At 56.0% G+C, this 56,529-nt stretch carries 55 protein-coding genes and 1 tRNA gene (1 of these 56 only partly in view); 23 read left to right on the top strand and 33 right to left on the bottom strand.

Annotated elements, in window-relative coordinates; genetic code table 11:
* The 3 genes in view from ACN0YD_RS00280 to ACN0YD_RS00270 are tightly spaced (at most 1 nt apart) and all read left to right on the top strand, a layout consistent with a single transcriptional unit that may run on beyond the window.
* On the top strand, positions 1–625 hold the 3' portion of the coding sequence (locus ACN0YD_RS00280; RefSeq protein ID WP_417316634.1) for an SCO family protein. The gene continues 26 nt to the left of window position 1, outside the view; only the last 625 of its 651 coding nucleotides appear in the window; its start codon lies beyond the left edge, outside the window; its stop codon occupies positions 623–625.
* A 1-nt stretch (position 626) separates the two neighbouring features.
* Positions 627–1,121 (top strand): YcgN family cysteine cluster protein, encoded by a 495-nt coding sequence (locus ACN0YD_RS00275; protein ID WP_417316633.1) that lies wholly within the window; start codon positions 627–629, stop codon positions 1,119–1,121.
* Positions 1,087–1,803 (top strand): M48 family metallopeptidase, encoded by a 717-nt coding sequence (locus ACN0YD_RS00270; RefSeq protein WP_417316632.1) that lies wholly within the window; start codon positions 1,087–1,089, stop codon positions 1,801–1,803. The genes ACN0YD_RS00275 and ACN0YD_RS00270 overlap by 35 nt, the downstream gene beginning before the upstream one ends.
* On the opposite strand, the gene ACN0YD_RS00265 is transcribed toward ACN0YD_RS00270, so the two are convergent.
* Both ACN0YD_RS00265 and ACN0YD_RS00260 read right to left on the bottom strand, forming a co-directional pair.
* On the bottom strand, positions 1,800–2,267 hold the full coding sequence (locus ACN0YD_RS00265; RefSeq protein ID WP_417316631.1) for a MaoC family dehydratase: 468 nt from the start codon (positions 2,265–2,267) through the stop codon (positions 1,800–1,802). The two genes, ACN0YD_RS00270 and ACN0YD_RS00265, sit on opposite strands and share 4 nt — an antisense overlap.
* Before the next feature lie 128 nt (positions 2,268–2,395).
* Positions 2,396–4,312: a transglycosylase domain-containing protein gene (locus ACN0YD_RS00260; RefSeq protein ID WP_417316630.1), complete on the bottom strand. Its 1,917-nt coding sequence runs from the start codon at positions 4,310–4,312 to the stop codon at positions 2,396–2,398.
* 339 nt (positions 4,313–4,651) lie between these two features.
* Here ACN0YD_RS00260 and ACN0YD_RS00255 point away from each other — a divergent pair, with 339 nt between their 5' ends.
* Positions 4,652–5,272 carry a PAS domain-containing protein gene (locus tag ACN0YD_RS00255; protein WP_417316629.1) on the top strand — a complete coding sequence of 207 codons (621 nt, stop codon included), beginning with the start codon at positions 4,652–4,654 and terminating at the stop codon, positions 5,270–5,272.
* 26 nt (positions 5,273–5,298) lie between these two features.
* On the opposite strand, the gene gyrB is transcribed toward ACN0YD_RS00255, so the two are convergent.
* The 9 genes from gyrB to mutM all read right to left on the bottom strand — a co-directional run bounded on the left by gyrB (position 5,299) and on the right by mutM (position 15,587).
* A complete protein-coding gene (gene gyrB / locus ACN0YD_RS00250; RefSeq protein ID WP_417316628.1) occupies positions 5,299–7,746 on the bottom strand; it encodes a DNA topoisomerase (ATP-hydrolyzing) subunit B in 2,448 nt (815 codons plus the stop codon).
* Between the two features lie 53 nt (positions 7,747–7,799).
* Positions 7,800–8,999: a DNA replication/repair protein RecF gene (recF, locus tag ACN0YD_RS00245; protein ID WP_417316627.1), complete on the bottom strand. Its 1,200-nt coding sequence runs from the start codon at positions 8,997–8,999 to the stop codon at positions 7,800–7,802.
* A gap of 95 nt (positions 9,000–9,094) precedes the next feature.
* Entirely contained in the window at positions 9,095–10,216 is a 1,122-nt protein-coding gene (gene dnaN / locus ACN0YD_RS00240) for a DNA polymerase III subunit beta (RefSeq protein WP_417316626.1), read from the bottom strand.
* A gap of 287 nt (positions 10,217–10,503) precedes the next feature.
* Complete coding sequence (gene dnaA, locus ACN0YD_RS00235) at positions 10,504–11,985, bottom strand: chromosomal replication initiator protein DnaA (RefSeq protein ID WP_417316625.1); 1,482 nt, start codon at positions 11,983–11,985, stop codon at positions 10,504–10,506.
* Between the two features lie 9 nt (positions 11,986–11,994).
* Complete coding sequence (locus ACN0YD_RS00230; protein ID WP_417316624.1) at positions 11,995–12,429, bottom strand: rhodanese-like domain-containing protein; 435 nt, start codon at positions 12,427–12,429, stop codon at positions 11,995–11,997.
* Positions 12,430–12,894: 465 nt separating this feature from the next.
* Positions 12,895–13,161 carry a 30S ribosomal protein S20 gene (rpsT, locus tag ACN0YD_RS00225; RefSeq protein WP_417316623.1) on the bottom strand — a complete coding sequence of 89 codons (267 nt, stop codon included), beginning with the start codon at positions 13,159–13,161 and terminating at the stop codon, positions 12,895–12,897.
* Positions 13,162–13,442: 281 nt separating this feature from the next.
* Positions 13,443–14,219 carry an enoyl-CoA hydratase gene (locus tag ACN0YD_RS00220; RefSeq protein ID WP_417316622.1) on the bottom strand — a complete coding sequence of 259 codons (777 nt, stop codon included), beginning with the start codon at positions 14,217–14,219 and terminating at the stop codon, positions 13,443–13,445.
* 61 nt (positions 14,220–14,280) lie between these two features.
* A complete protein-coding gene (locus ACN0YD_RS00215; RefSeq protein ID WP_417316621.1) occupies positions 14,281–14,697 on the bottom strand; it encodes a hypothetical protein in 417 nt (138 codons plus the stop codon).
* 50 nt (positions 14,698–14,747) lie between these two features.
* The gene (gene mutM, locus ACN0YD_RS00210; RefSeq protein ID WP_417316620.1) at positions 14,748–15,587 is read right to left on the bottom strand and encodes a bifunctional DNA-formamidopyrimidine glycosylase/DNA-(apurinic or apyrimidinic site) lyase; all 840 of its coding nucleotides are present in this window, start codon (positions 15,585–15,587) and stop codon (positions 14,748–14,750) included.
* 76 nt (positions 15,588–15,663) lie between these two features.
* On the opposite strand from mutM, the gene ubiE reads away from it, so the two are divergent.
* The 9 genes from ubiE to ACN0YD_RS00165 all read left to right on the top strand — a co-directional run bounded on the left by ubiE (position 15,664) and on the right by ACN0YD_RS00165 (position 22,817).
* Positions 15,664–16,464 carry a bifunctional demethylmenaquinone methyltransferase/2-methoxy-6-polyprenyl-1,4-benzoquinol methylase UbiE gene (ubiE, locus tag ACN0YD_RS00205; protein ID WP_417316619.1) on the top strand — a complete coding sequence of 267 codons (801 nt, stop codon included), beginning with the start codon at positions 15,664–15,666 and terminating at the stop codon, positions 16,462–16,464.
* A gap of 1 nt (position 16,465) precedes the next feature.
* Positions 16,466–18,007, top strand: a complete 1,542-nt coding sequence (gene ubiB, locus ACN0YD_RS00200) for a 2-polyprenylphenol 6-hydroxylase (protein WP_417316618.1) — start codon at positions 16,466–16,468, stop codon at positions 18,005–18,007.
* Positions 18,008–18,121: 114 nt separating this feature from the next.
* The gene (gene coaBC, locus ACN0YD_RS00195) at positions 18,122–19,366 is read left to right on the top strand and encodes a bifunctional phosphopantothenoylcysteine decarboxylase/phosphopantothenate--cysteine ligase CoaBC (RefSeq protein WP_417316617.1); all 1,245 of its coding nucleotides are present in this window, start codon (positions 18,122–18,124) and stop codon (positions 19,364–19,366) included.
* Positions 19,367–19,822, top strand: a complete 456-nt coding sequence (gene dut / locus ACN0YD_RS00190) for a dUTP diphosphatase (RefSeq protein ID WP_417316616.1) — start codon at positions 19,367–19,369, stop codon at positions 19,820–19,822.
* Between the two features lie 15 nt (positions 19,823–19,837).
* Positions 19,838–20,293, top strand: coding sequence for an RrF2 family transcriptional regulator (locus ACN0YD_RS00185; RefSeq protein WP_417316615.1), 456 nt, complete (start codon positions 19,838–19,840; stop codon positions 20,291–20,293).
* A gap of 48 nt (positions 20,294–20,341) precedes the next feature.
* Complete coding sequence (gene cysK / locus ACN0YD_RS00180; protein WP_417316614.1) at positions 20,342–21,301, top strand: cysteine synthase A; 960 nt, start codon at positions 20,342–20,344, stop codon at positions 21,299–21,301.
* 1 nt (position 21,302) lies between these two features.
* The gene (locus tag ACN0YD_RS00175) at positions 21,303–21,599 is read left to right on the top strand and encodes a hypothetical protein (RefSeq protein WP_417316613.1); all 297 of its coding nucleotides are present in this window, start codon (positions 21,303–21,305) and stop codon (positions 21,597–21,599) included.
* Positions 21,596–22,348 carry a HesA/MoeB/ThiF family protein gene (locus ACN0YD_RS00170; RefSeq protein WP_417316612.1) on the top strand — a complete coding sequence of 251 codons (753 nt, stop codon included), beginning with the start codon at positions 21,596–21,598 and terminating at the stop codon, positions 22,346–22,348. Before ACN0YD_RS00175 ends, ACN0YD_RS00170 begins: the two co-directional genes overlap by 4 nt.
* 22 nt (positions 22,349–22,370) lie before the next feature.
* Positions 22,371–22,817 (top strand): hypothetical protein, encoded by a 447-nt coding sequence (locus tag ACN0YD_RS00165; RefSeq protein WP_417316611.1) that lies wholly within the window; start codon positions 22,371–22,373, stop codon positions 22,815–22,817.
* A 3-nt stretch (positions 22,818–22,820) separates the two neighbouring features.
* Here the strand turns inward: ACN0YD_RS00165 and ACN0YD_RS00160 are convergent, their stop codons facing one another.
* Complete coding sequence (locus tag ACN0YD_RS00160) at positions 22,821–23,807, bottom strand: 2-hydroxyacid dehydrogenase (protein WP_417316610.1); 987 nt, start codon at positions 23,805–23,807, stop codon at positions 22,821–22,823.
* Between the two features lie 200 nt (positions 23,808–24,007).
* On the opposite strand from ACN0YD_RS00160, the gene ACN0YD_RS00155 reads away from it, so the two are divergent.
* A complete protein-coding gene (locus tag ACN0YD_RS00155; RefSeq protein WP_417316609.1) occupies positions 24,008–24,523 on the top strand; it encodes an SH3 domain-containing protein in 516 nt (171 codons plus the stop codon).
* A 5-nt stretch (positions 24,524–24,528) separates the two neighbouring features.
* Here the strand turns inward: ACN0YD_RS00155 and irrA are convergent, their stop codons facing one another.
* From irrA to metK, 12 genes are all read right to left on the bottom strand, one after another.
* A complete protein-coding gene (irrA, locus tag ACN0YD_RS00150) occupies positions 24,529–24,957 on the bottom strand; it encodes an iron response transcriptional regulator IrrA (RefSeq protein ID WP_417316608.1) in 429 nt (142 codons plus the stop codon).
* Between the two features lie 116 nt (positions 24,958–25,073).
* Positions 25,074–26,477, bottom strand: coding sequence for an NAD(P)H-dependent flavin oxidoreductase (locus tag ACN0YD_RS00145; RefSeq protein ID WP_417316607.1), 1,404 nt, complete (start codon positions 26,475–26,477; stop codon positions 25,074–25,076).
* Between the two features lie 127 nt (positions 26,478–26,604).
* A complete protein-coding gene (gene pnp, locus ACN0YD_RS00140; RefSeq protein WP_417316606.1) occupies positions 26,605–28,725 on the bottom strand; it encodes a polyribonucleotide nucleotidyltransferase in 2,121 nt (706 codons plus the stop codon).
* Between the two features lie 106 nt (positions 28,726–28,831).
* Positions 28,832–29,101 (bottom strand): 30S ribosomal protein S15, encoded by a 270-nt coding sequence (gene rpsO, locus ACN0YD_RS00135; RefSeq protein WP_417316605.1) that lies wholly within the window; start codon positions 29,099–29,101, stop codon positions 28,832–28,834.
* Positions 29,102–29,116: 15 nt separating this feature from the next.
* On the bottom strand, positions 29,117–30,010 hold the full coding sequence (gene truB, locus ACN0YD_RS00130; protein ID WP_417316604.1) for a tRNA pseudouridine(55) synthase TruB: 894 nt from the start codon (positions 30,008–30,010) through the stop codon (positions 29,117–29,119).
* Positions 30,010–30,432 (bottom strand): 30S ribosome-binding factor RbfA, encoded by a 423-nt coding sequence (gene rbfA / locus ACN0YD_RS00125; protein WP_417316603.1) that lies wholly within the window; start codon positions 30,430–30,432, stop codon positions 30,010–30,012. Before rbfA ends, truB begins: the two co-directional genes overlap by 1 nt.
* Positions 30,433–30,510: 78 nt before the next feature.
* Positions 30,511–33,060 (bottom strand): translation initiation factor IF-2, encoded by a 2,550-nt coding sequence (infB, locus tag ACN0YD_RS00120; RefSeq protein WP_417316602.1) that lies wholly within the window; start codon positions 33,058–33,060, stop codon positions 30,511–30,513.
* A gap of 16 nt (positions 33,061–33,076) precedes the next feature.
* The gene (locus ACN0YD_RS00115; protein WP_417316601.1) at positions 33,077–33,679 is read right to left on the bottom strand and encodes an RNA-binding protein; all 603 of its coding nucleotides are present in this window, start codon (positions 33,677–33,679) and stop codon (positions 33,077–33,079) included.
* A gap of 24 nt (positions 33,680–33,703) precedes the next feature.
* Positions 33,704–35,278: a transcription termination factor NusA gene (gene nusA / locus ACN0YD_RS00110; RefSeq protein WP_417316600.1), complete on the bottom strand. Its 1,575-nt coding sequence runs from the start codon at positions 35,276–35,278 to the stop codon at positions 33,704–33,706.
* Positions 35,279–35,353: 75 nt separating this feature from the next.
* On the bottom strand, positions 35,354–35,830 hold the full coding sequence (rimP, locus tag ACN0YD_RS00105) for a ribosome maturation factor RimP (RefSeq protein WP_417316599.1): 477 nt from the start codon (positions 35,828–35,830) through the stop codon (positions 35,354–35,356).
* A gap of 240 nt (positions 35,831–36,070) precedes the next feature.
* Complete coding sequence (gene trmB, locus ACN0YD_RS00100) at positions 36,071–36,829, bottom strand: tRNA (guanine(46)-N(7))-methyltransferase TrmB (protein ID WP_417316598.1); 759 nt, start codon at positions 36,827–36,829, stop codon at positions 36,071–36,073.
* A 13-nt stretch (positions 36,830–36,842) separates the two neighbouring features.
* Complete coding sequence (metK, locus tag ACN0YD_RS00095) at positions 36,843–38,009, bottom strand: methionine adenosyltransferase (protein ID WP_417316597.1); 1,167 nt, start codon at positions 38,007–38,009, stop codon at positions 36,843–36,845.
* Positions 38,010–38,203: 194 nt separating this feature from the next.
* Here metK and ACN0YD_RS00090 point away from each other — a divergent pair, with 194 nt between their 5' ends.
* Positions 38,204–39,814, top strand: coding sequence for a methyl-accepting chemotaxis protein (locus ACN0YD_RS00090; protein WP_417316596.1), 1,611 nt, complete (start codon positions 38,204–38,206; stop codon positions 39,812–39,814).
* A 347-nt stretch (positions 39,815–40,161) separates the two neighbouring features.
* Here ACN0YD_RS00090 and ACN0YD_RS00085 read toward each other — a convergent pair whose 3' ends face one another.
* Positions 40,162–40,809: a sugar transferase gene (locus ACN0YD_RS00085; RefSeq protein ID WP_417316595.1), complete on the bottom strand. Its 648-nt coding sequence runs from the start codon at positions 40,807–40,809 to the stop codon at positions 40,162–40,164.
* Positions 40,810–41,124: 315 nt separating this feature from the next.
* Positions 41,125–42,705 carry a lysine--tRNA ligase gene (locus tag ACN0YD_RS00080; RefSeq protein WP_417316594.1) on the bottom strand — a complete coding sequence of 527 codons (1,581 nt, stop codon included), beginning with the start codon at positions 42,703–42,705 and terminating at the stop codon, positions 41,125–41,127.
* 222 nt (positions 42,706–42,927) lie between these two features.
* Here ACN0YD_RS00080 and ACN0YD_RS00075 point away from each other — a divergent pair, with 222 nt between their 5' ends.
* Positions 42,928–45,714: an ATP-dependent DNA helicase gene (locus ACN0YD_RS00075; RefSeq protein WP_417316593.1), complete on the top strand. Its 2,787-nt coding sequence runs from the start codon at positions 42,928–42,930 to the stop codon at positions 45,712–45,714.
* Here ACN0YD_RS00075 and ACN0YD_RS00070 read toward each other — a convergent pair.
* From ACN0YD_RS00070 to tsaD, 5 genes are read right to left on the bottom strand one after another with little or no spacing between them, the layout of a single operon-like run.
* On the bottom strand, positions 45,711–46,340 hold the full coding sequence (locus ACN0YD_RS00070; protein ID WP_417316592.1) for an alpha/beta family hydrolase: 630 nt from the start codon (positions 46,338–46,340) through the stop codon (positions 45,711–45,713). The genes ACN0YD_RS00075 and ACN0YD_RS00070 overlap by 4 nt on opposite strands.
* Before the next feature lie 27 nt (positions 46,341–46,367).
* A complete protein-coding gene (locus ACN0YD_RS00065) occupies positions 46,368–46,748 on the bottom strand; it encodes a Rieske (2Fe-2S) protein (protein ID WP_417316591.1) in 381 nt (126 codons plus the stop codon).
* Between the two features lie 5 nt (positions 46,749–46,753).
* A complete protein-coding gene (locus tag ACN0YD_RS00060) occupies positions 46,754–47,047 on the bottom strand; it encodes a YciI family protein (protein WP_417316590.1) in 294 nt (97 codons plus the stop codon).
* 16 nt (positions 47,048–47,063) lie between these two features.
* Positions 47,064–48,059: an NAD(P)H-dependent glycerol-3-phosphate dehydrogenase gene (locus ACN0YD_RS00055; protein ID WP_417316589.1), complete on the bottom strand. Its 996-nt coding sequence runs from the start codon at positions 48,057–48,059 to the stop codon at positions 47,064–47,066.
* A gap of 33 nt (positions 48,060–48,092) precedes the next feature.
* A complete protein-coding gene (gene tsaD / locus ACN0YD_RS00050) occupies positions 48,093–49,202 on the bottom strand; it encodes a tRNA (adenosine(37)-N6)-threonylcarbamoyltransferase complex transferase subunit TsaD (protein ID WP_417316588.1) in 1,110 nt (369 codons plus the stop codon).
* A gap of 92 nt (positions 49,203–49,294) precedes the next feature.
* On the opposite strand from tsaD, the gene hemC reads away from it, so the two are divergent.
* From hemC to ACN0YD_RS00030, 4 genes are read left to right on the top strand one after another with little or no spacing between them, the layout of a single operon-like run.
* The gene (gene hemC, locus ACN0YD_RS00045) at positions 49,295–50,254 is read left to right on the top strand and encodes a hydroxymethylbilane synthase (RefSeq protein WP_417316587.1); all 960 of its coding nucleotides are present in this window, start codon (positions 49,295–49,297) and stop codon (positions 50,252–50,254) included.
* Positions 50,255–50,259: 5 nt separating this feature from the next.
* Positions 50,260–50,991 (top strand): uroporphyrinogen-III synthase, encoded by a 732-nt coding sequence (locus ACN0YD_RS00040; protein ID WP_417316586.1) that lies wholly within the window; start codon positions 50,260–50,262, stop codon positions 50,989–50,991.
* A complete protein-coding gene (locus ACN0YD_RS00035; RefSeq protein WP_417316585.1) occupies positions 50,988–52,319 on the top strand; it encodes a COG4223 family protein in 1,332 nt (443 codons plus the stop codon). The genes ACN0YD_RS00040 and ACN0YD_RS00035 overlap by 4 nt, the downstream gene beginning before the upstream one ends.
* Positions 52,316–53,587: a heme biosynthesis protein HemY gene (locus tag ACN0YD_RS00030; RefSeq protein WP_417316584.1), complete on the top strand. Its 1,272-nt coding sequence runs from the start codon at positions 52,316–52,318 to the stop codon at positions 53,585–53,587. The genes ACN0YD_RS00035 and ACN0YD_RS00030 overlap by 4 nt, the downstream gene beginning before the upstream one ends.
* Before the next feature lie 2 nt (positions 53,588–53,589).
* On the opposite strand, the gene ACN0YD_RS00025 is transcribed toward ACN0YD_RS00030, so the two are convergent.
* Positions 53,590–54,852, bottom strand: a complete 1,263-nt coding sequence (locus ACN0YD_RS00025; RefSeq protein ID WP_417316583.1) for a hypothetical protein — start codon at positions 54,850–54,852, stop codon at positions 53,590–53,592.
* Between the two features lie 238 nt (positions 54,853–55,090).
* On the opposite strand from ACN0YD_RS00025, the gene ACN0YD_RS00020 reads away from it, so the two are divergent.
* The 3 genes from ACN0YD_RS00020 to ACN0YD_RS00010 all read left to right on the top strand — a co-directional run bounded on the left by ACN0YD_RS00020 (position 55,091) and on the right by ACN0YD_RS00010 (position 56,466).
* Positions 55,091–55,166, top strand: a tRNA-Thr gene (locus ACN0YD_RS00020).
* An 85-nt stretch (positions 55,167–55,251) separates the two neighbouring features.
* On the top strand, positions 55,252–55,542 hold the full coding sequence (locus ACN0YD_RS00015) for a DUF6538 domain-containing protein (protein WP_417316582.1): 291 nt from the start codon (positions 55,252–55,254) through the stop codon (positions 55,540–55,542).
* Between the two features lie 231 nt (positions 55,543–55,773).
* Complete coding sequence (locus ACN0YD_RS00010; protein ID WP_417316581.1) at positions 55,774–56,466, top strand: phage integrase SAM-like domain-containing protein; 693 nt, start codon at positions 55,774–55,776, stop codon at positions 56,464–56,466.
* Here ACN0YD_RS00010 and ACN0YD_RS00005 read toward each other — a convergent pair.
* A partial coding sequence (locus ACN0YD_RS00005) for an IS3 family transposase (RefSeq protein ID WP_417318815.1) occupies positions 56,432–56,529 on the bottom strand: 98 nt, incomplete at its 5' end. The genes ACN0YD_RS00010 and ACN0YD_RS00005 overlap by 35 nt on opposite strands.

Raw genomic sequence — 56,529 nt, 5'->3', positions numbered from 1 at the left:
ATCCGGTAATCGCCTGTTCCAGCCGCTTGCAATATTGGTTGCCATTGCCATTGTGGCCGTTACAGCCGTCTGGCTGATTTCCGTAATGGGGGACCGGAAGGAAGAGGTCGCAACTGCCACGTCCAGCACAAAAGCGTTGATCGGCGGGCCTTTCACCCTTGTGGATCATACGGGAAAGACGATCACGGAAAAGGACTTTGCCGGTTCCTACATGCTGGTCTACTTCGGCTATACTTTCTGCCCTGATGTCTGTCCGACCGAACTTCAGGCCATGTCGACAGCGCTGGACATGATCCCCTCTGAAACTCTGGCCAAAATCAATCCGCTTTTTGTCACGGTAGACCCGGAACGGGATACTGTTGACGTGATGAGACAGTATGTTGCCCTGTTTCACGAAAACCTCACCGGACTAACCGGCAGTGTGGAGCAGATCGATGCCGTGAAAAAGACCTTTCGGGTCTATGCCGAAAAGACAGAAAGTACTGCCGCATCAGATTACCTGGTGGATCATACGTCTATTATTTACCTGATGGACTCCAAAGGTGAATACCTCAGCCACTTCAGCTATGGCACCACGCCGGAAGAAATGGCGGCAAAGCTTGTAAAACTGATCCCGCAGGACTGACATGGCGCACCGCACCTCAAAAGCACCTTTCTGGAAAACCACGTCGCTGGAGCTGATGAGCCAGGAGGAATGGGAAAGCCTGTGTGACGGTTGCGGCATGTGCTGCCTGCATAAACTACAGGATGACGAATCCGAAGAGATTGCCTATACTGATGTCGCCTGCAGGGTACTTGATCTGGAAACCTGTCGCTGCAAGCACTATCCTGTCCGCCAGGTCGTCGTACCGCAATGTATTACACTGACACCGGACATGATACCGGAATTCAAATGGCTGCCAGCAACCTGCGCCTATCGGCTGGTGGCCGAAGGCAAAGACCTTTATCCTTGGCACCCGCTCATTTCAGGTGATCCAGAAAGCGTACATAAAGCCGGTATATCGGTCCGGGGCAGGGTGGTCAGCGAACGGGACGTTCTGGACTATGAAGATCATATTGTCGAGTGGGAGGAACTGAAGGGCAAAAATGAAAGACGGAAAAAAGATTCTTGCTCTCGATGACGGCATTCTGCTGCCGGTCATTTTCAAACCCCATCCTCGCGCTAAACGTCTGAAACTGCGTTATGACGCTGCCAAAGGCGCAGCCATTGTCACCCTGCCGCCAAGAACTTCAAAAAAATCAGGGTTTGAGTTCGCACGGCGCCATACAGACTGGCTGAACCGACAGAAAAACTCTTTCAGTGACCAGAATATACTTTCTCCGGGAAGCTATCTTTCCTTTCTCGGCCATGATCATCTGATTATTCATCAACCGGACGCTTCGGGACGGGTAAGACGCGAAGAAGGACAGGTCATTGTCGGCGGCCCTGCCGGCGGCTTCGACGTGCGTTTGCTCAACTGGCTTAAAAAACAGGCCCGGGAAAGGCTGGAACAGGCCGTCGGCGAAATGGCCGCCCGGTCGGGCGTATCCTGCCGCAAACTGAGGATCGGCGATCCCAAAAGCCGCTGGGGCAGTTGCTCTTCCAGCGGTACCCTGTCTTTTTCATGGCGCCTGATCATGACACCGGAAAATGTCTTCGACTATGTGGTTGCCCATGAGGTGGCGCATCTGAAGGAAATGAATCACAGTCCGGCTTTCTGGCGCGAAGTGGACAAACTGGTCGACCACAGCCAGACATCCCGCCGCTGGCTCCGTCAGCACGGCCCCCATCTGATGGCGCTGCAGGTTTGTTATCGTCCCTAGTCTGCCGGCGCCAGAAGAACAAGCATTTCGGCAAGCATGACCGGGCGTTCCTGCCCGTCACGGTTCATCACCACGGAAAAAGTCGCCAGAATGGTATTGTCCCGGCGATGATCTGTTTCCAGCAGCTTCATGGTTGCCCGGACCCGTGATTCCACAGGCACCGGGGATGTGAATCGCACCTTGTTGAGGCCATAGTTTAGACCGTAGCGAAGGCCTGTAATGCTGATAAGGCTGTCGAAAAGCTGCGGCACCAGGGAAAGGACCAGATAACCGTGGGCGATGGTTTTACCGCCGGGCATTTCCTTTTTGGCCCGCTCCACATCCACATGTATCCACTGAAAGTCGCCCGTTGCCTCGGCAAACCCATTGATACGGTCCTGGGATATCTCCAGCCAGTCGGATGTTCCGATTTCATGACCCAGATAGTTATCTATTTCATTTGCTGATATGGTTAGGGGCGACATTCCATTTGTCCTGTGTTTCTCGAATCTGCTTTTCACGACGTTGCAGCTATCCGGCCCGCAATTCCTCGGGCCGCAAAATCATAACATCCCTGTCTTATGCAACTCTTCCCTTTGTGTGTGTTTTTATTTTATTTCATGTCCGGTTTGGATCGCGGACTCACATTGGGCGTCACCAGAGTAGCATCATTTCTGTCCAGGGACACCCGGAGCATGAAGTTTTTCCAGATCCGCGCCGGCGTCCCGCCGCCGGTAACCCCCTTCATGGCGGAGGCATCATCGTTGCCGACCCATACCCCGTTGACCATGTCCAGACCAGCGCCGATAAACAGGGCATCCTTGTAACTCTGGGTGGTTCCGGTCTTGCCGGCAACCGGGAAATCCATTTGCGCTGCCGAGGCCGTGCCCTCGGAAACCACCTTGGTCAACATCTCCTTCATGGTGGCGGCGACTTCGGGATAAAGAACCTGCTGCGGCGGACCGGGCATATGCCTGTAGAGGATCTGCCCGGCGCTGTTCTGAATTTCCACGATGCCATAGGGCATAACCCTGTAACCGCCGTTAAACACAGCCGAATAGGCGGCCGTCAATTCCAGCAACGATATTTCGGAAGTGCCGAGCGACATGCTCGGCTCTTCCACGATCGGTGTGGTGATGCCCAGACGCCTTGCCATGGCCGCCACCGTGCGCCGATTGGTCTTTTCCGCAAGCTTCACGGCCACCGTATTGATAGATTTGGCAAAGGCTGTCTCCAGGGTGACCTCACCCAGATACTTCCCGGTATAGTTCTGCGGCTCCCAGCCGTCGAGGATCACCGGCGTGTCCCGCATAAGGGTCTCCGGTGTCATCCCTTTCTCCAGCGCTGCCAGATATACAAAGAGCTTGAAAGCGGAACCGGGCTGGCGTCTGGCCTGGCTGGCGCGATTGAACTGACTCAGGGAATAGTCGCGTCCGCCGATCATGGCCCGCACCGCCCCATCCGTATCCATGGAGATCAGGGCGGCCTGGCTGGCATTCCGGGTGACGCCCTCCCGATCCATAATCTGCTGAACCGCACCGGCCGCCTTCATCTGGAGGTCCGGCCGGAGAGTGGTATAGACAATGACCGGTTCAGCAGGCTGCCCGACAAGGCCGGGAAGTTGCTCGAAAATCCAGTCGGTGAAATACCTGATGTCACCGCCGGCGGTCTCGCTCTCGATCTCGACACTGGCTTTTTTCGCCCTGGCTGCTTCCGGGGGCTGGATAAAGGAGGCATCGACCATATTGTCCAGCACTTCTTCGGTCCTTTGATAGGACCGCTGGAGATCCCGGAGGGGAGAATAAATGGCCGGCCCCTTCAGCACACCGGCCAGCATGGCGGCTTCCGTCAGCGACAGGTTGCGCGCATCATGCCCGAAATAGGTCCGTGCCGCCGCATCAACCCCGTAGGCGCCGGAGCCAAAATAAACCCGGTTCACATATATGGTAAGAATTTCTTCTTTGGAGAAATTCATCTCCAGCCAGAAGGAGAGCAAAAGCTCCTGAATCTTGCGCTTGGCTGTCTTGTCCGAAGACAAAAACAAATTCTTGGCCAGCTGCTGGGTCAATGTACTGCCGCCTTCCACCAGGTCCCGGCTGGTGATATTTCGCCATACCGCCCGGGCAAGCCCCCTGACATCCACACCGAAATGATCGAAATAGCGGCGGTCCTCTGTAGCCACCAGGGCCCGAACAAATTCCACCGGAATTTCATTCATCTCCAGCCAGTCGCCATAAACGTTTCCATAGGACGCCAGAATTTCACCGTCCTGGTCCAGGATCATCACAGTGTTTCGACCTGGCGAAGCTATAATGTCCGAGATATCCGGCAGGTCGTGGGCATAATACAGGGTGACCGGAATGAGCAGAATGACCGCCCAGGTGAGAAACACCATCACACCATAAAAAAGTCTCGCCAGCCCTTTGCGCTCGGGTTTTTTGCTCCCGTTCGCCGTGATTTCCGACCGCCGGGATTTCCCGCCCCTTTTTCTGCCTTTACCCTTTTGTTGCTGATTACTCTCGCTGGACATCCGGCCCTATCTACCTGTGTTGTTCTTCTTTTGCCGGCACATTCTATCGGGAATTATGGCTATTTACAGGAATTTCTTTGTATTTCCCCACCATAAAAAACCGGTTTCAGCTGTGTCGAATCACGGTTCACTCTGTTTTTTTCACGTCACAGGCAGCCATCAATTTATTTTGCTGCACTGCATAAGAACATAAGAATATTTCTAAAACGGTCGTTTGATTGAAACAAATGGCCACAAGCCTTTTTTTGTCTTGATTCTGTAATAAAAGCTGCTAGGAAGCCCGAACCTTTAGTGCTGCGTATGGTTAAATTTTATTGAAACAAATCGAGAATTTTATCTATGGTTGTGCATTTCAATCAGCTGGCCCGGGAACTGGCCAATGACAATACCCAGTATCTCGAGGACTATATGGTTCGCCAGGGCTTCGCCAAACCGCACATCCAAAAGGATCCCGCGCCCGGTACCCTGCCTTGCCAGAAAATCCGCTATGCCTACCAGTACTGGACATCCGTCAGGGAAAACCTCGGTGATATTCCTTCAAGAGCCGGCATCAGACCATCCGGTCTCGGTATTGCCCTCGGGAATATCTGCCTTCTTGAACCTCTTGATGACGGACGGGACTACAGGTACCGGCTGTTTGGATCAAACATAGCGCATTTTTCCAAATACGATCTGCAGGGCATGACCATGTCGGAGGCACTCCGGAAGTATCCGAAAAAGAAATCGGGAGATGATGAGTTCCACCTTGCCATATACCAGTGCTGTCAGGTTGAGGCCCGGCCTTACTATGCCGAATATGTCAGCCAGAATGGCAAACCCTGGCTGTGGCGGAGGCTGACGCTGCCGCTGTCCGACGGCCACGGCAATATCGTTATGCTGATGAACTGCCTGTCCCCGGAAGATATTTCCCAGGCTCCTGTGACAGAAGAAAAAAACAACCAGCAGCAATCCATCGCCTGAGAAGGCCGATGCCGGACGTCGGTGGATCAGACGTCCAGATTGGCTACATTCAAAGCATTTTCCTGAATGAATTCGCGGCGTGGTTCCACCACATCGCCCATCAGCTTTGTGAAAATTTCATCGGCTGTATCACCGTGATCCACTTTCACCTGCAGAAGGGTCCGGGCTTCCGGGTCCAGAGTGGTTTCCCACAGCTGATCGGGGTTCATTTCCCCAAGTCCCTTATAGCGCTGGATCGAGAGCCCTTTGCGTCCGTAAGACAGGATCACACCCAGCAGGTCGCTGGGCAGGGAGATATTGTGCCGGTCTTCCTTGCGGGTGATGGTGGAGGGAAGGGCAAAAACATCCCGGCGCGCCCTGGTGACTTCGTCCAGACGACGGGCTTCAACGGACTCGATGAAGGCCCGGTCAATCCGGTAAACATCCTTGATGCCCCGGATTTCATTGGCAAAGACGATGCCGCCTTCTTCCTTGTCAAGACGACCCTGCCAGTTGTCCTCTCCTTCAGAGGCCTTGGCATTCATGCGGTCGACAACCCCGGAAATGGCTTCTTCCGCACTTTTGTCATCGGCCAGAATCTGCGGGTTCAGACCACCTACAATAGCCAGTTCCTCAACCAGTTCCCGGTTGTATTTCTGCGGCACACGGCCAAGTGCCCGGCAGCTTTGGCGTACATTTTCCACCAGATCCGCCAGATCATTGCCGGCAATCTGTTCGCCACTACCCAGAACAAGCGTCATTTCTTCCAGGGACTGGCCGATCAGATATTCCTCCAGCGCCGGATCGTCCTTCAGGTAGACTTCAGACTTGCCGCGACTGACCTTGTAAAGCGGCGGCTGGGCGATATAAAGATAGCCCTTTTCCAGAAGTTCGGGCATCTGCCGATAGAAGAACGTCAACAGCAGGGTCCGGATATGGGCGCCGTCCACATCGGCGTCGGTCATGATAATGATCTTGTGATAGCGCAGCTTCTCGATATTGAAATCTTCCCGGCCAATGCCGGTGCCAAGCGCCGTAATCAGGGTGCCGATCTCGGCAGAGGCCAGCATGCGGTCAAACCTGGCCCGCTCCACATTAAGAATTTTACCTTTCAGCGGCAGAATGGCCTGGTTACCCCGGTGCCGGCCCTGTTTGGCAGAGCCACCGGCTGAATCACCCTCCACCAGAAACAGTTCCGCCTTGGCCGGGTCGCGTTCCTGACAATCGGCCAGCTTGCCGGGCAGGGAGGAAATATCCAGCACTCCTTTGCGCCGGGTCAGTTCACGAGCCTTGCGGGCCGCCTCACGGGCGGCAGCCGCCTCGACAATCTTGCCGATGATATTGCGGGCGTCCGCCGGATGCTCCTCGAACCACTGGCCGAGCTTTTCATTGAGCAGGCTTTCGACCACCGGACGCACCTCGGAAGACACCAGTTTATCCTTGGTTTGTGAGGAAAATTTCGGATCCGGAACTTTCACCGACAAGACACAGGTCAGCCCCTCGCGGGCATCGTCGCCGCTGAGGTTGACCTTTTCCTTCTTGGCAATACCTGTTTCGTTAGCGTAACCATTTATGGTTCGGGTCAGAGCCGCCCGGAAACCGGCCAGATGGGTGCCGCCGTCCCGCTGGGGAATATTGTTGGTGAAACACAACACATTTTCATGATAGCTGTCGTTCCACTGCAGGGCACATTCCAGCGTGATGCCGTCTTTCTCTCCGCCAATGGTGATCGGCAAGTCAATCAGGCCATTTTTGGAGCGGTCCAGATATTTGACAAACTCGGTGATACCGCCTTCATAAAAGAGTTCGATCTCGACCGGGTCAGCATGCCGGTGATCCCGGATCACGACCCGGACACCGCTGTTGAGGAACGCCAGTTCCCGGAAACGATGCTCCAGCCGGCCAAAATCAAATTCGATATTCTTGAAGGTTTCCACAGAAGGCAGGAAGGTCACTTCTGTACCGGTTTGACCCTTTTCCGCATCCCCGGTAATTTCCAGATCGCCAATGGCTTCACCGCGCTCAAAACGCAGGAAATGTTCCTTGCCATTACGCCAGATTTTCAGCTCCAGATAATCGGAAAGGGCGTTAACCACGGATACCCCCACCCCGTGCAGGCCGCCTGACACCTTGTAACTGTTCTGGTCGAACTTGCCGCCGGCGTGCAGCTGGGTCATGATGACCTGGGCGGCAGAAACGCCCTCTTCCTCGTGGATGTCAACGGGAATACCGCGGCCGTTATCACGCACGGAAACAGACCCGTTGGCATTGAGTGTAACAAGGACCTTGTCGCAATATCCCGCCAGGGATTCATCGATGGCGTTATCGGAGACCTCAAACACCATATGATGCAGGCCGGAGCCATCCTCGGTATCGCCGATATACATGCCCGGCCGTTTGCGCACCGCATCCAGGCCTTTCAGAACCTTGATGGATTCAGCGCCATATTCTTCCGCACCCTGGGCTGCATCCCTGAATTCCGTTTCATCCGACATCCAATATTCCCTCATCCATTACACGGAGGCGCGTTTGCCGCTTCCGCTGTTTTCTACTCATCTTTTTCAATCCGGCCCTCGTCCACCCGATATACGACCGCCCGGTCCCCCAGGCTGTCAAACAGGCTGCGATCGGTCCCGGTCATCCAGACCTGGGAACCGATGGACCATAATTCATCAAACAAAGACGCCCGGCGTACCTCATCAAGGTGAGCCGCTACCTCGTCCAGCAACAGGATCGGCGCGGCCCCGAAGTGAAGCGCCGTCAGGCGGGCACTGGCCAGGGTAATACCGATTAACAACGCCTTCTGTTCTCCGGTGGAACAAAGTTCCGCCGGCATATCCTTGTCCACATGCCGTACCAGCAGGTCGGTCCTGTGCGGTCCCGACAGGGTCCGTCCTGCCCGGCTGTCCTGCGCGCGCATCCCGGCCAGGGTTTCGGCATAGCTGTCTTCCATCTCTACCGCCGGCCGGTCCCTGAGGCCGCTTTCCAGTTCGCCGTCCAGGGACAGATGCGCCCGGGGAAAGCTGGAAGTGGTCACCTCGATGGCGCCGGCCAGATGATCCAGAGCCTGCAGCCGCGCTGCGGCAATCGCCACCCCGTGCTCCGCCATGCGCGCTTCCAGGGCCGAAAGCCATGACGCGTCGGCAGACCCCTCGGAAAGCAGGCGGTTGCGATCCCGCATGACCTTTTCAAAGGCATTTACCTCCCGGGTATGTGCGGGATGAAAGCCCGCGACAATCCGGTCCAGAAAACGCCGCCTGCCAGAGGCCGCTTCGAGAAACAACCGGTCCATCTGCGGCGTGAGCCAGATCAGCTGGACAAAATCGCCAAGTACGGCAGGGCTGGACACTGTTTCACCGTCGATGCGCACGATCCGGCGATCCAGCGTCTCTTCTGCGCCACCGGTGAAGGAGGCCGCACTGCTGCGCGGCGCCAGACCGGTACCGATCTCCATCTGGCCATCCGGTGTATCCAGCCTTGAGGCCACAGCCCAGGAGCCACCGGCACCGAGCTTTGTTACCTGGGACAGTTTACACTGCCGCAACCCGCGACCGGGCGCCAGAAAGGAAACCGCTTCCAGAAGATTTGTCTTGCCTGCCCCGTTGGGCCCAATGAACACCGCATTGTGACCGCCGGGCTCGATCACCGCACGCTCGTAAGAGCGGAAATCGGTCAGAAGCAGCCTTTCCACCGCCACCCGGGGGGATCGGATTTCTTCCTGGAGTATCGGAGAGTCCTGCTTCAGCATCTAACTATTTCCGGAATACCCGACGACGAAACCGCAACCGGCAGGCCCGAATCCAGCTCCGTCATCCGGCAATATTTCATCCTTGCCGGGATCGCTCACACCCGCATCGGCATCAGGACGTAAAGCGCTCCTTCATCGGTCATATCCCGCAGAACCGTCGGCGCTGTGGAATCTGCCAGCAGAACCTCTGCCATATCGCCATTGATCTGGCCGAGAATATCCAGCAGATAACGGGAGTTGAAACCGATTTCCATATCTTCGGCGCTATAGCTGCATCCCAGTTCCTCGGTCGCCGTGCCGTGCTCGGGACTGTTGACCGACAGTTGCAGCTTTCCTTCGCTGATGGACAGTTTCACGGAACGGGTCTTGTCCGTGGAAATGGTGGACACCCTGTCCACCGCTTCGGCGAACTGTTTGCCGTCGATCTCCATGACCCGGTCGTTGCCCTCAGGAATCACCCGGGTGTAATCGGGGAAAGTGCCGTCAATCAGCTTGGAGGTCAGAACGATATCGGCAAAGGAGAAACGGATCTTGGTCTCGGACAGAGCCACATCCACATCGCCCTCATATTCGTCAATCAGCTTGCGCAGTTCGCCCACCGCCTTGCGGGGCACGATAATGCCGGGCATGTTCACAGCCCCCTCGGGCTGTTCCATGTCGAAGCGGGCCAGCCGGTGTCCGTCTGTGGCCACGCCGCGCAGGACCTGCGCGCCTTCATCATCGGTTGTGGCATGCACATAAATGCCGTTCAGGTAGTAGCGGGTTTCCTCTGTGGAGACCGCAAAGCGTGTCTTGTCGATCAGTTTTTTCAGGTCAACGCTGGCAAGCCGGAAATTGATCGGCAGGTCGCCTTCGTTCATAACCGGGAAATCTTCCCGCGGCAGGCAGGAAAGCGTGAAGCGTGACCGGCCGGCGCTGATGGACAGCCGCTGGGTATCCACATCGTAATAAAGCTCCACCTGGCTGCCTTCCGGCAACTTGCGGATGATGTCATAGAGCGTATGGGCCGGGGCTGTAATACCGCCCGGCTCGGCTGTTTCCCCCGCCACAGTTTCCGAAATGGCAAGATCAAGGTCGGTGGCGGCAAGATTCAGATGACCCTGCTCCCCCTCCAGCAAGACATTTGACAGGATCGGAATGGTGTTCCGGCGTTCAACGACACTCTGGATATGACCAAGGGATTTAAGTAAGGCACCGCGTTCGATATTCAGCTTCATTTTTTAATCGCGCTTCTCATTATATAGACAAACAAACCATTTAAAGTGTGGCCGGATTACTCCCCTTTGCGATCGAAACCAGGTCTGCTTCCAACGGATTTGACTCCTCGGCAAATTGTGACTTCCGCCCCTGTTTTCCCTGCCACTCTTTTCCTGTCAGAGACTAGCACACAGGCTGCCCCCGTCAAAGGTCTTTTTGCAAGGTTTTTCGCCGAGTCGGACAGCCCGGACAAGGTCCGGGCGGGGAGGACGGAAAAACGCCTGAAAACAACCCGAAGGTTGCTCCGTCAGGTGCTGAAAATCCGCTCCAGATGCAGGATATCCTCTTCGAGCACGCTATCGGTCTGGCGCAGCTCGTCAATGCGCTTGACCGCATGCATGACCGTGGTGTGATCCCGGCCGCCGAACTGCCGGCCAATTTCCGGCAGCGATTTGGAAGTGAGCGCCTTGGCCAGATACATGGCGATCTGGCGGGGACGGGCCACCTGCCGCGCCCGGCGGGAAGACAGAAGATCGGAAAGACGGATGTTGAAATAATCGGCCACGCGGCGCTGGATTTCATCGATGGTCACCCGCCGGTCATTGGCCCGGAGCAGATCCTGCAGGACCTCCTGGGTCATTTCCATGGTGATGGGCCGGCCAATCAGGGTGGCATGGGCAATCATGCGGTTCAGCGCCCCTTCCAGTTCACGCACGTTGGAGGTGATGCGCTTGGCGAGAAATTCCAGAACCTCGGTCTTGATTTCCACATCGGGAACCGTGTTGGCCTTCTGCTGCAGAATACCGAGCCTGAGCTCGTAGTCGGTGGGGTGGATATCTGCCACCAGACCCCAGCCGAGACGGGAACGGATGCGCTCCTCGATACCTTCCAGGTCGGTCGGCGACCGGTCGGCGGAGATTACCACCTGGTGGTGATGATCGATCAGGGCATTGAAGGTATGGAAAAACTCTTCCTGGGTGGATTCCTTGTTGGCGATAAACTGCAGGTCGTCAATCATCAGCAGGTCCACAGAGCGGAACTTCTGCTTGAAGGACATGGTGTCCTTGAAACGGATCGAGCTGATGAACTGGTACATGAATTGTTCCGCAGACAGGTAAACCACCCGGCGTTCCGGAAACATCTGCTTGTTGGCCCAGGCAATGGCATGCATCAGATGGGTCTTGCCGAGCCCCACGCCACCATGGAGGAACAGCGGATTAAAATGCACCGCGGTGTTTTCCGCCACGCGCCTGGCAGCCGCATAGGCGAGCTCGTTGGACTTGCCGACCACAAATGAGTCAAAGGTAAAACGGGGATCAAGAGGCGCGCCGAATTCACTGCCGCCATTATTCTGCACGACACGGGTATCGGAAGACGCCGCGGCTTTTGACGCTGCCCTGGACGGGGCCCTCTTTTTCACTTTCGGGGAATTGGTTTCATTCTCGTCCTGCTCGTCATTATCCAGCAGGCTGCCCTGATCCGGGGACTTGAAGCCGGAAAGGACAATGAAACTGATATCGGTTACATCTGGGTTTTCCTTGCTCCAGGCAAGTCTGATCCGCTCTGCATAGTTGGACTGCAGCCAGTTGCGCATGAAGCGCGTGGGAGCGGCCATCACGGCACATCCCTCGTCCACATTCACCAGGGCCAAAGGCTTGAACCAGCTGTTATAAACACCTTCGTCGAACTCGGCTTTCAGCCGCTCCAGGACGCGGGACCACTGGAATTCCATATTGCTTCCCATAGCTTCAGCACCAAAACCCGACTTTAACCCCTTGTTATTGTGCATTTCTTCCCCTTACTGTTGAATCCATGGAAGCCCCGCCGCCTTCCATCCGTTCAATCTGCCCCTGTGATTATTCTGATCCCGATCCCCCTCGAATCCCCCTGCGATATTGTAACAGGCCTGATAACCTTCAGCCGTCGCTTTCTCCGCCGCCGCCCGGGAACGCACACCGGAGCGACACAGAAAATAGACCGGATCGGTTGTCCCGATTCCCTGTTGCTGCATCATGGCGACAAATTCACTGTTGATTTGCATGGACGGATAGATCTGCCAGCTGATCAGGACTGATGATTTGTCCAGAGAGCTCAGATCGCTGATACCGACAAAATTCCATTCGGCATCGGTCCTGACATCGACCAGAACCGCATCGGGATTTTTCTCCAGCGCCTCCCAGGCTTCCGTCACAGAAACGTCTCCGGCAAATCCCGCCATTCTTTCCTTACCCACATGCCTCCGGATCATATCCGGACCGTTAAAAAATCAAAACTCTCTTGCCGTCCTAAACGAACGGTTCACAACTCAATATCGAGAAAATACCCCCGGCTTCGAAGGTATGTCTGCATGAAGACGGCGTTTTTTAAAGGCCCTGGCGGTGCCGTTAATTATTACCACCTTCATGCGGTTGCCCCGACCTTAGCGGGAAATACAAGCGTACCTTTACGGGGCTGCAGCGGTCAACTGATTCGATGCTCCCAAATGAAAATAAATTCTCCCTATATGGCTTGACTTGGGAGTCATCCACAAGATGTAGTAGCCTGCCGGAAATCAGGTCATCAAAGGTCGGGATTGTCGGACCAGGTTGCCGACCTTCGATTGCGACCGATCATAAAAAAAGCCGCACCCCCTAGGGTGCGGCTTTTTCAAACCGTTTCCGGAACCTTTTTCAGCCGGGCAATCCGCGACTCGGATGCCTCAGGCAGAAATGGCTTTCAAACGTTTTGCCAGCCGGGAAACTTTCCGGGAAGCTGTCTTCTTGTGCATAACACCTTTGGTTACACCGCGCATCAGCTCCGGCTGTGCTTTGAGGAAAGCACTGCGAGCTTCATCAGCATTACCGGCATCAAGAGCCAGTTCCACTTTCTTGACGAAAGTGCGGATCCGGCTGCGCCGTGCTTTGTTGACTTCAGTTTTTCTTGCGTTACGACGAACTCGTTTTTTGGCCTGTAAAGTATTTGCCATCAGGTAAACCTTATCTTTCCTTGGAGGCGGCATTCTGCATCATGTTATCCCGTACAAACCCTGTATCGGGGAAACCGGAGAATCGCCAGCCTCAAAACTTTTTGATTAATTTTCAAGTCGTGGCTTATAAACATGCCCGTGGGTCAGGTCAACAAGCTTTTCACCCTTCCGGAACTATTTTAGCCCGATTCCCGGCAAAAAACCACGTCCGCCATAAAAAAGGCGGCCAAACCGCCTTTTCTGACATTGGATTTCGCCGGAAATATACCCGGATTTCATGATTACCTGTGTTTGAATTCCGGCGTGCGCTTCTCCGCAAAGGCGGACATGCCTTCCTTCTGATCCTCGGTGGCAAACAGGGAATGGAAAATACGCCGTTCATACATCACGCCTTCGGCCAGCGTGGTCTCATAGGCCTTGTTGACACATTCCTTGGCGATCATCACGGACGGCAGGGACAGTTCGGCAATCTTGTTCGCGGTTGCCAGAGCCTCTTCCACCAGCTGATCGGCAGATACTATGCGACTGACCAGGCCGGAACGCTCGGCTTCTTCGGCATCCATCATGCGGCCGGTAAGAATCATGTCCATGGCCTTGGACTTGCCGATAAAGCGGGTCAGGCGCTGGGTGCCTCCGGCACCGGGAATCACACCGAGCTTGATTTCCGGCTGCCCGAATTTGGCATTGTCGGCCGCCAGGATAAAGTCACACATCATGGCGAGCTCACAGCCGCCGCCAAGCGCATAACCGGCCACCGCCGCTATGATCGGCTTGCGACACCGGGTCGCTTCCTCCCAGTTGGCGGTGATAAAATCCTCCTTGAAGACATCCATATAGCCCTTGGACTGCATTTCCTTGATATCCGCACCGGCGGCAAAGGCCTTTTCGCTGCCGGTGATCACGATGGCCCGAATTTCGTCATCGGCCTCAAAGCCGCGCAAGGCTTCTGTCATTTCATTCATCAACTGGCTGTTCAGGGCGTTCAGGGCCTCGGGCCGATTCAATGTGATGACACCGACCGGTTCCTTCCGGTCCACCAGAATCATTTCATAGGACATGCTTCTTCTCCTTATTTGTAGGGCGGGACAGATACTCCCGCCATGAGGTCCCGGGAGTTTGTTACTCTGGAGTAACTGAATAACGAATTACCGTCTGGCGATCAAATGAAATTGTAATAACCAGGGTTTCCCCGTCACGGGCCGCCACGAGACAATATTGGGCCGCCTGATCGCAGGGTTCGTCGGGGACGGGCTTTTCGGAAACAGTCCACCCCAGGGAGGGCACCACCACCCGGTAATAGTCCCAGGCCTCGCGGGCGCTGACCTCGCCTGTCGCCAGGGATTTGATGATCCGGCCCTCGGGGCTGTCGAATACCACCCGTTCGTCCTCCACTTCCATGGTGCCGGGAAAAAGCGGCAGATCGATATCGGCCATAAGCTTTTCATCCTGCGCCAGGGCCGGTTGTCCGGCAAGGCCGACCAGGCAAAGGGCCAGCATAAAAGCCGTTGTAAAAAACAGCCGTCTGGTCATGGCCATGAATAAAGACTCCCGGTTTCCTGTTTTATCTCGCAGAGGCCACAGCATAGCTAACCCTGACAGCCGGGACAATAGAATGTGGAACGGCCGCCCTGCACAATACGTTCGACATCATGACCGCAGCCCTCTTTCCGGCAGGGCTCCCCTTCGCGGCCATAAACCGCAAAATCATGCTGGAAATAACCCAGTTCGCCATCCACCCGGGCATAATCCTTCAAGGTCGAGCCGCCTGCGGCAATCGCCCGCTGCAACACGTCACGGATCACCGGCACCAGCCTCGCAGCCCGTTTCCCGGTCACTGAGGCGGCCTTTCGCCGGGGTGAGATGCCGGCATAATAGAGCGCTTCGCAGACGTAGATATTGCCAAGGCCCGCAACAATGCGCTGGTCCAGCAGAGCATTTTTGACGGGCGTCTTTTTGCCCCGGAATTTCTCCGAAAGATACAGATCATTGAATTCATTGCCGAGAGGCTCCGGCCCCATGCCGGCAAACAGCCGGTGAGTGGCGAGCTCGTCCCCGGGACAGATATCCATCAGACCGAAACGGCGGGGATCGTTGAAGATCACCCGGTCATGCCGGTCGGTCTCGAAAATCACATGGTCATGTTTGCCGGCTTCCGATACCGCTTCGTCAGCCGCCGGTGCCAGGGTCATACGCCCGGACATGCCCAGATGAATGATCAGGATCTCGCCGGAAGACAGCCCGGCCAGGATATATTTGGCGCGGCGGCTGATCCGTTCCACCTTTTGCCCCTCGAGACGCGCAACAAAGCGTTCGGGAAAGGGGAACCTGAGATCGGCCCGCCTCTGTTCCACATGAACAAGCGTCCGGCCTTCCAGAACCGGGGCGATTCCCCGGCACACGGTTTCCACTTCCGGCAATTCAGGCATCTGCTCTCCCGATTCTTTAAACTGGAACAACACAATAGACTGGAACAGTCCCCGCTTGTAGGCTATGTTCCGCAACATGAGCCAGAAGAATACAGAAGAGATGCCAAAAGACCAGAACGAAACCACCCATTTCGGTTTCCGCACCGTCGAGCGGGATAGCAAACAGGGATTGGTACGCAACGTTTTTGACAATGTGGCCCGCAAATATGACCTGATGAACGATGTCATGAGTGCCGGCCTGCATCGCCTGTGGAAAGACGAGATGATCCGTGTCTTAAGGCCGCAGCCGGGCATGAAACTGATCGATGTGGCCGGCGGGACAGGCGACATCGCCTTCCGTTTTCTGGAAGCGGCCCGCAAGATTGAACGCAACAAGGATAATCCGGCGGAAGTCACCGTTTGCGACATCAACGACAATATGCTGACTGTGGGACGTGACCGGGCCATTGACCGGGGTATCCTTGATCATATCGACTGGGTCTGCGGCAATGCGGAGGCCCTGCCCCTGCCGGACAGCTGCATGGATGCCTATACCATTGCCTTCGGCATCCGCAATGTGACCAATATCGACAAGGCGCTTGCCGAGGCCTTCCGGGTGCTTAAACCGGGCGGGCATTTCCTCTGTCTGGAATTCAGCCGGGTTGATCTGCCGCTGCTGGAAAAACTCTATGATGTCTACAGTTTCGAGATGATCCCCAGGATCGGTCAGTGGATCACCGGCGACCATGACAGCTACCAGTATCTGGTGGAAAGCATCCGCCGTTTCCCGGATCAGGAAAAATTCAGGAACATGATCGAAGAGGCCGGATTCCGGCAGGCCAGCTATCGCAATATGTCGGGCGGTGTTGTCGCCCTCCATTCAGGATGGCGTATCTGAAATGTTTCGCAGCCTCCGCCATACCGGCCGCCTGATCCGTGTGGGATTCACTCTGGCGCAGCATGATGCGCTGACCGACTTGCTCAGCCTTTTCGGCGAACAATCCAAAGCGCTGGCGCAACTGAAAAGCATGAAAAAAGTCCGCCAGCCATCTGCGGATGAAGCGCCCAATACACGTCTGGTCATGGCCCTGCAGAATCTTGGCCCCACCTTCATCAAGTTCGGCCAGGCGCTGGCTACACGGCCGGACATTATCGGCGCCGAAGTGGCGCTGGACCTGATGCGCCTGCAGGACAGGGTAGATCCTTTTCCAGGTGATGAAGCCCGGAAAATTGTTGCCGAGGAACTTGGCGGGGAAATTTCGGCCTTTTTTTCCAGTTTCGATGAGGAACCGGTTGCCGCCGCCTCCATCGCCCAGGTCCATCGGGCGGTCACCACAGACGGGCGCCATGTGGCCGTAAAAGTCCTGCGCCCGGGAATCGAACAGGCTTTCGCCCGCGACCTGGAAAGCTTTGACTGGCTGGCCCGGCTGGTGGAACGCTATTCCCGCAAGTCACGTCGGCTGCGCCCGACAAAAGTGATCGAAACCATATCCGAGACAATCTCTGTGGAAATGGATTTCCGCTACGAGGCCGCCGCCTCGTCCCAGCTCGGCGAAAATATGGAACGGTTCCCGGACTATGATGTGCCGAAGGTGGACTGGGATCGCACCGGCCGGCGGGTGTTGACCACCGAATGGGTCGACGGCATCCCCTTTTCCCACAGGAATGACCTCGAAAAATCCGGAATCGACCGCAAGCAACTTGCCCTCAATCTGGTCCAGACCTTCCTGTCCCAGGCCCTGGACGACGGCTTTTTCCATGCGGACCTGCACCAGGGCAACCTGTTCGCGAGACAGGATGGCAAAATCACCGCCATTGACTTCGGAATCATGGGGCGCATTGACCGCAAGACCCGGCGGGCGCTGGCGGAAATTCTCTATGGCTTTATCACCCGGGACTATGACCGCATTGCCCGGGCCCATTTCGATATCGGATATGTGCCTGCCGACCAGTCCCTGGACAAATTCAAACAGGCGCTCCGGGCCATCGGCGATCCCGTGATCGGCAAGCCGGTCAATGAAATTTCAGTGGGCAGGCTTCTGGCCCAACTGTTCGAAACCACTGAAACCTTCAACATGCATACCCAGCCACAGCTCCTGCTGCTGCAGAAGACCATGGTGACCGTGGAAGGGGTGGCCCTTGATCTCAATCCCGATATCAACATGTGGGAAGTCTCCCGTCCGATTATTGAAAGCTGGATGAGAGAGAACCTTGGCCCGCAGGCGCAATTCCGTGACCTGATCGAGACGGCCCTGGAAACGGCCCGGAAATTCCCGAAGCTGATAGAGGATCTGGAACAGATCGCAGTGACCGCGCGGAAAATGCAGGATCTGGCGGATCATCGGCGGGACTCGGGCTGGCGCAGACCTTTCTTTCTGGGGCTGCTCGGGGGTCTTGCCGCCAGCGCACTCACAATTCTTCTGTACATCACAACTAATTAACATATTTTTAGCGGTAAAATATTGATTTCCCACCATTCCGGACCTACATTATTGCCGGTGTAGAAATAATGTCCGGTGCTGACGCCTGATTCCTGGAAAAACTATAGTAAGTTCATGTCCGATATTCTCAATAACAAGCGGCTTTTACTGATTATTGGCGGCGGCATTGCCGCCTACAAGGTGCTGGACCTGATCCGGCGGCTGCGCGAGCGCGGCGTCAGGATCCGGCCTGTCCTGACCAAAGGCGGGGCCCAGTTTGTCACCCCCCTGTCAGTCAGCGCCCTGGCGGAAGAAAAGGTCTATCAGGATATTTTCTCGCTCACCGATGAAGCGGAAATGGGTCACATCAGGCTTTCGCGGGAAACCGATCTTGTTCTGGTGGCGCCGGCCACTGCCGACCTGATGGCGAAAATGACCGCCGGTATTGCCGACGACCTGGCCACCACGGCTCTGCTGGCCACCGACAAACCTGTCCTGATTGCGCCCAGCATGAATACGAAAATGTGGGAACATCCGGCCACCCGGCGCAATCTTGCACAACTGCAGCAGGACGGGATCGGCGTGATCGCCCCTGGCGCCGGCGATCTGGCCTGCGGTGAAGTTGGTGCCGGCCGCCTGGCGGAAGTGCCGGACATGGTCCGGGCCATCGAAGATTTTTTTGACAGCCGCCGGGCCCAGAGCGCGCTCACCGGAAAGCATGTTGTCGTCACCGCGGGGCCGACCCGGGAAGCCATCGACCCGGTCCGCTATATCGCCAACCGCTCCAGCGGCAGGCAGGGATATGCCATTGCCTCTGCCCTGGCCGACCTGGGCGCCCGGGTGACGCTGGTCTCCGGACCGACGGCCCTTGACTGCCCCGATGGTGTGGACCGCGTTGACGTGGAAAGCGCCCGGGACATGCAGACCGCCGTGGAAAGCGCCCTGCCGGCGGATGTGGCCGTCTGCGTGGCGGCTGTGGCCGACTGGCGCACGGAGGGCTGCGCCGAACAGAAACTCAAAAAGCAGAAAGACGGTCTGCCGGACCTGCATCTGGTGGAAAATCCGGATATCCTCAAATCGCTTTCGCAGAGAGAGAAGAACCGGCCGCCACTGGTTATTGGTTTCGCGGCCGAAACGGAAAAGCTGGCCGATCACGCCCGGGCCAAAAGGGAACGCAAGGGATGCGACTGGATTGTCGCCAATGACGTCTCCTTTACCGACGGCGCAAGCGTGATGGGCGGTGACAAAAATGCGGTGCTCCTGATAACAGGAGAGGATGAAAAATCCTGGCCGGAAGCAGACAAGGAACAGATCGCCGCACAGCTGGCGACGGAAATCGAAAAACATTTCAAAAAACAGGCGCAAGGGAACGACAAGTAAATGACGACAGTAGGCATACAGATTCTGGAACACGGGCAGGGATTGAAACTGCCGGAATATGAAACATCGCACAGCGCCGGCATGGACCTGATGGCCGCCGTCGGCAATGGCGAGGAAGTCACCCTCAAGCCCGGCGAACGCAAGATGATCCCGACCGGCTTTGCCATGGCGCTGCCCGGCGACTTCGAAGCCCAGGTTCGCCCCCGTTCCGGTCTGGCCTGGAAAAACGGCGTGACCGTGCTCAATTCCCCCGGCACCATCGATGCGGACTATCGCGGCGAGGTAAAAGTCATCCTGATTAACCACGGTCAGGAGAATTTTGTCATTACCCGCGGGATGCGCATTGCCCAGATGGTTATTGCCCCGGTGACCCAGATCGGCTGGGACAAGCGGGACAGCCTGGACGAAACGGCACGCGGCAGCGGTGGCTTCGGTTCCACCGGCACCAGCACCTGAGACAGGGAGAGCCCGATGTTCCGACTGACCAAAAAAATGATCTATGCCCTAGAGGCCGTTGTGGATATTGCCTATAACGGCCGGGTAAATCCGGTCCAGAGCCGGGACATTACCAAACGGCAGGGCATTCCACAGCGATACCTGGAACAGGTCATGCAGCAGCTCGTCCGGGCCGGTGTCCTCAAAGGCGTGCGCGGGCCCAAGGGCGGCTATTTTCTGGCCCGTGAGCGACGGCGCATCAACGTGGGAGAAATCGTCCGGGTTATTAATGAACTGGACAGCAAGAGTGTCAGGACAGAATTCGTTTCCCAGTCGGATCTGGGCATCAAGGTCATCAATCCGTTGCTGGACGAGTTGAACCGGGAAATTATGGAAAAGCTGGACAATATCACATTGCAGGATCTTTGTGAGCGCGCCACAATTGAGGGAGTCGAATCCGACTCCGCCAGGGAATTTGTTTTCACCATCTAGAGACTGACCGCCACATCAGAATATGGACTTTCATCAGGAGGCATAATCATGACCGTCACAGAAACAGGCACCAAAGGCCGGGGCAGAATTTACGACAATATTATCGAAACACTGGGCGATACGCCGCTGGTGCGCATGAATCGCATGAATGCCGGCACCGGTGTGGAAATCCTTCTCAAACTAGAATTCTTCAACCCGCTGGCCTCGGTCAAGGACCGTATCGGCGCCGCCATGATTGCCGAGCTGGAAAAGCAGGGCAAGATCAATGAAAACACCAAAATCATTGAGCCGACCTCCGGCAATACGGGGATTGCACTGGCTTTTGTTTGTGCCGCCAAGGGCTATCACCTGACTCTTGTGATGCCCGAAAGCATGTCCATCGAGCGCCGCAAGATGCTGTCCCTGCTGGGGGCGACCCTGGAACTGACCCCGGCGGAAAAAGGCATGAAAGGTGCCATCGACCGGGCGACGGAACTGGTTGAGAAAGATGAAAATGCCCTCATGCCGCAGCAGTTCGCCAACCCGGCCAACCCGGCTATTCACGGCATCACCACTGCCGAGGAAATCTGGAACGACACCAACGGCAAAGTGGATGCGATTATCAGCGGGGTCGGCACCGGCGGTACCCTGACCGGCATCGCCCGCACCCTGAAGCCGCGCAAGGAAGATCTCAAAATGATCGCCGTGGAACCGGAGGACAGCCCGATCCTGTCAGGCGGACAGGCCGGCCCGCACAAGATCCAGGGAATTGGCGCCGGTTTCGTTCCCCCGATCCTGGCCACCGAATATATTGACGAGGTCCTGACCATCGGCAACGAAACTGCTTTCGAATTCGCCCGCCGCTGTGCCCGGGAAGAAGGTATTCCCGTGGGCATCTCTTCGGGTGCGGCCATTGCCGCCGCCCTTGAGCTTGCGGAGCGGGAAAACATGAAAGGCAAACAGATTGTTGTCATTATTCCGTCTTTCGCGGAAAGGTACCTGACAACCGCCCTGTTCGAGGGAGTCTAGAATGAGCGAAGCCGGAGATCCGGTGGCGATCCTGCGGGTTGGCGGCAATGAAAGCACCCTGCCGCTGGGCGAGGTTACCATTGACCGGCTGCTGGCCGAAGCCCGGGCCGTCGGTCTTGAGGAATTTTGCGTTTATTGCAATGGCGAGGAAGTGACGAGCCCTGCCGATCTTCTGGCCATCGAGAATGCCATCTATGTCATCGCCCCTCCTGAAGAGGATATTTCCGGGGAAGACGATGACGATGATGCGGACTGGCCCGGGGATGCTGACTGGCCCGGGGATGCGCCAGCCACATGACCCTGACCGACGATCAGCTCGAGCGTTATGCCCGCCATATCATCCTCAAGGAAGTGGGCGGTGCAGGACAGCAGAAGCTTCTCGCCTCCCGGGTGCTTGTCATTGGCGCCGGCGGGCTCGGCAGTCCGCTGATCCTCTATCTGGCCGCCGCCGGTGTCGGCACCATCGGCATTGTCGATAACGATGTGGTGGACCTGAGCAACCTGCAGCGTCAGATCATTCACATGACCGACAAACTGGACAGCCCCAAAACCGCAAGTGTGGCCGAGCTTGTGGCCCGGCTCAATCCGGATGTGCAGATCATCCAGCACCCCCTGCGGCTCAATGCCGAAAATGCCGACAGGATTATCGCCGACTATGACCTGGTCGTGGACGGCACCGACAATTTTACGACCCGCTTTCTGGTCAATGAGGAATGCATCCGGCAGAAAAAACCGCTGGTCTCCGGCGCGCTCAGCCAGTTCGACGGCCAGCTCGCCACTTTCAAGGGATATCTCGCGGACAAGCCCTGCTATCGTTGTCTGGTGCCGGAATACCCCGGCAATATCGGCAATTGCGCCGAAGACGGCATTCTCGGTGCCGTGGCCGGTGTTGTCGGCAGCCTGATGGCCACAGAGATATTGAAGGAACTTCTCGGACTGGGGGAAAGCCTAGCCGGCAAGCTGCTGATCTATGACGCTCTGGGGGCGGGACTGAGGAAAATACGCCTTCCCAAGGACCCCGGATGCCCATATTGTCACACATCATGACTGCAAGCAGGGGGAACAGATCATGACAGCCAGACAGGTTTTTTCCAGCCGCGAAGAAATCGAATCCCTGACAGACCGGCTTTGCGCGGAACAATTGCCCAAAGAGGAATGGACCCACGAGGGTCATCTGGCGGCCGGCTACTGCATGCTGCACAGGCACGGCCTTGGGAAATGTCTTGAAGAGATGCCCGGCATCATTCGCCGACATAACACCTCAGTGGGTACTCCTAACTCGGACACGGACGGCTATCATGAAACCATCACCCTGTTTTATCTGAAGGCCATCGACCATTTCATAAAACAATTGCCGGACGGAGAAGATTTCACCCGGGGCTGCAACAGCCTGATCCTGAGTTCCTTTGGGGACAAGAAGTTTCCGCTCCGCTATTACAGCGAAGAGCTGCTGTTTTCCGTGAAGGCAAGATATGAATGGGTAGAGCCGGATCTCCAGCCGCTGTCCTTCGGATAGGCCTCAGGTCCAGTCTTCCAAAACCCGGTCCGGCGGATTGTGGCCGTCGGCAAAGGTCTTGATGTTGATCAGGACTTTTTCACCCATGTCATTGCGGCCTTCCCGGGTGGCGGAGCCCATATGAGGCAGGGCCACAACATTGGGCAGAGCCAGAAGTTTGGGATTGACAGCCGGTTCATTCTCGAACACATCGAGACCGGCACCGCCCAGCTGTTCCGCCTTCAGCATGCGGATCAGGGCGTTTTCGTCAATCACCTCGCCGCGGGAGGTGTTGATAATATAGGCGTGTTTCTGTAAAAGCTTGAGCCTGCGGGCAGACAGCAGATGGAATGTGGCCGGCGTATGCGGACAGTTGACAGAAATAATATCCATACGGGCCAGCATCTGATCCAGGCTTTCCCAGTAGGTAGCTTCCAGCTCTTCCTCCAGGTCACTGCCTATGCGGTGACGGTTATGGTAATGGATGGAAAGGCCGAAGGCTTTCGCCCGCCGGGCCACTGCCTGGCCGATCCGGCCCATGCCGATAATTCCCAGGCGCTTGCCCCAGATACGGGTACCCAGCATGCCTGTCGGGGCCCAGCCCTTCCAGTCGCCTGACTGCAGCAGTTCGACCCCCTCGATCAGGCGTCTCGGTACGGCCAGCAACAAGGCCATGGTCATGTCCGCGGTATCTTCGGTCAGAACCCCCGGTGTATTGGTTACGGTGATGCCGCGCTGGCGGGCGCTGGCCAGATCAATATGGTCCACACCCGCACCATAGTTTGCGATCAGCTTCAGTCCGGGGCCCGCCTGGGCCAGAATACGGGCATCAATCCGGTCCGTCACCGTCGGCACCAGAACGTCCGCTTCCTTGATGGCCTCGATCATTTCCGCTGTGGAAAACGGCCGATCCTCCAGATTGAGCTTTACATCAAAAAGCTCCATCATCCGCGTCTCGATAGGATCCGGCAATTTTCGCGTAACTATAACCAATGGCTTTCTGGAAGACATTCGGTGGCTCCGTTATTCTCATTTTGTGTATATACGGGAGAGGGGTGTGACTCAAAACCTCTATACTCAATCTCTAACAGATGTTTAGCCGAGTTTCAAATGTCTAGACAAGAGAAATCTACCGGCGAGTAAACATTCTTGTCTCTTGACGAACGACCTTCCCGCAGACATAAATCAGGGAAAGGGAGAATGAAGCAAAGATGACCAGGAAGAAAAATCACTACATGGTCCGGCTGCTGTCGGTGCTCATGTGTATTCTTGTCACCCCTGCCGGTGCAAACGAACAGGTCGCCCTGGGCAAGTCCGGTTATCCGGTGCCCCGCTTTGTCTCGCTGGCCAAGGATACGGTCAATGTGCGCACCGGCCCGGACCGCCAATATCCCATCAAATGGGTCTTCAAGAAAAAGGGCCTGCCGGTAAAAGTAATCGCGGAATATGGGGAATGGCGCAAGTTCGTCGATTCCGAAGGCGCGACTGGCTGGGTGTGGGGTGCCCTTGTCTCAAGCCGCAGAACGGCCCTTGTCCTGGACCAGAATCTGGCGCTTTATGAAAAAGCGAACCGGGATTCCGATGTCTCAGTGGTCGCCGAAGGAGGGGTGATCGGCGAGCTTCTCGAATGCCGTAAAGACTGGTGCCGGCTCGACATCCAGGGATTCAGGGGATGGGCCCACAGGAAAAGTATATGGGGAACGCTGGAGGGAGAGGAACTGGACTGAGCCGGTCAGTCCGCATCCTTCACATGAATGACCACAGCCACCCTTGAATAGGCCTTGCCTTCGGGGGCCGCTGGCAGACTGGCGATTTCCACATCACCCAGCGGCACATCTTCCAGCCTTCCGTCTTCTTCGTGAAAGAAATGATAATGGTCAGTGGTGTTGGTGTCGAAATAGGTTCGTCCGGAATCGACAACCACTTCACGCAGCAGGCCCACATCCGTGAACTGGTGAAGCGTGTTATAGACCGTAGCAAGAGAAACACTGTTGTTCCGGGCGCTTGCTTCCTCATGAAGGATTTCCGCCGTTACATGACGGTCGAGGCCGTCAAACAGCAGTTTCGCCAGCGTCAGCCGCTGGCGGGTGGGACGAAGTCCGGCATCACGCAGTTTGGTCAACGCGCGAGCATATGGTCTTTCCCTGTTTACCTTGGACACCTTTACTTCTCCTGATGCTACTTTTACCCTGAGGTCACTTGTTTCGACCTTTATACATCCCAAATTACCAGAAATTGGTAAATATTGGAAATTTTAGCTCCGTAGCAAAAGCTTTTTTAATCGCCGGTCATAATCCGGTCGACAAGCTGCTTTACCGTCGGAACGAAACCGTTGCTGTAGAACGGGTCGGTGGCGAAATTATAGGCCGAGTGACCCGCAAACATCAGATTCTTTTCAACCGGTCCGCCATGCGCGATATCCATCAGTGTTTTCTGGATACAGAAACTGCGGGGATCGGCCTTTTTGCCGGTGGAATAATTCTGCGACTCCATCTGAGACCAGTTGGAAAATTTGCACTGGCTGAGACAACCCATACAGTCCCGCTGGTCCTGGCGAATCTCGGCGGCTTTTTCAGCCGTCACGAAAAGAATGGTATCATCCGGGGTCCTCAGTGCTTCGTTAAACCCCTGGGATATCCAGTCCTGCGCCTTGCCCAGATCGTCTGGACGGACAAAATGCTTCTTTTTGCCAACCTGCAGCTCTGCCGTAAATCCTTGGTCCGGATTGGCCTTGCTACCGGCCGGAAGCTGTCGTCTTTCCCGTTCGGACAGTTCATTCAGAAAATCATTCTTCACAGCCGAGGAATAGAAGCCCGTGGGGCTGAACCTGTGCAGCAGGATGTCGTTTTCCTTCAGTGTCAGCAGCGCCGCTTTCCATTTCTCAGGTATCGGACTCTCCTTGGTCAGAAGGGGCCGGGTACCGTACTGAAAGGCAATGGGACCGATTTCCGGGTTATCAAACCATTTTTCCCAGTCCCTGAGATACCATACACCACCGGCCATAATTATCGGCACATGGTTGAGGCCGAAGCTGTTCATCAGCTTCCGGAGCGCCACCACACGGGGATAAGGGTCCTGGGGTTTACGGGGGTCTTCCGCATTGGAGAGGCCGTTATGCCCGCCCGCCAGCCAGGGATCCTCGTAGACCACGCCGCCAAGCCAGTCGGCATATTTTTTATAGGCCCGTTTCCAGAGAATGCCGAACGCCCGTGCAGAAGAAATAATTGGATGATAATAGACGCCGTATTTGGCGGCAATTTCGCTAAGTCGGTAGGGCATACCCGCCCCGCAGGTAATGCCGTGCACGAGATCTTTGGTTTTTTCCAGAACCCCCTGCAAAATCGCCTCGGCGCCGCCCATTTCCCAAAGCACGTTGATATGCAGGCGACCTTCGCCGCCAGCCACTTCATGGGCCCGCTGGATCTGGGAAATCCCGCCATCAATACCATATCTGATCAGCTCTTCATGACGTTCCTGGCGGGTTCTGCCGTGGTAAATCTGAGGAATGATATTGCCGTTCTCGTCAAAACTGTCGGCATTCACGCAGGAAATTGTACCAACGCCGCCAGCTGCCGCCCAGGCACCGGAACTAACCCCGTTTGTAGCGGAGATGCCCTTGCCTCCCTCCACAAGCGGGAGAACACGTTTGCCCGATATCATCAGCGGTTCAAGTGACTTCATTACATTACCCATTCTACCTCGTTTTAAAACCGGAAAAAGCGCCAGCCTTGCTTATTATATGGAGAGAAACTCCCCTGGTTGCAAGTAATCTGGCGCTTTCTGACATTTTTTTGACCGTTATAAACGGTTATTCCTTATCGGCAGCGGAAAGGTCGTCACCGGTTTCCTGGTCAACAACTTTCATGCTCAGGCGGACCTTGCCCCGGTCATCGATGCCAAGCACCTTGACTTTGACCATGTCGCCCTCATTCACAACATCGGTAACCTGGCCGACACGTTCCTTGGCCATTTCACTGATATGGACCAGACCGTCACGGCTGCCAAGGAAGTTTACAAACGCACCGAAGTCCACGGTTTTTACAACCTTGCCTTCATAGATCTTGCCGACTTCCGGCTCGGCGACAATGCCTTCAATCCACTTCAGGGCCGCCTCGATGGCCTTGGCATCGGAAGAAGCAACCTTGATGGTGCCATCGTCCTCGATGTCCACTTTGGCGCCGGTCACTTCACAGATCTCGCGGATCACCTTGCCACCCGTGCCAATGACTTCGCGGATTTTTTCCTTGTTGATCTGGATTGTCTCGATGCGCGGCGCATGCTCGCTCATCTCGGTCCGGGCACCGGACAGGGCCTGGTTCATTTCCTCAAGGATATGAGACCGCCCGCCTCTGGCCTGGTTAAGGGCAACTTCCATGATCTCCCGGGTAATCCCGGCGATCTTGATGTCCATCTGCAGGGAAGTGATCCCTTCGGAAGTACCAGCCACCTTGAAGTCCATGTCGCCAAGATGATCCTCATCACCCAGAATATCGGACAGAACGGCAAACTCGTCGCCTTCCAGGATCAGACCCATGGCAATACCCGAAACCGGACGGGTCAAAGGCACGCCGGCATCCATCATGGCCAGGGAGGCGCCACAGACTGTCGCCATGGAGGAAGACCCGTTGGATTCTGTAATTTCAGAAACCAGGCGAATGGTATAAGGGAAAGCTTCACGTTCCGGCAGAACCGCTTTCAGCGCCCGCCAGGCCAGTTTCCCGTGGCCGACTTCACGACGGCCGACACCACCCATGCGGCCTACTTCACCCACGGAATAGGGGGGGAAGTTATAATGCAGCATGAAAGTTTCTTTGTAGGTGCCCTGCAGGGCGTCGATGAACTGCTCATCATCTCCGGTGCCAAGAGTGGCCACACAAAGAGCCTGTGTTTCACCGCGGGTGAACAGGGCGGAACCATGTGTACGCGGCAGAACATTTACCTCTGAAGCAATCGGGCGCACCGTATCCAGGTCGCGACCGTCGATACGTTTTTTGGTTTTCAGGATGTCGCCACGAACAATCTTCTTTTCAAGATCCTTGAGGAGGCCCCCCACCAGCAGCGCCTGGACATCATTACCTTCTTCAACCAGTTCCGCTTTAACGCGGTCCTTGATTTCGGCAATTTTGCTGGTCCGGGTCTGCTTGATCGTTTCAGCGTAGGCCGCGCGCAGGTCGGCTTCCGCCATGTCAGCAATTTTGGCGATCAGGCCAGAATGATCTTCCCGTTCCGGCAGTTCCATGGGTTCGCGGGCCGCGACTTCCGCCATCTCGATAATGGCCTTGATAACGGGCTGCATCTGTTCATGGCCGAACATAACCGCACCGAGCATAATTTCTTCGCTCAGCTCATTGGCCTGTGATTCCACCATCAGAACCGCATCATGGGTTCCGGCAACCACCAGGTCCAGCTCTGATTCTTCCACCTGGTCAACGGTCGGGTTCAGGACGTATTCGCCGTCAATATAACCGACACGGGCCGCGCCGATGGGACCCATGAAGGGCAGGCCGGACAGGGTCAGCGCCGCGCTGGCACCGATTATGGCCGGAACGTCTGTCTGGTTTTCCAGGTCATAGCCCATAACAGTGGCCACAATCTGTGTTTCATTCTTGTAGCCGTCCACAAACAGGGGACGGATCGGCCGGTCGATAAGACGGCAAATCAGCGTTTCCGCTTCACTCGGACGGCCTTCACGCTTGAAGAAGCCGCCGGGAATTTTACCCGCAGCGTATGTTCTTTCCTGATAGTTCACAGTCAGGGGGAAGAAATCAATCGCCGGGTTTGCTTTTTTCGCCCCGACCGCAGTGGTCAGAACGGTGGATTCTCCGTAGGACACCATAACGGCACCGTCAGCCTGACGGGCAAAATGTCCTGTTTCAATGACGAGGGGACGTCCCCCCCAGTTTATTTCTTTGCGATGTATATTAAACATATCCAAACCTTTTCGCGACATTCAGGCAATGACCGGCAGCCTATCTGCCGGCACGCCCTGAACATCCAGTGCAACCCCTATGGCTGCACTTTTATTCTTTCGAGTCTTACTTACGAAGACCCAGACGCTTGATCAGTGACTGATAGCGCGCCTCATCTTTTTTCTTCAGATAATCAAGCAGACGGCGACGCTTGTTCACAAGCATCAGCAGACCGCGACGTGAGTGATTATCCTTGGCATGTGTTTTGAAGTGATCGGTCAGGTTGACAATCCGTTCAGTGAGAATGGCGACCTGAACTTCGGGGGAACCGGTATCGCCGTCAATGGTGGCGTATTCCTTGATCAGTTCCTGTTTCTTTTCTGCAGTAATCGACATCGTATACTCCTTAAGTCAAAAATTAAAAACCCGTACCGGTTTCAGGATACCTTCCGAAATCTCCGCAAGGGCAATAAACCTGCCGTCGCAAGTAATCCGGACCAGTCCTTCGGGACGGTTGGGAACCGGGAGTTTCTGCCCCTGTTGCAGGCGCTTTGCCTCTTCTGCCGTTACGGCCAGTGCCAAGATGTCGTCCAGCACGGTCTCAACGGCGAGAATCCGGTCCTCAAGCGGCGCACTATGAACCAATTTCTCCAGATTATCCAGCGAAATCGACTCACTTTCCCCGAAGCAGCCGACTTTCGTTCGCCTGAGCATGGAAACATAACCACAGGTGCCGAGCGCATGGGCCATATCCCGGGCCAGAGAGCGAATATAGGTGCCTTTTCCACACTCCGTTTCGAAGGTCGCTTCCCCCTTTTGAGCTTCAATCAGCTCAAGACCGAAAATATCCACCTTGCGCTCTTTCAGTTCCACTTCTTCCCCGGCCCGGGCCAGGTCATAAGCGCGCTTGCCGTCAACCTTGATGGCCGAAAATGCGGGCGGACGCTGGAGGATTCTACCGGTGAATTGCGGCAGGATTTTAAGGATCTCTTCTTCTGTCGGCCGGACCTCGGACACGGCCGTCACCTCACCCTCGGCATCGTCGGTGTTGCGCTGCTCGCCCCAGGTGATCGTAAATCGATAGGCTTTGCGCGCGTCCATAATAAAGGGGATGGTTTTTGTGGCCTCCCCCATGGCGATGGGCAGAATGCCTGATGCCAGCGGATCAAGGGTTCCACCGTGGCCGATTTTGGCCGCCTTGGTCAGCCAGCGCACCTTTCCAACCACCTGCGTGGACGTCAGGCCCAGGGGCTTGTCAATCACAAGCCAGCCGTCAATCTTGCGACCCTTGCGCTTTCTGGCCACTAGTCGTCTTCCGCTTCCTCGTCCCGGGGGCCCAGGTCCCGGGCCACCCGCGGACTGTGCAAAAGCTTCTCGATATGATCCGCTTCGCCAAAACTACTATCGGCCTGGAACTTAAGCCGGGGAAGATATTTCATGCGCACATGGCGGGACAGCTGACCGCGCAGGAACTTGCTGCACCGGTTAAGACCGTCCACCACATCTTGCTCGTGTACCCCGCCGAGGGGCATGACATAGACCGTTGCATTCCTGAGATCCGGGCTGCACCGCACCTCGGTCACCGTGATGGATATGCCTTCAAGGGCTGAATCCTGCAGGTCTTCCCGGGACAGGATTTCCGACAGGGCATGACGGATATTCTCGCCTACCCTGAGCAGGCGGTGCCCCGGATTCCTGTCATCATGGAACTGTGATGATTTGGACATGTTAAAAACCTCAATGTCAAACGCCCCCCGCGACAAACAAATCACCGGGGGGCTTTCTGCTTGGGCAGAATATCGTTATCAGAGTTCGCGGTTGATTTCCTCAACTTCGAAACATTCAATGACGTCGCCTTTCTTGAGGTCATTGTAATTTTCGAAGTTCATACCGCATTCCGTACCGGCCTTGACTTCCTTGACATCGTCCTTGAAGCGACGCAGGGAACCCAGGTCCCCTTCATAGACAACGATGTCATCCCGCAACAGGCGTGCCTTGGCACCCCGTTTCATAATACCGTCGATAACCAGACACCCGGCAGCCTTGCCGGTCTTGCCGGCCGCAAAGACTTCCAGCACCTCAGCAGTACCGATGATGGTTTCCCTGAGTTCAGGCGCCAGCATACCGGACATCACCGCTTTCATATCATCCACAAGATCATAAATTACGGAATAGTAACGGATTTCCACGCCTTCCTGCTGGGCCAGATCGGCCGCCTTGCGGCTGGCACGGACGTTAAAGGCAAGGATCGGGGCCTCGGAAGCGGCCGCCAGCTGCACATCGGTCTCGGAAATACCACCCACTGCCGAATGCAGAATACGAGCCGTCACTTCCTCCGTTGACAGGTTATCAAGGGCGCCGACAATGGCTTCCAGTGATCCCTGCACATCCGCCTTGATCAGAACCGGCACAGATGCCACTTCCTTCTCGGCGAGCTTACTGAACATGGCTTCCAGGCTTGCTTTCGGCACGCTGGAAAGTTTATCTTTTTTCTGACGGCTGCGGAACTCGGTCACATCACGGGCCCGGGCTTCATTTTCCACCACGACCATTTCATCACCGGCTTCCGGCGTGCCGCTCAGGCCAAGGATTTCCACTGGCACGGACGGTCCGGCTTCCTTGATCTGCTGGCCACGGTCATTAATCAGGGCGCGCACCCGCCCCCATTCTGATCCGGCCACGAAGATATCGCCAACTTTCAATGTGCCACGATTGACCAGAACCGTTGCCACGGGACCGCGGCCTTTGTCCAGCTTCGCCTCAACGACGATACCTTCCGCCGCCCGGTTCGGATTGGCTTTCAGGTCAAGAAGCTCAGCCTGAAGCAGGATGGCTTCCTCCAGCTTGTCCAGATTGGTGCCCTTCTTGGCGGATACTTCCACATCCAGCACATCGCCGCCCATTTCCTCTACAAACACCTCGTGCTGCAGCAGATCCTGACGCACCTTGTTCGGGTTGGCCTCGGGTTTGTCACATTTGTTGATCGCCACGATAATCGGCACTTCCGCCGCCTTGGCATGGCTGATCGCCTCGATGGTCTGGGGCATGATGCTGTCATCTGCCGCCACCACAAGAATAACAATATCGGTCACCTGGGCGCCGCGGGACCGCATGGCCGAAAAGGCCGCATGGCCCGGGGTATCCAGGAAAGTAATGCGTTCGCCAGCCGGCATACGCACCTGGTAGGCGCCAATATGCTGGGTAATGCCGCCGGCTTCCCCGGCCGCCACATCGGTCTTGCGCAGGGCATCAAGAATAGAGGTTTTACCATGGTCCACATGGCCCATGACTGTCACCACAGGCGCGCGTGATTGCAGATCATCCTCCCTGTCGTCAGGCCCCGTCAGTTCAAGCTCCACATCAGATTCACTGACGCGCCTGATGGTATGGCCGAATTCCTCGACAATCAATTCCGCCGTATCCTGGTCGATGGTCTGGTTGATGGTGGCCATGACCCCCATTTTCATGAGGGCCTTGATGATATCCGACCCTTTTTCCGTCATCCTGTTGGCCAGTTCCTGGACCGTAATAAAATCGGGCACGACCACTTCGCGGTAAACTTTCTGGGCCGGCTTGGCCGAACCGCCCATGGTACGTTTCTGCTTGGCCTGGGCCCGCTTCAGAGACGCCAGAGAACGCTGACGGGCTTCATCACCGCCAAGCGCCTGATGGACGGTAAGCTTTCCGCTTCGGCGGCGCGGCTGGTCGCCTCTGCCCCGGCTCGGCTTGTGAGGAGCCTTGGGATCTTCCTCTTTTACCACCGGAGCCGCAACCGGCTTGGCCGCCGGTTTGGCAGCAGCTTTTTTCTCTTCCTCCTCAGCCTTTTTACGGGCTTCTTCTTCCTTCTTGCGTTTCAGCTCAAGCTCGGCCTGACGCTTTTCCTCTTTTTCCTTATCGTCGGCCTCCGCCGCCTTTTTCGGTTTTTCCGCAGGCTTGGCCGCTTCGGCTTTCTTCGCTTCTTCTTCGTCCTTCGCCCGGGCGGCCTCTAGCACAGCCCGTTTCTTGGCCGCTTCTGCCTCATCCTTGGCTTTCTGTTCGCTTGCCTTCTTAGCCAGATCAAGGGCTTTCAGACGGGCTTCCCGCTCGCTATCTGTCAGGGTCAGGTCGGCAACAGCAGCCTGCTGATCCGCAGCCGGGGCCTCGTTTTTCTTGCTAGTCTTCCTGGCTGCAGGAGCTGCAGTTGTTTTTTCTGCGGGAGCAGGAGCTTTCTCGCCAGGTTTGAGGACCAGCTTTTTCTTGCGCTGAACAACGACGCTACCTGTACCGCGCGCGGGAGCCGCAGTTGAAGGTTTCAACTGGAGAGTTTTCCGCCCCGAGGTCGACAGTGTTTTTTTGTTACCTTTATCGTCACTCATTCTTTTTCGCCTTAAATCACTGATCTTCCGGATTTCCAAGCCAGGACAGATATCGATCCGTCTCTCTTAGAAACCCTTCCGACATTCCACCCGGCATAAGCGCCAGGTGCACCGCATTTTCCAGGCCTGTGGCCCGGCTTAGTTCTTCGCGGGTAAAAATATCAATTACCCGAATATTTTCAATGCCCCGGCACATTTTACTGCGCCCGTTGTCCGCCACATCGGAGGCCATCACCACCACATGGCTCTTGCCGCTTTCAAGCCGGCTGCGCACCTTTTCAAATCCGCCGACCAGCTGTCCCGCCCTGTTGCACAGCGCCAGATGCTCCAGACACCTCCTGCGCATCAGATCCGCCACCTGGCCGGACAATTCTTCCGGAACCGTAACGGTTCCCGGTTGATCCAGGGCTTTCTGGCCAAATCGAACAAAAAGCCTTTTGTCGATGGCCTTGTCCAGCACCTTGTGGTCCGCCTTCAGCCAACACCCCCGACCGGGCAGCCTTGCCGCCAGATCGGGAACGATTATGTTTTCAGGCCCAAGGACAAACCGTATCATCCTTGCGGACGGCAACACCTCACCCGTCACCAGGCATTTTCTTTCACGGACCGCTTTAGCCAAAGTTCCTATCCAGCCTCCGGCCGCCTATTCGCTGGCAACCTCTTCGCCTTCCGCAACAGCTTCCCCGGCGTCCTCGCCTTCTTCGTCCTCGAACCAGTGAGCCCGAGCGGCCATGATAATTTCATTGGCCCGCTCCTCGCCGAGGCCGTATTCGCGAAGAATACCGTCATCGCCGCTTATCAGCTCATCGGCAGCCAGGTCGCCAAGATCGTCGAGGGTTTTGATTCCAGCCTTGCCGAGAGTGACCAGCATTGGCGGGGTCAGCCCCTCAATTGCGGCAAGCTCATCGGTCACGCCCAGATCCACACGCTCGCCCTCCGCCTTTTCAGCGGCGGCAGCCAGGGCTTCGCGGGCACGGTTCTGCAGTTCCTCCACCAGCTCGGCATCAAATCCCTCGATACCGGCAAATTCGTCAGGCGCCACATAGGCCACCTCGTCCAGATTGCGGAACCCTTCGGACACCAGAAGCAGGGCCAGGGTTTCGTCCACATCCAGCGACTCAACGAACAGGTCGGCCCGCTGCTTGTATTCAGCCTGGCGGCGCTCGGATTCATCAGCCTCGGTCATAATGTCCACCTGCCAGTCTACCAGCTGGGACGCCAGACGCACATTCTGGCCACGGCGGCCGATGGCAAGGCTCAGCTGGTCTTCAGGCACAACCACATCGATACGTTCTTTTTCCTCATCCAGCACTACCTTGGAAACCTCTGCCGGCGCCAGGGCGGAAATGATGAAGGTGCCGATATCCGGAGACCACTGGATGATGTCGATTTTTTCACCCTGCAGTTCGTTAACCACAGCCTGTACACGGCTGCCGCGCATGCCCACACAGGCCCCGACCGGGTCAATTGACGGATCATTGCTGTTGACAGCAATCTTGGCCCGGCTGCCCGGATCGCGACTGACCGCTTTTACCTCGATCACACCGTCATAGATTTCCGGCACTTCCTGGGCAAACAGTCTGGCCATGAATTCCGGATGAGTACGGGACAGGAAGATCTGCGGTCCACGCGGCTCGCGACGTACATCAGCAATATAGGCCCGAACCCGTTCGCCGGTGCGGATATGTTCACGGGGGATCAACTGGTCGCGACGGATTATGGCTTCTGCATGCCCCACATCCACGATCGCATTGCCGTATTCCACGCGCTTGACCACACCGCTGATAATTTCCCCGACACGATCCTTATATTCCTCATACTGACGGGCGCGTTCCGCATCGCGCACTTTCTGTACGATAACCTGTTTGGCCGTCTGCGCCGCCACACGACCGAAATCCATCGGCGGCAGTTCGTCAGCCAGGACATCCCCCACCTCTGCGTCAGGTTTTGAGGCGCGGGCATTTTCCACACTGATCTCGGTAGAGTGGTTTTCCACATCTTCCACCACCTGCATCACCCGGTACAGTTTAATGTCACCGGTTTTCTTATCGATATAGGCTTTGATTTCGTTTTCGGCACCGTATCTGGACCGGGCAGCTTTTTGAATCGCCTCTTCCATCGCCTCGAGCACGATATCCCGATCGATATTCTTTTCCCGTGCCACAGCATCAGCGATCTGCAACAATTCAAGCCGGTTTGCACTTACAGCCGTTGTCATTCCTTGAACTCCGATTTGCCCTTTCGGGCCATTTCCTTCATCGTCTTGTCTTCAATTCACTTGTCTGGCCGATCGTCAGGACCGATCCTTTTCAAGCAATTCATCCGTCAGCACAAGTTTCGCCTTGTGCACATTTCCAAAATCAAATTCCAGCGTCTCGCCGTCGATGTCCACCCGAATAGTATCATCGTCCATGCCGAGAAGCATACCTTTGAACCTGCGTCGTCCGTCCACCGCCTCGGACAGTTCGAACTTGGCGAGATAACCAGCCCAGGTGGCAAAATCCTTTTTCCGCGTCAGCGGCCGATCCAGCCCGGGTGAACTGACCTCCAGCGTATATTCGCCGGAGATGGGGTCTTCCACATCCAGAATCACGGAAAGTTCCCGGCTGAGCTTTTCACAGTCCTCGACACGCATGGTGCCGTCCGGACGTTCTGCCATGATCTGCAGAACAGATTTGCCGTAAGGGCCTCCCATCATGGTCACCCGAACCAGCTCGTATCCCAGAGCCGTCGCCACCGGCTCAACCAGTCGTGTAATTCTGTCCGTCAAAGCGGTTCATTTTCCTCGTTTATTCTTTTATAGTCTTTCAGTCCCCTGCCAGGGCAGGGGCCTTGAGGCCGACAGCCGCCCCGTCAGACGAACAATTCCCGAAAACAAAAATGCAGGCAGTGATCCACTTGCCCGCACCTCAAAATAATCTCAAGTGATTCGGATGCTATATATATAGCTGAAAATACCGGAACTTCAAGAGCTTTTTCCGGCGCCCGCCCGGGACAAATCCGGGCCCTTTCAGGCTTGCCTGTGGCGACGCTCGAAACGCAGATAAGTGCTTCTGCGCCCCTGCGCCAGAGCCTTGGTTTCATAACGGGTTGGTGGCCAGTCGTCACCACGCACATGCCAGTCATCCGGCCCATCTGCCAACCAGATAAAGTCCGGGCTGGCCAGCATGCGTGACAGAATCCAGCGGCAGTATCCCCGATGATCCGTGGCAATATGGAGACGCGCCCCATCCTTCAGAACCCGGGCCAGGGCCCCGATGTTACCATCACTCACCACACGGCGCTTGTGATGGCGGCTTTTCGGCCAGGGATCGGGAAACAGAATATAAGCCTGGTCCAGGCACCCCTCTTCAAGCCGGTCCAGCAGCAGCCGCGCATCATCCATAAGGATACGGACATTGCGAAGCCCGTCAGCATCGATCTTGTCAACCAGGCTGGAGACCCCGTTGATGAAGGGTTCACAGCCGATAAACCCCCGGTCCGGCCGGGCACCGGCCTGCCAGGCCAGATGTTCACCCTTGCCGAAGCCGATTTCCAGCGCATACCCCCCTGGCGCCTTGTCTTCAGCGCCGAAGAACGCAGAAGGATGAAGCTGCCGCGCCTCCCCATCCGGAAGACAAACTTCCAGACCGGGAAAAAGCCGGTCGAGCCGCTCCTGGCTCGCCGGCTTGAGCGGCTTGCCCTGCCGGCGTCCGTAAATTCTGCTGCTTTGAATATTTTCCAGATCACGCATGGCCCTCATATAGCCATGCGCGTCCCGGCTGTCCACGGGAAACCGTCACTCAGAACAGTTTTTTCAGTTCATCCACCAAATCGGTTTTTTCCCAGGAAAAGCCGCCGTCTGCATCCGGTTCGCGACCGAAATGACCATAGGCCGCCGTACGGGCATAAACCGGGCGGTTCAGCTTGAGATGTTCGCGAATGCCCCTTGGGCTCAGATCCATGACCTGCATGAGGATCTTCTCGAGACGGGCCGGGTCAACTTCTCCTGTCTGGTGGAAATCCACATAGAGAGACAGGGGTTTCGAAACGCCGATGGCATAGGAAAGCTGAATAGTACAGCGTTCGGCAAGGCCAGCCGCGACCACATTTTTGGCCAGATAGCGAGAGGCGTAGGCTGCAGACCTGTCCACTTTGGTCGGGTCCTTGCCGGAAAAAGCGCCGCCACCATGCGGCGCAGCCCCGCCGTAAGTATCCACAATAATCTTGCGTCCGGTCAGACCGGCATCCCCGTCCGGGCCGCCGATAACAAAGATTCCGGTGGGATTGATATAGAGACCATCGTCGGGACACATCCAGCCTTCCGGCAAACATTTTTCGATATGGCCCCGAACAATATCATGCACCTGTTCCTGACTGACATCCGCACCATGCTGCGTGGACACCACCACGGAAGTGGCCCCGACCGGGATTCCGTTTTCATAACGCAGGGTAACCTGGCTTTTTGAATCCGGCTCAAGTTCCGGCGATTCTCCGCTGTGGCGGGCTTCGGCCAGAGACTGCAGGATTTTGTGAGCATAATAGATCGGCGCAGGCATCAGCGCCTTGGTCTCATTGGTGGCATAGCCGAACATGATCCCCTGGTCGCCGGCTCCCTCATCCTTGTTGCCGGCGGCATCGACACCAACGGCAATATCCGCAGACTGCTCGTGCACGTAACAGTCAACAGTCATGTTTTCCCAATGAAACCCATCCTGTTCATAGCCAATCCGGCGCACGGCCTCGCGGGCGATCTGTTCCATCACGTCCGCATGGATGGAATCCGGTCCCCTTACTTCACCGGCAAGCACCACCTTGTTTGTGGTCACCAGGGTTTCCAGGGCGACGCGGGATTCAGGTTCCTCGGTCAGGAATTTATCCAAAATGGAATCCGAAATACAGTCTGCAACTTTGTCGGGATGACCTTCTGAAACGGATTCACTGGTAAATAAATAATTCTTTCGGGACACCTGATAATCTCCTGCATTCAAACTAACCGGATAACGATATAACACATCTTTTATATAAAGAAAGCTTTATGTTGTTTTTTTTGCATTTTATCCCCGATTATCATTTACGGAAAGTTAATTCCCATCGGTTAAATTCGTCCAACTGACAACAAAATATATTAGTAAAAATTAAAATATAGTTGCGAGGAACATTAATGCTTTCAAAAATTATAAAGCGGGATGTCGGCATAGAAGCCGGGACGATCCCCGCCGCCGCCGAACAGGGGACAACTGCTGGCGGGAACCGGGAATTCTGGATTGAATCCATGCTGGTCAATCTGATGATCTGTGATGCGTCCAGCCTCGAAATTCTTTACTGCAACGACAAATGCAAACAGACCTCTGCGCTACTGGGCAATGTTCTTTCGGCTACAGGAGACGGCCTGATCGGAAAATCCCTGGACATCCTGTTCGGCGATATCGGCGCGCCCCGCGATATTTTGACCGATCCCGAGAGTTTCCCGGTCAGGGAATCCGTACAGCTTGGTCCGGAATTTCTTGATATTCTGATCACACCGGTGAACAGAAACGGGAAGCCTTCAGGCGAGCTTCTGGTCACCTGGCATATTGTGACAAAACAGAAAAATACGGACGCCCACGCCGCCAAATTGACAGCCATGATCGAGAACATGCCCGCCAATGTGGTGCTGTGCGATCCAGGGGCATGCGCCATAAACTATGTGAACAAAGCCTGCGAAGCGGCCCTTGCGGAGATGAAAGCAATCCTGCCTTTTGATCCTTCAAACCTGGTCGGTACCGATCTCAGCGTGCTGGACCAGGATGCGGAAAGTCTCAGACAGCTAATGTCAAACCCCGCCAACCTGCCGGCCGTGCGCCTGATCCAGCTTGGCGAGGTTACCCTGAAACTGAATATTTCCGCGATCAGCAGCGAACAGGGACTTTATATAGGCAACATGATTATCTGGGAGAACATGTCAGAGCAGATGCAGATCTCTGAACGGGTGCGGCAGATGGCCGGCATGGTCGCCAATGCCTCCAGCAATATGGAACGGACCGCGCGAGGAATGTCCAGCACTGTGGAGCAGGCCAGCAAAGACACCACTTCAGCTTCCCAGAGCATCGAGAACGCCACCCAGAATGTACAGACGGTATCCCGGGCTGCGGAAGAACTGTCCCAGTCCATTCTGGAAATCAGTCATCAGGTAAAGGAGTCTTCCCAGATGTCAGAAAACGCTGTTACCGAGGCCGAGCGCACCAACACAACGGTGCAGACACTCGCAGAAGCCTCTTCCCGGATCGGCGATGTGGTCAAACTGATCAGCGATATTGCCGGCCAGACAAACCTGCTGGCACTGAATGCGACGATCGAGGCGGCCCGGGCCGGTGAGGCCGGCAAAGGTTTTGCCGTAGTGGCTTCGGAAGTGAAAAATCTTGCGAACCAGACCGCCGGCGCCACCGAGGAAATCACCATGCAGATTTCTGAAATGCAGAACTCCACCGGTGATGCGGTTACCGCCATCGAGAGTATTCGCAAGACAATTGACGGACTGCATAACATTGCCACGTCCATTTCCACGTCTGTGGAACAACAGGGTGAGGCCACCAGCGAGATCGCCAAAAACATCTCACAGGCGGCCAAGGATACCGAAAGTGTTTCCAAAAACATCAACGGTGTGCGTGACTCCTCAACCGAAGTAGATCAGGGTACCCAGCAGGTGCTTGATGCTGCAGCGTCTCTGGTCAGCGAAAGCCAGGCCATGGGACAGGAAATCGACGAATTCATCGATCGGGTCATCAAGAGCTAAAATATAGCTGAAGCCGCCTGACGTATGGCGGGTAACAGACGATCCTTAATCGTATCGTAAATCTATAGGGGAGAGCGGCTTGTCTGCTCTCCCTTTTTTGTTTTGCTTTCGTAATGACTATATGATCAGCCAGCGCACACCAGCCGCTCCAGACAAGTCAAACAATGAGGTCTTTCAGGGATAGTGATCCATTTATGGATAATAGTGGCTCCGCCGTGCAGGCAATCTCCCCGGAACCCATCGGAAAGACGTAAACTTAGAGAGGCACCATAGAAATCAGGACATAAGAAAAGCCGCACTTCACAGGGAGTACGGCTTTGCGCTTTGATATGTTTTCCAGGCGGCCCCTACTCGGACAACACCTTTTCTTCCGCATCTTCGATCCGGCCCGTCCATTTGGGCATGGTCACATGATCTTCAGCAGAAATACCTGTACGGTTCAGAACCACCGGCAGGGTCAGCAGCAGGATCTTGATATCCAAAAGGAAACTGCAATGATCCACATACCAGACATCCAGAATGAATTTCTGGTTCCAGCTGATAGAGTTGCGGCCTGTCACCTGGGCCCAGCCACTGATACCGGGGCGCACTTCGTGACGGCGCATCTGTTCGGTTGTGTAGCGGGAGGCATATTCCGCAATAAACGGACGGGGCCCGATCAGACCCATATCGCCAACGAGAACATTCCACAGCTGCGGCAGTTCATCCAGGCTCCAGTCCCGCAGAAGCTTGCCAAATTTGGTCAGTCTGTGTTGATCTTCGAGCAGCGCACCGTTTTCATCGCGCTCGTTTGTCATGCTGCGAAATTTAAAGATTTCAAATGTACGTCCATTCAGGCCAAGCCGTTCCTGTTTGAACAATATTGGCGATCCCAGTTTCAGGCGCACCGCGAGGGCAACAATCATCAACACCGGGGATAACATTACCAGAAGAGTGGCCGCCCCCAGGATGTCGATAATCCTTTTCCAGAATCTTTTGTAAGTCAAACCCAACATCACTTCCTCATTCTTTTCAGATTAGGCAGACACTAACCCTTTGAAGTTAACGAGCGATTAACAGGCAGCTTAAGCAACCCCATCCCTTGTAACTTTTTTATATTTTCGAAAGAATAAATACAGATCATGACAAGAATATGTTCTATTATCCTTATCCGGTTGGACAATCTGCCAAGCAACTGCAAATTAACCAATCCCCCCGAAAATTTAACTTTGAAGTAACACTCCTGATTCGCTATTGCAAGGAGAAAAAAGTTATATCCTGTTTATGTCAGAAAAAATCTTAACGTGCCGTACCGTTTCTTATTAACCCTGTTATTTGCCTATGGTCTGACGGATAAGGCCGATGGTTTCCGCCCGGCCGTACAAGGCAATAAATGATCCCATACGCGGGCCCTGTTGCTGGCCCAGCAAGATTTCATACAGCGCCTGGAACCATTCCCTGAGGTTTTCATAGTTATGCGCCTTGCCCACAGTAAAGACCGCCGTCTGATAGTCTGACGCCTCTGCATTCTCTGGCAGATTTTCCAGTTCCGTGATCAAATCCAGCAAAGCTCCCGTCTCCTCTTCAGTGGGAGCCCGGTACTTCTTGGTCGGCTTGACAAAATTCTCGTAGAAAACCAGCGCATATCCCACCAGCTGGTCCAGAAGCGGGTGTTCCTTGCCACTGGCCTCGGGTGCATAGGCATTGATATAGCCCCAGAGTGTCTCCTTGTCATGAGCGTTGCTGGCGCTGACCAGGTTCAGCAACAGGGAGAAAGTCACCGGCACATCCTCTGCCGGCGGCGTGTCACCATGAATATGCCAGATCGGGTTGGCGAATTTTTCCTTGCCTTCCTGATCACGGAATTTGGACAGGAATGTCAGGTAATCGTCAACCGCCTTGGGAATGACATCAAAATAGAGTTTCTTGGCCTTGCGCGGCGCCTGGTACATATAAAGCGCCAGGCTTTCCGGCGTACCATACTGCAGCCATTCCTCCATGGTCAGGCCGTTGCCCTTGGATTTGGAGATTTTCTGACCATTTTCGTCCAGGAAAAGTTCGTAGTTAAAGCCTTCCGGCGGCTCGCTACCCAGAATCCGGGCAATGATGCTGGACAGTTTCACACTTTCATACAGGTCCTTGCCGGACATTTCATAGTCCACATCCAGCGCCACCCAGCGCATGGCCCAGTCGGCCTTCCACTGAGCCTTGCAATGCCCGCCGGTGACCGGCACTTCCACCAGTTCGCCGGTTTCCTCGTCCTTATAGACAATGGTGCCGGCTTCCACATTGCGCTCCACCAGCGGGACCTGCAGCACGCGGCCGGTACGCGGACAGACCGGCAGGAAAGGGCTATAGGTTTTTTGACGTTCCTCACCCAATGTGGGCAACATCACCTTCATGATGCGGTCGTAATTGGCCAGCATCTTGAGCAGGGTGTCATCCATCTCCCCTGAGGTATAGGCCTCGGTGGCGCTTTTGAATTCATACTCAAACCCGAAACTGTCAAGGAACTTGCACAGACGGTCGTTGTTATGATGGGCAAAACTCTCATGGGTCCCGAACGGATCCGGCACCTTGGTCAGGGGCAGGCCCAGATAATCCTGCAGCATGTCCTGATTGGGCAGGTTGCTGGGTACCTTGCGGAAACCGTCCATGTCATCTGAAAAAGCGATCAACCGCGTCGGCACATCGGAAATCAGCTCGAACGCCTTGCGCACCATGGTGGTCCGGGCCACCTCGCCAAAGGTGCCGATATGAGGCAGCCCGCTGGGACCATAACCGGTTTCAAACAGTACATGCCCCTTTTTATTGCCGGTCTTTTCCAGACGCTTCACCAGCTTCTCAGCCTCCTGGAAAGGCCAGGCTTTGCTCTCGAGGGCTTGGGCGATAACTTCCGGTGATGCGGTCATGGTTTAAAACCTTTGTGCAGAAATTGACATAATACTGTAAACTGAAGGCTTCATAAGGCCAAGCGCTGTCCGCGTCAACCGTCCCCATTCTCTCAAGTACCTGATTCAGAGGCAATCACGTATTTTCTCCATCAAAAAGCTTTTGCCGCCCCCCGAACCTGTCTATAGTGAGCGAAACAAAAGCGGAACATTCACGCCAAAGACGATCGCGCGCAGAAATCCATGACCGACAGCCTTATGTCATTCCCCCCTCCAGAGGAGGTGCTGAGCCGTACCGATGCACTGGTGGCGGGCCCGACCCACGGAGTCATTATTTCCCCGGACGGGGAAGTGGAGGAACATGAGCACGGAGCACTCCGGCGCAAAATCCGGGCAACCGGTTATCTGATCTGCAACCGCCCGGTTGTCGGGCGCCGCCTGGGCATGGTCGGGCAAAAAGCCCTGGATGTGCTGGAGCTGTTTGCCTTTGTCCGCCCGGCTCAGTTCTGCCTGCCCCTGCCCCGTGGCCTTGCCCGGGCCCTGAACATCAACCTTGTTGATCACAGCCTGGAAGAGGAAGGCCTGATCCTGATCGAGGCGGCCCGCAGATTGATCGGGGAGATCACCGCCCCGGGATATCCCTATCCAGAGGGCCTGCTGGCCCAGGCCCGGCAGATGGCCGAGGCCGGCTGGAGCTGGGGACCGCTTGTTCTGGGCGCCTTACATCACGCGGAACCACAAAACCCCTGGCAGGTCTGGGATCATCTGCCAGAGTGGGAAGAGGATGCGCCGCCTCCACCGCCGGACAATCTTCCTGTGCAGAGAGAGGAGGCTCTTGATCGTCTAAGCCAACTTATTGGCAATGATGCCGAACAACGTGACAGCCAGAAAGACTACACCGCCCTTGCCGCCCGGACTTTCGATCCCCCCGAGGTTGCTGAAGAACCTGTGGTGGTGCTGGCGGAAGCCGGCACCGGCATCGGCAAGACACTTGGTTATATTGCGCCAGCCAGCCTGTGGGCGGAAAAAAATGACGGCACGGTATGGATTTCCACCTATACCAAGAACCTGCAACGGCAGCTGGACCAGGAACTGGACCGGCTCTATCCCGATCCCGCCGTCAAGGCGCGCAAGGCGGTGATCCGCAAGGGACGGGAAAACTACCTTTGCCTGCTGAACCTGCAGGAACTGTCCCAGTCAGCCATCCAGCATGAAGGACGAATATTAATAGGGCTGGTCCAGCGATGGGCCAGATACAGCCGTGACGGGGACATGATCGGCGGGGATTTCCCCAGCTGGCTGGGCGAACATTTCGGACAAAGTCGCTTAAGCCAACTTACTGACCGGCGTGGGGAATGCATCTATGCCGCCTGTGCCCATTATAAAAAATGCTTCATCGAAAAATCCCGCCGCCGGTCCCGCAAGGCTTCGCTGGTCATTGCCAACCATGCCCTGGTGATGATCCAGGCCGCCACCCGCACCGCCGTCAACAAGGACGGCAGGATCGAAGCCATACGGGACCCGGATCTGCCGACCCGCTATATCTTTGACGAAGGCCACCACCTGTTTGATGCGGCCGACAGCGCCTTTTCCGCTCATCTTTCCGGGCAGGAGGGACTGGATTTGAGACGCTGGATCAGGGGCGCGGAAAATTCCAAGCGCCGGGGACGGGGACTGGAAGGGCGGCTCGACGAACTGATCGCCGGTGACGACGAAGCAAGAAGCCTGCTTCAGGAAGTCATTCATACAGCCCGCTGCCTGCCCGCCGACGGCTGGCATGGCCGCCTGATCGAAGGTACGCCCTTCGGTCCGGCAGAGAAATTTCTGGCCGTTGTCCGCCAGCAGCTTTATGCCCGCTCTGCAGGCCGGGAAGACTATCACTCCATTGAGTGTCCGCCCCTGCCGCCGGTAGAAGGCCTTAAAGAAGCAGCCGCAGAACTGCAGCTGGCCCTGAAAGCGCTTGTTGCGCCCATGAAATCGTTAAGCACCCGGTTGCTCAAAAAACTGGATCAGGAAGCGGACGAACTGGAAAGTGCAGAGCGCAACCGGCTGGAGTCCCTGAGTCAGAGCATCAGCCGCCGGCGGGAGACCGTGGAATTCGGCTGGATCCCCATGCTCGAAATCCTGGCAGAGCTGAGTGCTCCGGACGAGGAGTTTGTCGACTGGTTTGAACTGGAGCGCCAGGGTGGACGGGAAGTCAATGTGGGCTATTACCGGCATTGGGTAGACCCGAGCCTGCCCTTTGCCGGAACCGTGCTGAAAACGGCTCAGGGTACCATGATCACCTCGGCCACGCTCCGTGACCGGCTCACGGATACGGACAATCAGGATGTGGAATGGCATACGGCAGAGGTGCGCACCGGCGCCGCCCACCTGATCAGCCCGCCGCTGCGCCAGAGCCTCAACTCCCCCTTCGATTATCCGGCCCAGAGCCGCATCTTCATTGTCAACGACATGAACAAGAGAAGCCTGGACCAGCTGGCCGCCGCCTATCGGGAACTGTTCCTGGCGGCAGACGGCGGGGCGCTTGGCCTGTTTACCGCCATCAGCCGCCTGCGCGGCGTCTACCAGCGCCTGGCCGGGCCGCTGGAGGAAGCAGGCCTGCCCCTTTACGCCCAGCATATCGATCCCATCAATGTGGCGACCCTGGTGGATATTTTCCGGGAGGTGGAGCATAGCTGCCTCCTCGGCACCGATGCGGTGAGGGACGGCATGGATGTGCCGGGACCGTCGCTCAGGCTCTGTGTTTTTGACAAGGTGCCCTGGCCGAGACCGACCCTGCTGCACAAGGCACGGCGCAAGCGTTTCGGCGGGCAATCCTATGACGACCTGATCACCCGCCTGCGCCTGAAACAGGCTTATGGTCGATTGATCCGCAGACAAACTGACCGGGGTGTTTTTGTCATGCTGGACGGGGCGACGCCTTCAAGATTGTTGAGCGCTTTCCCCGACGGGGTAGAGGTCGAGCGTATCGGTCTCGCGGACGCCATCCGCAAAACCCGGGAGTTCCTCAGCGACCAGACTCCCTAGAATGACGTAAAGTCGATTATCTTTTCAATGGCCCGGTTCCAGTTATCCTCGGGTAAAAGCCCGCTGGCCTTGCGCGGGACCAGGTCGTGGTTGCCGTCCGGGAGCCACTCCAAAGTGATGCTGTCGGAAAGATCATAACCTTCCACGGCCTCCCGGTTGCCCATGCTGTCCCGCTCTCCCTGCAAGATCAGGGCCGGGGTTTCAAGCGATTGCAAATGTTCCGTCCGTGGCTTGTCCGGCTTGCCGGGTGCATAAAAGGGATATCCCAGACAGATCAGGCCCGTGGGAGAGAGCTCGTCGGCAATCAGGCTCGCCATGCGGCCGCCCATGCTCTTGCCGCCAATGAAGATCCTGCCCTTGAAGCCACAGCCTTCATAGATCTCGCGCCATGACGTCAGCAGTTTAGGCTGCCGGTCCGGCGGACGCTTCTTGCCGCTCGCCCGCCGCTCGGCCATGTAGGGAAATTCAAAGCGCAGCACCCGAAGTCCGTTGTCCGCCAGCCCTTCGGCAAAATAATCCATAAAGGGGTTGTCCATGGGCGCCCCGGCGCCGTGCGCAAGGATAACGAGGGTATCTGACGTTTCCGGGCCGTTCCAGAGGACCGGCAAGTCGGCGATGGTTTCCATATTTATTCCCGAACTCTGAAAAACAAATTACAGCACAACAATATTGCCGTCTTCAAGGCCGATGGCGACGCTTTCGAGGGATCGGCCGCTGCAGGGGCCGGCCACACATTTGCCGTCGTCGACCTGAAACAGCGCGCCATGGAAATTACAGAGGAAATATTTCCCGCTTTTTTCCGTAAACACCCCCTCTTTCAGGTTCAGGGGCACATACATATGCGGGCAGGCATTCTGATAGGCGAAAATCTCGACGCCCCGGCGATAGACGAAAAACTCGAAGGGTTCTTTTTCGGTGCCATATTTGAATTCCCGGCCCCGGCCATCTTCAATGTCCTCAAGGGCACAGAGCACCTGCCCTTTTTCCGGACCGTTCGCTACATCGGCAAGCCTGATGTCAAACTCCCGCTCCATGGGCCTCAATCTTCCAGCCAGCTGCCCAGAACCGGATTGAACGGCAGGATCCGGACCTTGTCAAACAGACCGGCCTTGGCATAGGGATCATTCTCGGCGAAATTTTCCGCCGCCGCCCGGTTATGGACATCGATCACAATCATGCTGCCCCGGGGTTTGGGCTCGTCTTCCTCTGACAAAATCGGGCCCGCCAACTGTACGACACCGGAATTTTCCGCATAGTCCAGATGATCGGAACGTACGGACATCCGCAGTTCCAGACTGTCGGCCTTATCATAGGCGAGGATCACAAAATGCATAATAGTATCCTTTTAATCAGAACATTTCTTCCTTGCTGATGGGGCGACTGAGCAGCTCCGCAATCACCTCATCCACATCCTTGTCCCCGTGCAGCAGGTCATAGACCGCCCGGGCAATCGGCATGTCGATCTTATCCTCCGCAGCGACACGGTGCAGGATTTCCGACGTGTGATAGCCCTCCGCTACAGTTTTGCGGTTGTCCATGATTTCCGCAATATCCTTTCCTTCGCCCAGCGCCATACCGAGCGACATGTTACGGGAAAGGGGTGAGGAACAGGTCAGGATCAGGTCGCCGAGACCAGACAGGCCGACCATGGTTTCCGGGTCCGCCCCGCGGCTTTCCCCGAAACGGACCATTTCCGCAAGAGAACGGGTGATGAGTGCGGCCCGGGCATTTTCTCCCAGCTTTTTGCCGGCCACCACACCACAGGCGATGGCGAAGACATTCTTGACAGCACCGCCAATTTCCGCCCCGACCACATCCCGGGACAGATAGGGTCGAAAAGTGGGCTGACCGATAGCCTGGGCCAGGGACTGGGCCAGCTTCTGGTATTTGGAAGCGATGGTCACCGCCGTCGGCAGGCCGCGTGCGGCCTCGATGGCGAAGCTGGGTCCGGACAGCACCGCCAGCGGGTTTTTCGGCATCACCTCCGCCATGACGTCACTCATCAGTTTGCCTGTGGACTGCTCTATCCCCTTGGAACAGAGTACGACAGGAACGCTTTCCCTGAGAGTTGTTGACAAATCGGCTGCGACGGAGCGGACGAACTGGGCCGGCGCCACCATCAGCAGAAAATCGGGTTTTTCCAGTTCAGCATAATCACCGACAGCGGCAATGCTGGACGGAACCTCTACATCAGGCAGGAACAGGCTGTTTTCCCGTTTGTCGTTAATGGCGCTCACCACCTCCGGTTCGCGGGCCCAGATTGTGACCTCGTTCCCGGCCCGTGCTGCGGTAATGGCAAGGGCCGTTCCCCAGGCGCCGGCCCCCAAAACTGCAATTTTTCCCATCTGATGCTATCCTTTGTTCTTGTTATTCTGTTTTCAGGCCTTCACCCCGGCACCAATGGCCGCGGGCGCATCCGGATCCAGGGGCCACCGGGCCCTGGCCCCTACGGACAGGTCGTCCACCTGCCCCAGCTGTAGCCGTTCCACCCCGGCCCAGGCAATCATGGCGCCGTTGTCGGTACAAAGCGCCGGAGGCGGCGCGACAATGGAAAAGCCGCGCTTGCCGCAGGCGGCTTCCAGCCCTTCCCGCAGATATTTATTGGCGGCAACACCGCCAGCCACCACCAGAATATGCTTTTCCAGCTGATGTTGTTCAAGAAAAATATCCAGCGCCCGGCCTACACGGTCAATGATGGCTTCGGTAAGCGCCAGCTGGAAATCGGCGGCCAGGTCGTAAACATCCTGCTGGGTGAGGTCCTCGCCCAGCTTCTCCACTTCCCGGCGCACGGCCGTTTTAAGGCCGGAGAAGGAGAAATTGCAATCGGGGCGGCCCTTGAGCGGCCGCGGCAGGTCAAACCGGCCGGCTGTGCCCTTTTTCGCCGCCTTTTCAACCGCCGGACCGCCGGGATAGCCAAGGCCGAGAAGCTTTGCCGTCTTGTCAAAGGCCTCACCCGCGGCATCATCGATCGTGGTGCCCAGACGCTCATATTGTCCCACGCCTTTGACCACAAGAAGCTGGCAGTGCCCGCCAGAGACCAGAAGCAGCAGATAGGGAAAGGCCACCTCACCGGTCAGCCGCACCGACAGGGCGTGCCCTTCCAGATGATTGATGCCCATAAAGGGGATATCGCAGGCGGCGGCGATGGCCTTGCCGGTCATCAGCCCCACCATGACCCCGCCGATCAGGCCCGGGCCGGAGGTGGCGGCCACCGCATCCAGATCGGAAAAGGCGATCCCGGCATTTTGTAACGATTCCGTAATGATGTCGTCCAGGTGATCAATATGGGAGCGGGCGGCGATTTCCGGCACCACCCCGCCGTAGGGGCGATGCTCGTCCAGCTGGGACATGACCACATTTGACAATATCTGTCCTTCGCCATCGACCACAGCTGCCGCCGTCTCGTCACAGCTGGTTTCCAGCCCGAGAACAAGAGGGGGAACATAAGGGATTTTCCGGTCCGGGTTTTCCGGGTTGTCTATTGCCATTTCCACTGGTACTGCTTTGGATTATATCCTACAAACACCTATATAAGGCGTTTGGGGACAAGAAAAAAGGCTCTAACATCCGGGAACACTTCGTGCAAGAAAAGCTTGGACAAAAAAATATCCGTATCGGCACACGCGGCAGCCAGCTTGCCCTGGCCCAGGCCCACGAGACGAAAAAGCGTCTGCTGGCCGCCCATCCGGGCCTTTCCGAAGAGCAGATCGAGATCGTGGTCATGTCGACCCGGGGCGACCGCATCCTCGACCGGCCGCTGGCGGAAATCGGTGGCAAGGGCCTGTTTACAGAGGAAATCGAGGCCGCCCTGCTGACCGGCGACATTCATCTCGCCGTCCACAGCCTCAAGGACATGCCGACCGAGCTTCCCGAAGGGCTTGAACTGGCCGCCTATCTGGAGCGCGAAGACGTGCGGGACGCCTTTATCTCTGCCAAGGCGTCAAGCCTCAGGGAACTTCCCGCCGGTGCGGTTGTCGGTACCGCGTCCCTGCGCCGCCAGGCCCAGACCCTGGCCCTGCGCCCCGACCTGAAAGTCATCACCTTCCGGGGCAACGTGCAAAGCCGCCTGAGAAAACTGGAGGCCGGCGAAGTGGACGCCACCTATCTGGCCATGGCCGGTCTCAACAGGCTCGACCTGGAGGATGAGCGCGTGCATCCGCTGGACATCGACGAATTGCTGCCCGCCGTCGCCCAGGGCGCCATTTGTATCGAGATTGCCAGCCGCAACGAACGGGTACGGGCGCTGCTCGAGCCGCTTGACCACACTCCCACCCGGCAACGGGTGGTGGCCGAGCGGGCCTTCCTGAATGAACTGGACGGCTCCTGCCGCACCCCCATCGCCGGACTTGCCGTGCTGGACGGCGACAGCCTTCACTTGCGCGGGCGGCTTCTCGGGCTCGACGGCAGTGAAATCCATGAGGGCAGCCTGGAGGGACCCGCCAGTGATGCCGAAAAGATCGGCCGGGAACTGGGCCGGCGGCTGAAAGATGCAGCCGGACCTGCGTTTTTTGAAAAACTGAAAGCCGCAGGCGGAGCCTGAATATCATGAGATTCCTGCTGACACGCCCCCTGGAAGACAGCACGAAACTGGCGCAGATGCTCAACGCCCGGGGACACACGGCGCTGATCGAACCGATGATGGACATCCGCTTTCTGCCCTTTGATCCGCCGGCGGAGCTGAGTACCTATCAGGCGGTGATCTTCACCAGCGCCAACGGGGTCAGGGCCTTTCGCCATCATTTCCCCGACATCACCCTGCCGGTTTACGCTGTGGGTCCGGCCACGGCCGCCGAAGCCCGGGCCAAAGGCTTTACACAGATCAAATCCGGCAGCCGGGACGTGGACAAACTGGCCGAACTGATCACAAACGACCCGGATATGGACAAAAACCGGCCGCTTTTGCATGTGGCGGGCACAGTTGTCGCAGGCGACCTTGCAAAGTTGCTGCAGAAAGTCGGGCTCAGGCTGGATCGCTGGCCGCTATACGAAGCAGAAAGCTTAAACCAACTTTCAGATGGTACTTTGCAGGCGTTGGATCAGGGGAAAATCGACGCCGTTGTTTTTTTCTCCCCCCGCACGGCCCGTATCTTCCTGGAGCTTGTCCATAAGGCCGGACGGGAGGAAACATTGAAACAGATCAAGGCGCTTTGTCTTAGCGATGCCATAATGGATGTGATACAGTCGGTAGCCTGGAAAGAGGTCAGGGTCGCCCCCGAACCGAACCAGCAGAGCCTGTTCCGGGATATGAATATAGAGCTTGAGGAAATATCATCATGACCACGGCCGATAACAACGCCCCAGACAAGGGCAACGGGAATAAACCCGCGGCAGATGCGGCACCCAAAAACACTGGACAGGAGTCTGCACCGTCCGCCGGACCTGCAAAGGCAGCCGGACCCGGGAAACAGGCCGGGACGGAAAAAACCGCTCCCGTAACAAAGCCCGGAAAACAGGTAAAAACAGCCAACTGGTCGCTGAGAATATTGCTGTTACTGCTGATCTTTCTGGCTGGCGCCGGCGCCACCCTCTATTTCCTGCCCTGGCTTGAAGGTCGGCTGCCGGTCCTGACGGAATGGACCGGTCACAGCCCCGCTGCCACACCGGGCCTTTCCGCCCTTGGCGACATGGAAGGCCGGCTTGACCGCCAGGACCAGGCCATCGCCGCGCTTGAGGAACGGACGCGCAATTTTAACCTGAAACTGCAGGAACTGGCCGGGGCCGGCAGCAGTGAACCGCCAGGCGACTTGCGGGCCCGGATCGAAAAGCTGGAACAGCAGAAGCCCGCCGCCAAAACCGGGGAAGAAAAGACAAAGGACCTGTCCCAGTCCGCCCGTATCGACATGCTGCTTGGTCGCATGAGCCAACTTGAGGCCTCTTTTGTGCCCCTCAGCAAAAGCCTTGTCGAGGCCCGGGAGGCTTCTGAAGAGCGGGCCCGGCTAAATGCCGAAAACCTGCGCCAGAATGACCTGCTTTCCCAGTTGGAAAGTCGTCTGGCACAGGTAGAAGACTTCGCCGCCCGGGGCAATCGCGGCGCATCGCTGGCTTTCAGCCTCAGCCGCCTTCGGGAGAGGGTTGTTTCCGGTGAGGCCTACGCCGAGGAGCTGGCCGCATTCCGGAAATTGCTTGCGGGCAGCGGCCTGGCCGACAATGTGTCCCTGCAAAATGCCCTTTCGACCCTGGAAAAATCGTCAGACCAGGGCCTGACCAGCGCCGTCGAACTGAAGGAACGGTTCGAGGGTATGATTCCGGCCCTGATCCGGGCGGAACAGAGCACGGCCGATGCCGGATGGTGGCAGAAAGTGAAAGACCGTTTCAGCAACCTGATCACCGTCCGTGACAAGGACGCCGCCGTGGAAGACACTTTCGACAGCCTGTTGCGCAGCCTGGAAGAAAATCTCGCAGCCCTGGACCTCGAAGATGCTCTGGATCTGATGAAAAAGCTTCCCGGACGGGTACAGGAGGTCCTGAAGGACTGGATGTTCGAGGCCGAACTCTGGCTCAGCTCCCGTGAGGCACTGACGGAAATCGAGAAGATAGCCGGCGAGGCCGTCCTTGAGCAGCCGGCCACCGGCGCCACGGGCGCGGCGGAGGAAACCAGCCTATGACCCGCCTGACCTTCTATATTATCCTTGGCGTGCTGATCGCCCTGGGTGCCGCCTGGATGGTGGCGCAGCCGGGCGAAATGGTCCTCACCTGGCGCAGCTGGGAACTCAGGATGTCCTTCGCCACCCTGACGATCCTCGTCCTGCTCTACAGTGTGACCCTGTGGCTGTTGTTCAGACTCTGGCGGGCGCTGCGTTATGCCAACCCGCTCCATTCACCGCAGCGCCAGGCAGCGCGCCGGCGGCGGGGCCACAGGGAACTGGACCTGGGCTGGTCCGCATGGGCGCTTGGGGATACAGCCGAAGCCCTGAAACATGCCCGGCGGGCAAGGACGGACCTGCCGCGGGAAAACGGACCGCTGCTGCTGCTCAGCCAGTGCGAGATGGAAAAACGCCGCATCGGCATTCTGGAAGACCTGCGCGCCAAACCGGAAACAGCCCCCTTTGCCCTCAATGCCCTTCTCGACGAGGCCATGGAGGAAGAAGACTATGTGTTGGCCCTCTCCCTCGCCCGGGAGCTTTCGACGCTGGCGCCAACCAATCGCCGGATCCTGAAAAAGCTGTTTGATATCGAGGTGCATCACGGCAAATGGAACGCCGCCGCCGATACCCTGAAAACGGCCCGCAGGAACAAGGTCCTGGACGCAGAGGAAATCGCCCACCTGGAATCACTGCTGTCTTACATCCGGGCCGTGGAAGCCGACGTCTCCGGCCAGCGTGCGGATGCCCTGGACCTGGCGCTGGACGCCCAGAAAAAAGATCCGGGCTTTACCCCCGCTGCCCAGCTGGCGGCACGTATCCTGATCTCCCGCAAGGAGAACGGCCGCGCCCGCAAGGTTCTGGAGAACGCCTGGAAAGCAGGCCCGCACCCGGAGCTCGCCGACCTGTTTATCGAGCTTGCGCCCATGGAAAGCCCGACCGAACGGCTGCGCCGCGTCCAGCAATTCATCAGGCTCAACCCGGATCATGCGGAAAGCCTGCACCTGCTGGCCGAACGGGCCATCGAAGCCAGCCACTGGCCCGAGGCGCGACAGGCGCTTGACACACTTGTCAAGGCGGGCCGGGCCACGGTGCGCACCTATAATCTTTCTGCCCGGCTGGAGCAAAAGCAGAAAAAGGACCAGATCGCGGCGGAGAAATATCTGGAAAAGGCCATGGCCGCGAAACGGGACGGCCATTGGCTGTGCCGCGACTGCGGCCACCAGCCCCGCCATTACACCGCCAACTGCCCCGAATGCGACAGGTTCGACGGGCTTGAGTGGGTGGAGTAATTTCACTCTGAAAAGGATTTTACGGGACTAGCAGTCATCTCCGCATGCCTGTCGAAAGCTTTATGCTCAACCGCAAAATTTGGCGGGATCTCGACATATGGAGAGTGATAGTCAAGAGAACGGATATAACTCGACCACTCAACATCGAAATGTCCTACAGTTGTCAGGTCATTCCCCGATAATTTGGAAAGCGTCAGCGAACAACAGCTTAGTTCGTCCCATATCAATATTTCGACTGGGTCTTCAGAAACAAACCGTTCAACCTTTGCGGTTTCAACCGCAAAATAAACAACCTTGTTAACATCAAAAACAAATATTGCCCTGTAAACAGTAACATTATCATTCACTTGCTCCCGATATTTCATTACTCCCGCTAGCGCTAACAGCGCTTCCGTTTTCTTCTTGCTGGAACCTTTTAATAGCACCACAGGTGTTGCAGGCCGGTCTTTTTTGACAATCGTTTTTCTCAAGTTGCCTCTCAAATCGGCATAGGTCTCGAGAAATGCCTCGCTGCAGATATCTCCCGGACAATTAAGCCTGTCAACATTTTGCCAAACAGGCGTTATCTGTCCGATCTGATTCAAGTCAGTCCCGTCAACCTTGTAAACCTGGACAGATTCAAACGTATAGGGGTAATCCACCCAATGGCTTTGACTGCGCATAACAACAGAGACCACATAGAACCCACTCTCCCGACGGATCAAAAAACTCTCGCCGTCATTGGTTTCAAGACAATTGGGTCTGTAACGAAACCCCCGTTCCGCTATCTTTTTGGAAAATCCCTCCTGAACCTCTGTTAATACTGCAGGTTTTTCAAGTTCTTGGTATGAGGGTGCCTCCCCTCCAACATTTTCAAAAAGAACCATATCAATACAACTGCTTGAGGGCCGATAGGCAAGTATAGCGCGATTTTTCTCGGCCTTTCCCTCAACGACTTGGAATATCGTTCTAAATGGATTGTTCCAAAGCTTGGCCAGCTTGACCAGATTATCTTCCGTCAGTCCCAGCGACCTGATTTCTTCACGAAATTCCTTGTTGGAAAAATATCCGGGAACCTTCCTTGCGCCCGGCCCGGCCAATTTTGCGATTTCAGCGTACAGAACCTCTTTTTCGGCCCGGTATGAATTCTTTTCGACTACTTTGGTCACTAGTTGCGCCACTTCCCGAAAGACTTCACTTGCGGGTTCATCTGCTTTCGCCATATCGGCGGCAAGACCGTGCACGGTCATAACAACAAGCATTAAGAAATACTGTCTGGAAAACATGGCGGCCTCTCCCCAAAGGAATTAGCGTAATTGTTCCCACAGCCCTTCGTCAAGGCAACATCATTTGTCTCGCCACAGCAGAGCTCCGAAAAAGCCTCTAAAAAGCACCCAAATACTGATTTTTCGCTTGAGCAGGCAAGGGAATCTGCTAGTTTGTCCGGCGGTTATGAAGCTTAACCAGGGTGTGTTTTTCGCCTTGTTGCGGAAACACACCCACTCTTCATAAAAGCATTTCCGGGCCGCTGTAGCTCAGTCGGTAGAGCAACGCATTCGTAATGCGTGGGTCGTAGGTTCAAGTCCTATCAGCGGCACCATTTTCTGAGATTTCCCTTTAATTCCAAAAAACTGTTGGATATCAATATGATCGTGCTGTAATATTGGTACATAAATTGGTACAAAATGGATGTTATGAGGCGGCAAAAGGAAGCGCAATATCTCTATCTTAGGGATGGAAAGTATTATTTTCGGATGATTATCCCGGAACGATTTCGCTCACTTTACGACAACCTCACAGAAATCAAACAATCCCTGAAAACTTCAGACAAACGTGAAGCCCTCAAAAAACACCATCAAATCCTTTCAGAGTTTTATAAACGCACAAGTCCAGTAAGTGACACCGCGGATGTATCGAGTATCACTGGCTATGTTCCCAGCGAAGATGAGTTAGAGAGGGCAATTCGAGCGTGGTAGAAGGAAACCCTTGAAAAGCGAATTGGCCTCCCAAAAGCTAAGACACCACAAGAAATTGCAGAAGCTAAAACCCAACTGAATTTTTATAAAGAAGTCCTCGCCAATTATACAAACCCAGAGAACGACCGGCCCCTTGATGCTTCGTTCTATTGGATAGCTGACGAGCTCATTAAATTAAATCGCTGGACCCTTTCAAAGGAGAGTGACGGTTACAAGCAATTGGTCCGCTTGGTGGCGCGTGGCGTGATTGAGCGGAATGAACGTTATTTGAGTTTTCTAGAAGGAAAACCCGGAGAAGTAGTTGATAAAGACTTGTTTGGTCGGGAGGCTTACGAACGAGACAGACGCATAACACTAAGCCCTAAGCTCACTTTAAACCAGGTGATTGATAAATATAAAGCTGATCCCGCCAACCAATGGAACCCCAAAACAAAAATCACTTACGAGCATATTTTTACTTTGCTGCTCGACTATTTCGGAGGGGACACTCCTGCACGAGAAATCAATAGAACCCACTGTCGCGAACTTCGTGATCTTCTGATAAACTACCCTGCTAATGCAACCAAGATCTATACAAACCTCACTACAGCTGAACGGATAGAGCGAGGGAAAAAAGAGCACGCGAAATGTATCTCTGTCTCAACCCTCAACGACTATATGAGCAAACTTTCTTCTATCTTTAACTGGGCAATAAATGAAGAGCTCCTCGAAAAGAACCCCGCAAGAGGCCTGAAGTTAAAAGACAATGTTAGAGTTAAAGATAAACGAGACCCATTTAGCACTGAGCAATTAAGCAAAATTTTTTCACTTGGGCCCTATCAAAAAGTAGCCAAATGTTCCGTGCAACAGTTGTGGACTTGTCTTAAAAAAGTGGACAGGACCGTGCTCTTTAGGCGGCTAATTTCTCATAGGCCACTGGGCTGATATTGCCAAGGGTCGAATGTCGCCTTTTCCGATTGTAGAAGTTCATAATATAGTCTGCCTGTT

This window comes from Emcibacter sp. (genome assembly GCF_048269205.1).
GTDB lineage: Bacteria > Pseudomonadota > Alphaproteobacteria > Sphingomonadales > Emcibacteraceae > Emcibacter.
The sequence above is the reverse complement of the archived record's forward strand: the minus strand, read 5'-3'. Positions and strand labels throughout refer to the sequence as shown.

What these genes read in the sequence shown, in the direction of transcription:
- ACN0YD_RS00275 (WP_417316633.1), top strand. Translation starts at nt 627, where the DNA reads ATGGCGCACCGCACCTCAAAAGCACCTTTCTGGAAAACCACGTCGCTG.
- ACN0YD_RS00270 (WP_417316632.1), top strand. Translation starts at nt 1,087, where the DNA reads ATGAAAGACGGAAAAAAGATTCTTGCTCTCGATGACGGCATTCTGCTG.
- ACN0YD_RS00265 (WP_417316631.1), bottom strand. Translation starts at nt 2,267, where the DNA reads ATGTCGCCCCTAACCATATCAGCAAATGAAATAGATAACTATCTGGGT.
- ACN0YD_RS00260 (WP_417316630.1), bottom strand. Translation starts at nt 4,312, where the DNA reads ATGTCCAGCGAGAGTAATCAGCAACAAAAGGGTAAAGGCAGAAAAAGG.
- ACN0YD_RS00255 (WP_417316629.1), top strand. Translation starts at nt 4,652, where the DNA reads ATGGTTGTGCATTTCAATCAGCTGGCCCGGGAACTGGCCAATGACAAT.
- gyrB (WP_417316628.1), bottom strand. Translation starts at nt 7,746, where the DNA reads ATGTCGGATGAAACGGAATTCAGGGATGCAGCCCAGGGTGCGGAAGAA.
- recF (WP_417316627.1), bottom strand. Translation starts at nt 8,999, where the DNA reads ATGCTGAAGCAGGACTCTCCGATACTCCAGGAAGAAATCCGATCCCCC.
- dnaN (WP_417316626.1), bottom strand. Translation starts at nt 10,216, where the DNA reads ATGAAGCTGAATATCGAACGCGGTGCCTTACTTAAATCCCTTGGTCAT.
- dnaA (WP_417316625.1), bottom strand. Translation starts at nt 11,985, where the DNA reads ATGCACAATAACAAGGGGTTAAAGTCGGGTTTTGGTGCTGAAGCTATG.
- rpsT (WP_417316623.1), bottom strand. Translation starts at nt 13,161, where the DNA reads ATGGCAAATACTTTACAGGCCAAAAAACGAGTTCGTCGTAACGCAAGA.
- ACN0YD_RS00220 (WP_417316622.1), bottom strand. Translation starts at nt 14,219, where the DNA reads ATGTCCTATGAAATGATTCTGGTGGACCGGAAGGAACCGGTCGGTGTC.
- ACN0YD_RS00215 (WP_417316621.1), bottom strand. Translation starts at nt 14,697, where the DNA reads ATGGCCATGACCAGACGGCTGTTTTTTACAACGGCTTTTATGCTGGCC.
- mutM (WP_417316620.1), bottom strand. Translation starts at nt 15,587, where the DNA reads ATGCCTGAATTGCCGGAAGTGGAAACCGTGTGCCGGGGAATCGCCCCG.
- ubiE (WP_417316619.1), top strand. Translation starts at nt 15,664, where the DNA reads ATGAGCCAGAAGAATACAGAAGAGATGCCAAAAGACCAGAACGAAACC.
- ubiB (WP_417316618.1), top strand. Translation starts at nt 16,466, where the DNA reads ATGTTTCGCAGCCTCCGCCATACCGGCCGCCTGATCCGTGTGGGATTC.
- coaBC (WP_417316617.1), top strand. Translation starts at nt 18,122, where the DNA reads ATGTCCGATATTCTCAATAACAAGCGGCTTTTACTGATTATTGGCGGC.
- dut (WP_417316616.1), top strand. Translation starts at nt 19,367, where the DNA reads ATGACGACAGTAGGCATACAGATTCTGGAACACGGGCAGGGATTGAAA.
- ACN0YD_RS00185 (WP_417316615.1), top strand. Translation starts at nt 19,838, where the DNA reads ATGTTCCGACTGACCAAAAAAATGATCTATGCCCTAGAGGCCGTTGTG.
- cysK (WP_417316614.1), top strand. Translation starts at nt 20,342, where the DNA reads ATGACCGTCACAGAAACAGGCACCAAAGGCCGGGGCAGAATTTACGAC.
- ACN0YD_RS00175 (WP_417316613.1), top strand. Translation starts at nt 21,303, where the DNA reads ATGAGCGAAGCCGGAGATCCGGTGGCGATCCTGCGGGTTGGCGGCAAT.
- ACN0YD_RS00170 (WP_417316612.1), top strand. Translation starts at nt 21,596, where the DNA reads ATGACCCTGACCGACGATCAGCTCGAGCGTTATGCCCGCCATATCATC.
- ACN0YD_RS00165 (WP_417316611.1), top strand. Translation starts at nt 22,371, where the DNA reads ATGACAGCCAGACAGGTTTTTTCCAGCCGCGAAGAAATCGAATCCCTG.
- ACN0YD_RS00160 (WP_417316610.1), bottom strand. Translation starts at nt 23,807, where the DNA reads ATGTCTTCCAGAAAGCCATTGGTTATAGTTACGCGAAAATTGCCGGAT.
- ACN0YD_RS00155 (WP_417316609.1), top strand. Translation starts at nt 24,008, where the DNA reads ATGACCAGGAAGAAAAATCACTACATGGTCCGGCTGCTGTCGGTGCTC.
- ACN0YD_RS00145 (WP_417316607.1), bottom strand. Translation starts at nt 26,477, where the DNA reads ATGAAGTCACTTGAACCGCTGATGATATCGGGCAAACGTGTTCTCCCG.
- pnp (WP_417316606.1), bottom strand. Translation starts at nt 28,725, where the DNA reads ATGTTTAATATACATCGCAAAGAAATAAACTGGGGGGGACGTCCCCTC.
- rpsO (WP_417316605.1), bottom strand. Translation starts at nt 29,101, where the DNA reads ATGTCGATTACTGCAGAAAAGAAACAGGAACTGATCAAGGAATACGCC.
- rbfA (WP_417316603.1), bottom strand. Translation starts at nt 30,432, where the DNA reads ATGTCCAAATCATCACAGTTCCATGATGACAGGAATCCGGGGCACCGC.
- infB (WP_417316602.1), bottom strand. Translation starts at nt 33,060, where the DNA reads ATGAGTGACGATAAAGGTAACAAAAAAACACTGTCGACCTCGGGGCGG.
- nusA (WP_417316600.1), bottom strand. Translation starts at nt 35,278, where the DNA reads ATGACAACGGCTGTAAGTGCAAACCGGCTTGAATTGTTGCAGATCGCT.
- ACN0YD_RS00090 (WP_417316596.1), top strand. Translation starts at nt 38,204, where the DNA reads ATGCTTTCAAAAATTATAAAGCGGGATGTCGGCATAGAAGCCGGGACG.
- ACN0YD_RS00085 (WP_417316595.1), bottom strand. Translation starts at nt 40,809, where the DNA reads ATGTTGGGTTTGACTTACAAAAGATTCTGGAAAAGGATTATCGACATC.
- ACN0YD_RS00080 (WP_417316594.1), bottom strand. Translation starts at nt 42,705, where the DNA reads ATGACCGCATCACCGGAAGTTATCGCCCAAGCCCTCGAGAGCAAAGCC.
- ACN0YD_RS00075 (WP_417316593.1), top strand. Translation starts at nt 42,928, where the DNA reads ATGACCGACAGCCTTATGTCATTCCCCCCTCCAGAGGAGGTGCTGAGC.
- ACN0YD_RS00070 (WP_417316592.1), bottom strand. Translation starts at nt 46,340, where the DNA reads ATGGAAACCATCGCCGACTTGCCGGTCCTCTGGAACGGCCCGGAAACG.
- ACN0YD_RS00065 (WP_417316591.1), bottom strand. Translation starts at nt 46,748, where the DNA reads ATGGAGCGGGAGTTTGACATCAGGCTTGCCGATGTAGCGAACGGTCCG.
- ACN0YD_RS00060 (WP_417316590.1), bottom strand. Translation starts at nt 47,047, where the DNA reads ATGCATTTTGTGATCCTCGCCTATGATAAGGCCGACAGTCTGGAACTG.
- ACN0YD_RS00055 (WP_417316589.1), bottom strand. Translation starts at nt 48,059, where the DNA reads ATGGGAAAAATTGCAGTTTTGGGGGCCGGCGCCTGGGGAACGGCCCTT.
- tsaD (WP_417316588.1), bottom strand. Translation starts at nt 49,202, where the DNA reads ATGGCAATAGACAACCCGGAAAACCCGGACCGGAAAATCCCTTATGTT.
- ACN0YD_RS00040 (WP_417316586.1), top strand. Translation starts at nt 50,260, where the DNA reads ATGAGATTCCTGCTGACACGCCCCCTGGAAGACAGCACGAAACTGGCG.
- ACN0YD_RS00035 (WP_417316585.1), top strand. Translation starts at nt 50,988, where the DNA reads ATGACCACGGCCGATAACAACGCCCCAGACAAGGGCAACGGGAATAAA.
- ACN0YD_RS00030 (WP_417316584.1), top strand. Translation starts at nt 52,316, where the DNA reads ATGACCCGCCTGACCTTCTATATTATCCTTGGCGTGCTGATCGCCCTG.
- ACN0YD_RS00025 (WP_417316583.1), bottom strand. Translation starts at nt 54,852, where the DNA reads ATGTTTTCCAGACAGTATTTCTTAATGCTTGTTGTTATGACCGTGCAC.
- ACN0YD_RS00015 (WP_417316582.1), top strand. Translation starts at nt 55,252, where the DNA reads ATGGATGTTATGAGGCGGCAAAAGGAAGCGCAATATCTCTATCTTAGG.